Genomic DNA, 57671 nt, shown 5'->3' with positions numbered 1-57671 from the left:
GATTATGGAGAAATATAATAACATAGATGAAGTTTTACTTACAAAATACCTTCTCAATGAAACGACTGAAGAGGAGGGGAAAGAGGTAAAACTTTGGATCGATTATTCAGCTGAAAATAAGGCTACTTTCGAATCCTTTCAGAAGGTTTGGGAGGCCAGTCTTTCTGCATCTATACCTGAAGTAAGTGTGGATGTGGATAAGGCTTGGAATAGAATGAATACAGCCATTGATACAGCTGAAGATAAAACGAAGGTGGTTCAGTTTACACCTTGGAAAAGAATTGCTTCTTCCGTAGCCGCTATTGTTTTACTGGCGGTTGGTATCAATTTTTATGTCTCAAAAGAGGAAAGTGTTGATAATACTTTTGTAGCGGTAGAGGTTTACAAAGTGGATCTTCCAGAAATGACAACTTTAAAAGATGGGTCAGCTATTTCTATTAATGCTAATTCTACATTGTCTGTGGCTTCATTTGATGCAAACAGCAGAGAAGTGACGTTGGACGGGGAAGCTTATTTTGAGATTGCACATGATGAATCTAAGCCATTCATTGTACATACTGCAAAAGGCGATATTACGGTATTGGGCACCAAATTCAACGTAAAAGCGACTGCTGAAGACGTGACAGTGACAGTGACAGAAGGGCTTGTGAAATTAGAGGCTTCTACTACTGAAGAAAACAGTTTTGTTTTGCTGGAGAAAAATACTGAAGGCTCAATTGATGTTGAAAATAACGCTCCGTTCAAGGAAGAGAATGTTTCAATGAATAATTTATTCTGGAAAACAAAAGCTTTGAACTTTCATAATGCATCTTTTGCAAAAGTGATCTCTACTTTAGAAAATGCTTATAAAGTAGACATAAATGTCAATAGAGAAAGCTTGAATAAGAAAAAGCTGACAGTGGACTTTAAAGATAATAGTATCGAAGAAGTCTTTGAGATTTTACAGGCCACATTAAATTTACAGGTTCAAAAAACAGGTGATAAAGCCTATTACATCGATTAATGAAATACCGATTATACATTTTATTTTTTTTACTGTCAGTAATAATTTCAAATACATACGCTAACAAATTTGATGGTGGTGATGTACTGCAGCGTATCATCAGTATAGACATAAAAAAACAATCATTGGAAGCGGCCTTGGATGAAATCAAAAATCAAGGTGGCTTCTCTTTTTCTTATAATCCTTCCATTCTTGATTTAGGAAAGGAAGTGACTTTTAAAGGTCAGAATGTAACAGTGAAAGCCGTATTGACGAATATTTTAGGCTACGATTATGAATTCAAACAGATTGGTACACATGTTATTATTCGTGAAGCTTTTTCTCTGACCATTAGGCCTATTGACCAAAGGAAAAGAAAAACACGTGAGGAATTACAACGTCTAAAGGAAAATATCTTGCTGAAAGGTAGAGTTGTGGATGATTCTACTGGTGTTGGTCTTGAAAACGTGGTAGTCTATGATGAGACCCAGAAAGTATTAACTCTTACTGACAGTATGGGCTATTATGCTTTAAATGTACCATTGGAGAGAATGCAGAAAGGTGTTTATTTCCGTAACCGTGGTTATTATGATACAATGGTGCAGTTCAATCCTGCTGATGATGAAAATGAGGTGGTCTACAATGTAGGCCTTTCGCCACATTACAAGAACTCTAACCTGATTGATTTTGATTTGGCTTCTTTAACAGAAGGGCAGAATCCTCATCAGTTGAATGTTGTAAAAACATTTGTACCGAAAAAAGTAGATATTATTTCCAATAGCATTGAATATGTGGAGAGGAGAACAGCGCAGTTCACATTGGTACCTTTCTTAAGTAATAATAATTTTCTTGGAGGTTCTTATGTTAACCGTATTTCATTTAATACGCTTTTAGGTTATTCTGCAGGAGTAGACAGAGGTGTTGAAATTGGTGGTTTGGCCAATATTAACCGCTTCCATATGAAAGGGGCACAGGTTGGAGGATTGACCAATATTGTGGGTGGTGATGTGGCAGGAGCTCAAGTAGGAGGAATTGTGAATTATAATTTAGGCAAGGTAAATGGTGTTCAAGTTGGAGGTATTACTAACATTGTAGCAGATTCGGTGATTGGGTTGCAAGTTGGCGGTATCAGTAATATTGTTAGAGAAAATGTAAGAGGACTGCAAGTTGGTGGTATAACAAGTACTACAAGAACTTCTATAGAAGGGTTGCAGTTGAGTGGAATTTATAGCTATTCGAAAGAAGTCCGTGGAGGTCAAATCAGTGGTATACTCAATACCAATCAACGTGATATTAAAGGGCTTCAATTGGCAGGGATAGCCAATTATACTCAAGATATTATTGGGTGGCAAGTGGCCGGAATCTTTAATCATACATCTCATGAAATCAAAGGTGTACAATTGGCAGGTATTTATAATTATGCAGACACCCTCAAGGGAGTACAGATTGGTCTTATCAATGTTGCGGTAGATGGAAAGAAAGGCGTGCCAATTGGTTTGTTCAGCTATTATAAAAATGGTTATCATTCTATTAGTTATCATTTGGATGAATTCAGTATGATGAACATTTCTTTTCAAACAGGAACAAGGAAAATATATAATTACTACCGAGCAGGTGTCAGCACGTTCACTCCAGATTATTTAGATGGCTATCAGGGTTATCACATGGGATTAGGTTTTGGGTCTTATTTAGCAAAACGCCTATTGACTGAAATAGGTGTTCATGGTAACTATAATTCCAATACTTCTGAATTTGAACATACTTATGTCAGATGGAGTTTGATGTACGAACAGCCAATATGGAAGGGAATTTCTCTGACTGCGGGTCCATCAGTGAATTATGACCCTTTCCTCAGAAATAACGAATATGTAACTCCACCATCATTTTATTCAGAGCAAACAGATATTGGACACTTTTGGTTAAGTGGTACTGTTGGTATTAGGTTTTCTTGGTAAGAAAATATTAAATTGACTTAGTACTTAAACTGAATTATTGGTTGTTAAATGAAGAGAGAGGAAGCTTGAAAGCTAGTGGGAATTTAGTTTATAACACGCTTGATAAACACTCTAACTTTTTTGTGATGAATCAACAATTGTTTGAAATAATAGGATGGATTTGGATCAATATAGCCTTAATCACATTTTGTATACTCTTTTTCTTTAAAGTTGTAGCACCATTTGGCCGTCATACTCGATCTGATTGGGGGCCGGTGCTTTCAAACTCATGGGGATGGTTTATTATGGAAATCATTTCAATCATCGGATTGTGGAGTGGTTTTCTGATTACAGGAGGAATGCAGTCTCCTTTGATTGCAAAAGTTGCAATGGTATTTTGGACGTTGCACTACATTAACCGCACTTTTATTTTCCCCTTCCGAATGCCGAACAAAAAGAAAAAAATGCCATTGGTTATTGTCGGTTCAGCAGTGTTTTTCAATAGTATAAATGGTACGCTTAATGGTATTTTTTTGGGTCAGGGCTGGTTTTATTTTTCGTTTCCATTATTTGTTGCTGGAATGCTTTTGTTTGGAATTGGAATGTATATCAATATCAAATCTGATAATATACTTTTGAATTTGAGGAAACCTGGAGAAACACATTATGTTATACCCAAAGGATTTTTATTTAAGTATTTAAGCTCTCCAAATCTCTTTGGTGAAATCATAGAATGGACAGGTTTTTTCTTGATGGTGCCGAGTGTAGCAAGTTTGAGTTTTCTGGCTTGGACATTGGCCAATCTAGTTCCAAGAGCGAGAGATCATCATGAATGGTATTTAAAAACTTTTAAAAGTTACCCATTAAACAAAAAGATACTTATTCCTAAGATTTGGTAATCGATATAGCATTGAATAGCCGTTTTTAACGGATGAAGCTCCTTTAATGAAACATTTATAGTTTGATGAAAGGAGCTTTTTTTACACCTGTGTACATTGTTAAGAAACATTAGCGCTCTAAAGTATTGTGAATCAATGAAAATATATTCCTTTGCAGCGGAATCAAGCTTTCAGGAATTATATAATATTTCATCGACTTCACTTTTGTGGTTTTATATGCTGCAAAATCAAACTTATAAACTAACTAATTTTTATTAAGTACTAAGTACTAAGCCAAAAATAGATGATAACTAATTCTGAATTATTTTTTGTGAGTACAACGCTAAAAAACGTATTAATAGTTCTATTAAAAGTTTTTTGAAGGAAGTAATCGCAAAACAATAAATAGAGTTAGTATTAGATAATTTTGAATTTGTACTTAAAAGTGACTTCCTTTCAATTCAAAAAGATTGATGTGTGATGGTCAGAAATGTTGTATGATGTACTCAAAAGATTGAAAAATTATTTATCAGGCTACATTAAACACTACGTTTTTTTAATTAAATGAATAATCAAAATAACTTTTTGGCTACGAAGTTAAAGCTCATCTTTTACATGCTGATCGGTTTTATCGTTGTAGATATTCCATTGGGACTACATAGGGAAGCAATAATGCTTGGAGTTCATGCTTTGATTTACGCTCCAATGCTTTATATTCCTTACAATAAAAAACTTAAAAATTATATACTTCATGTATATATAACCATTATTGTACTTTCTTTCTGTATTGTACAGGGAGGTGTTTTTTCACCTGTTATTTACTTTTTCTTGTCTCCAATTATGTCGGCTTACCTTTCCTTTGGGGCTAAAGTTGGGAGATATTTTGCTACAGCGGCATTTGTATGTATTGTTACACTTTTTGTGATTGGAATTTTAGGTTTGAATCCATTCCCTCCGCTAGATGTCGGCAATATTAATATCCACATCTTCACCTTTGCCATTATTATGGGTGTAGGAATGGATGTACTTATTACAATCACAAATTATAATAAGTTGCGTGATGAAGCAGAAAAGATTTTAACAGACCATCAAAATGAAATCTTACAGCAAGAGGAAGAACTGAAACAGCAACAGGAAGAAATTATTGCGATTCAGGAGCAGGAAATCAAAAATGAAAAACGTGAGAAGCAACAGTACGAATCGGACAAGATAAAAGCAGAAAATAGTTTAGAAGCCATTAAAACAAGTATTGAATATGCTTCTAAAATACAGTTGAACACCCTTCCTTCGGATAAAATTTTAAAAGACTATTTTGCAGAATATTATATCTATTACCAGCCAAAAGATACTGTTGGCGGAGATTATTATTATGTAAATAATTTTATGGGAACAACGATCGTCGCAATGATAGATTGTTATAACCAAGGTCTGACAGGTATGCTATTGGGAACTGTGATTACTTCTTACCTTGACACACTTCAAAGACTTCCTTCTAGTCCTACAGAGTTGATTTATGAACTGCACCAATACATAAGAGATAACTTTAATTATTACAGCAACCTTAATGAAAGAGGCTGTAATATGTCAATTGTTTATATTGAAGATCATCATATCATTTACTCTGGAGCTAGCGGAATTGGTTATATCGTCAATGAAAATGGTATCATGCCACTGAAAAGCTCTGACAGATCAATTGGTAAAACAGTAACTGCTAAAGCATCGATTCCTTATAAAGACTATGAATATGATATTTCTTCTGATGACGTGATTATTTTGTCTACAGATGGTTTTGTAAATCATAAAACGAAGAAAGGAAAAGTTGTAGGACATGATACGTTAGAAGGATTGATCAAAGGTTTTTATAATGGATATCATGAGTCTTGGAAAGAAAGTTTTGAGAAATACATTACAGAAAATTTTGCCAAAGAGCAAGAAGATGACATAACCGTTCTTTGCTTTAATCTGACTTAAGTAAGATGTGATGACATTTTAGCTATTTTGGTAAGGAATTCCATAAAATCGAAAACACCCTTCTGCAATAATGACTGCAAAAGGGTGTTTTTTATTAGGAAAAGCGTTTAGTTATGTATTGTGGTGACTTTCCCAATTTTTTATATCCGTAATATTATCTGTTTTTTCGAAGAGGAGATGTACAAGTGCATGGATTTTAAAGTCAATATTTTCCATATTTCTCTGTATGATACGTAAAGAAGCATCAACATCATTGGTGTCATCAAACTCTTGTTTGAGCAGTTCAATGAGCCCCAGAGAGGTGGTAACCTGTCCGCGGATATCATGCGAAATCATATCTAACGCTTTATTGAGCCTTTGATTGTTGTTTTTCATATCTCTGATATAAGAGTAAGTTTCTGACTCGTCATTATAGATGTTCAAAATCAGATCATTACCTATTTTCTTCAGTTTATTGGCTCTATAGAGGATTTTTCCATCCGGTTTTTCATAGGCACGGAAAGGGATTGTCATTTCTTCATTTTTTAGAAAGACTTCCTCCAATTGTTCAATCAATCCAAAGGCAATTAACTCAGGATAAATATCATGAAGGTATTTTCCTAAGTGATTTAAATCAAAGTTGTCCAATAAAACACCTACTTTATTGATGTAGTAGATCTTGAATTTATTGGGGGCGATTCGTTGGTAAGCGGCTACGCCTAACGTAAAATCATCATATAGTTTGAGTAGGTCATTTTCCATAGTATTAAAGGGTTCGGCGTGTTCAGTTTGTATTATGTGTGCAGACTATCTTGGTATTATTTACTTGGGTAATAATGTAATGATAAATGAATAGTACTATAATTTACAGAAATTATACAACTATCTACTTGTGATGTAAGTATTTATGTGTTTTTGTAAATAAAATTAAATGAATTTAACATTACGTACATTTAACTTACTCAAAAAATGGCAAAAGTCTGATTTTTACGCTCTTATTGTCAATATACCTAAACCTCAGTATTTTAATCAGAAAAAAGAAGAGGATAGTTTCTTTATAACAATATTCTTTATACCTTTGCAACTCGAAAATTTTTGTACGATAAATCTTATCACAATGGATTTAATTAAAAAAGTTGAAAAGGATTTCTCATCTAACATGGAGAGACATCCCGCTTTCGGCGCAGGAGATACAATCGAAGTATACGTAAAAATTAAAGAAGGTAACAAGGAGCGTGTTCAAAAGTTCCAAGGTACTGTAATCCAACGCCGTAACAAAGGTAGTTTGGGAGAAACTTTTACTGTACGTAAAATCTCAAGTGGAATTGGTGTAGAGCGTATCTTCCCATTAAACTCTCCAAACATCGAGAAAATCGAAGTGTTGAGAAAAGGTAAAGTAAGAAGAGCAAGATTATTCTACTTACGTGGTCGTTATGGTAAGGCTGCTAAAGTTAGAGAGAAAAGATTCTAATCTTTTATCTTGGCTTTTTACCAAAGAAATACAAAACCGACTTTCTATTACAGAGAGTCGGTTTTTTTGTTAGAAGAATGACATTTTAAGGATCAATCATTCTTCCTACTTAATGCTTAATTCTTAACTTTGAAGCATGGGTAAAGTATATTTCGCTTCTGATTTCCATTTGGGAACACCTACATTAGAAGAAAGTCAAAAAAGAGAAAAAAAGATCTGCCGTTGGCTGGATATGGCCGCTAAAGATGCTGAACATATATATTTAATAGGAGACCTGTTTGATTTCTGGTTCGAATACCGTTTTGCTATTCCAAAGGGCTTTTTAAGGTTTCAAGGAAAGTTAGCGGAGTTAGTTGATAAAGGTATCAAGATTTCAATTTTCACGGGAAACCATGATATGTGGATGTTTGATTATTTTGAAAAGGAATTGGGCATCAAAATTATCAGAGAACCTATTGACGTAGAAATCTACGGCAAAAAGTTCCATATCGGTCATGGCGATGGTTTAGGTCCAGGTGATTACAGTTATAAATTTCTGAAGAAGGTATTTGCCAATAAGCTTTGCCAGTGGCTATTTGGTTTCTTGCATCCTACTATCGGTATTGGTATTGCCTCTACTTGGTCCAGGCACAGCAGAGCTTCTGGAGCTAAAAAGGAACACGGCTTTATCAGTAATGAGAAAGAGATCATATGGGTGTATTGTCAAGAACAACAGGCTGAAAAGTACAGAGATTATTATATCTTTGGTCATAGACACTTGCCACTTGAATTGGATTTAGATCAAGGAGGGAAGTATATCAACACAGGTGAATGGCTCTCTTATGATACATATGCAACATTTGACGGAGAAAAAGTGGAACTGCTTACTTATAAAGAGTAGTTTATTTCTTTTTGTATTCCTTTTTTCAATAACATTGCAGGCACAGCAATTACTTTATGAGATTGAAGTAGGCGAGGTGGCATCTGTGGATATTGACCGGAAGGGGTATATTTATGTTGCAGATGAACAGGGAAATGTAAGTCAGTGGATTGAAGGAGAAAAGAAAAGATGGTATTCTCCTTCTTCTCCTGCAGAAGTGCAAATAGATGCGTGGGCCATGCTCAATACAATACTTTTTTCAGAAGACTGGCAAGGCATACGTATCCTAGGGCAGCAACTCACCGAACAGTCAGAGTATATCTTTGATCCTAATTTAGTGGAATATGCATCAGTGGCTACCAATGCAAGTGATGGTGGTATTTGGCTGTATGATCAAGGAAGTTTCAGACTGAAAAAATATTTTCCTGATGTAAACAGCATTTCTATTGACGTTCCATTGGAGCAGTTGATCAACAGTTCTTCATGGGAGCCGATTTGGATGCGTGAACATCAAAATAATCTTTATGTTTTAGACCAATACAGGGGGATTTTTACCTTTGATCTCTTAGGTAATATTTTGTCAGAACCTTATGCTGTCAAAAGAGCAAAAGTAATAGGGCTCACTTCTGAGGAAGTGTATTGGTTAGAAAAAGACGAATTGCATTTTAAAGCACTTTACAGTTTAGAAACCCGCTACATCAAGTTGCCTTTGAAGAAGGTGGATTACGCCTTATATGATCATTCTTCAAAGAAGGTATTTTGCTTCAAGCAGAAAAAGATGTACGCTTATCAATTATAAAGAATGGATTTGTATGCAGATTGGCAGAAAAATGCCAAATCAAAGTATAAAGAAAATCAGACATTTTTAAAACGACTTAAAAAAGTCAAGAAAGGAAAGCAGATTGATCAAATTGTCAATAATGCAGATGAGGACGCATTTGATAAGTTTGATTGTCTGACTTGTGCTAATTGCTGTAAGACCATCAGTCCTGTGGTAACTGCTACAGACGTGAAAAGAATTGCCAAGCATTTCAGAATGAAAGAAACAGAGGTGATTTCTGAGTACATGCGTGTGGACAGTGATGGTGATTATGTAATGAACCGTCAGCCTTGTCCTTTTCTTGGAGCAGACAATTACTGCTCAATTTACGAGGCGAGACCAAAAGCGTGTAGAGAGTATCCGTTGACACAAAACCAAGGTTTCAACCAAAGACCTGCATTACATGCCCGCAATACATTAACATGTCCTGTTGTATTTCATGTAGTGAAGGAGTTGAAAGACAAATTATAATCAGATTAGAGAAAAAAATAATTATTGAGTAGGGTTTTCTGTTGTCATTTTCCCTTTTAAGGTTGAATCAAAACTTTATAATAAAATGAATACTAAATCAATCCTTTCTCTTATTCTAGTAGCTGTATTAGCTTTTTTCTCTTGTTCAAATGACAATGAAGTTACTCCTGCTTCACCTCAGACAAGTGTTTATCAGAGAACAAATCTTGATCAAGATTTTAAATGTGAAATAATGCTGTCTTCTGATGGTAAATTTGAATTAAGAACATCGAAAAATGAGTTTGCTAAAGGAGATTATTCTAAAGCGGCCAAGATAAAACCTAATGAGCCACAAGACTATGTTTTACATTATAAAATGATTAAAAAAGATTGTGATAGTGACTGGGAAGATGAAAACATAGATCAGTTAATGGAGTTTGAGTTTTATGATGAGATTAATGCTTTTACGGTTGAAGAATGTAAATAATAAAAATGGGCTTGAAATCATATCTAGATTTCAAGCCCATTTCATTTTTTGATGATTGATAAGTTTCCGTTGTTGCTAGGGTTAAAAACCAAATACAACGTCAATGGTAGCTCCAAAAGTAGGTTCGCCAGATTGAACATCAACGCCAGGAGAAAGTGTGAAACCAGTACTCCAGTGCCTGTTGATAGAATAAGCCAATCCCGTTTGTACAATAACAGAACCTACCCATTCTCTATGAGTCTCCACGTCAGAAGTATTGTAGTCGTCTGGGTGGGGAGCATCATGCAGTTCTACATCTAAATAGTGTTCGTCATGGTCAGAAGGAACTTCATGGTCATGAAATCCAAAAGTACCACCAACACCCACAAACGTACCCCATCTTGAATGTCCGATAGGAATCTCCCTTACCACAACAGTGGCGTAGTGCTTTCCTGTAAACTCAATAGTTCCTTGAAACTTCGTTAGATGAGCAAAATAAATTGATCCAGTAAATTCATAATTCCCTGCATTGTTGTAGGAAATTTCCAATTCATATCGATTATGATGCTCCTCTTTTTTATGTTCAAGGTGATGTTCTTCTTGTTTCAACTCACTGTTCTTATGGTGAGAAGATATAGAAGAAGTAAAATCTTCGTCGTTGCTTTCAGTGTACTGATGTAATTCACTTTGCTCTGTTTGTGCTTCACAAACAAAACTGAAGCCTGCTAAACAGAAGGTCAAAGTAACAATTCGAAATAAAGTATTCTTGTAATCCATATCAATGATAATAATGAATGAGTTGCATTAGGCTATTCAATATCTACATGGTAACAAAGCGTAGATTTGAATTTTAACGCGAAATTATCATCAATGTTTGTGATTAAACAATTAATATAACTTAATTAAGAATTATTCTCAACTGCTTAGTGTGATTCTTAAATTAATCAAAAACCAAATACCAAGTCTAACGTCATGCCGAAGTTGGGCTTGCGAGTTATAACATCAATACCAGGTGAAAGTGTAAAACCAGTACTCCAATGCCTGTCTAATGAATAAGCCAAGCCTGATTGAACAATCACATTACCACTCCAGTCTTTATGTGTACTTTCCTCTTTCGGCTGTGGCTGATGCACTGCGTTGCTAGTTTCATCATGCTCTTCTTCAAAACCAAAGGTAGAGCCAAGACCAACAAAAGTACCCCATTTAGAGTGACCAATAGGTATTTCACGAACAAAACAACCTGCAAAGTGATGTCCTGTCAGTTCAACTGTTCCTTGAAATTTAGTGAGGTGGGCAAAGTAAACCGAGCTAGTGAACTCTAGATGGTTACCATTGTTATATGATAGTTCCAGTTCAAAGTGGTTTTCATGATGTTCACCTTCCACTAAGGTTTTATCATGTTCGTCTCCATTTTTTTGCTTTTTCTTTTTACCATCTTCGTCAGCAAATACATTAATGGGAGAACTTATCAAACAAATAGTCGCTAATGCGAAAACGTATAAATAATTAGTAGACACGTGAAGTTATTTTTAACTTATGATAGTTTATTTTTCAAAACATAAGTAAATGTATTTGCCGGAAAAACAAAATGACAACAATTGTAATTAACAAAAATTACAAATTAAGGTGTATTTTGATTTACATCCCAAAGCTGTGCTTCCTTGGTACTTGAATTACTGACAGTATAACTGTATCGGACTGAAGCATAATGAAAGTTTTCAGGATTTTCGTAAGGCTCTATTGTACAAGTGCCTCTATACTCAAATTCCTGTATACTCACTTTCACCGTATCACTTGCCCTGGTAAATACTCTTGTCTGACCATACACAGGAGGTTCTAGAGGGTAGCGGTCTAGTACAATAACTTTTGCCGTGAGTGCAGTGCTGTTATTCCAATCAAATTCTATCGCCCCTTTCTTGATGGGGTAAGCTGTAATAGGTTTACACGAATGAAGTATAAAAGGAAGGGAGAAGAAGGTGATGAGAAATAATAACGGCTTCATAATTAATTCTTGTAAGTGTCTGGATCAATGGCTTTAGGGGTCCATCCTGTTAAAAACTGAAGTATCTTGTTTTTATCATATCCACTGCCTTTTTCTAAGTAGGCTGAGTTTTGTGTGTGGATGATTTTTCCATTTCCATCGATGATGATAAAAACAGGATAACCGAATCGTTGAGGAAAGTGAAGATACTCCATAGCAGCAGGATTTTTATTCTCCTTACTCCAGTTGACAAGTACTTTAATATAGTTCTCATCCATGATTTCACTTATTTCTTCGTTATTATGTGTGAATTCTGCATAAAGTTTACACCAACTACACCAATTTCCTCCTACTTTTACGAAAACATGTTTATTTGATTTTTTTGCCAATTGAACCGCTGCTTTAACATCAGCAATTGCATCAGCATTGGGGTCATATTTTTCTATTTGACAGTAAGCAGCATTGGCTAAAAAAGAGAGTAAGGTGATAAATAATATCGCTATACTTTTTTTCATTTTTAGATTAAATTTTTGTTCGTAAATATGGAATTTTCACCAGAATATGTAGGTTACTTAGCCTCGCTATTATTAATGATATCTTTCTCCCTCAAAAATGTTAAACTTCTTAGGACAGTTAACAGTATAGGATGTATCGTTTTTGTAATATACGGTATTATGTTAAGTGCTTGGCCAATCGTAATCACAAATGGTTTTATTGCCATGATAAATATATTCTATCTTGTAAAAGATAAAAAATAATTGAAGGTAAGATAATCAGTGTTTTAGAGACAATTCAATATATTAACCATTATTAATTTATTGTCATAGAATACTCCCTTGGCAACAAGTAAAATCACTATTGTGATTTCAATTTTCAAAGAATAATTCTTTCTAAAATCATTACGCTGAAAGGCACAAAAAATCCATCATTATTAATATTTAAAAATAGTAATAATGATGGATCATTTAGTTTAAAACTACTGGTTCAAAAGTGATCTGCACTAGTAAATGAAATCTCTTTTCAGAGGCATCGACATACAGTGTGATCCTCCTCTAGCTCTAGAAAGCTCAGCGGAAGGCAGTAATATTAACGTATTCTGTACATCTTCCGGAAGAATTTTTTCCTGAGCGAAATCATGAAGTAAATCTGCTGCCTTTACTACTTTCATCCCATGCTTCTCAAATCCTTCAGAAGTTTTGTCATTTCGGTCATACCCAATCACAACGCCTTCTTTCAGTGCAAGCACATTACAAGAGTCCGTCCACTGTTCTCTTCTACCATGTGGAAATTTGTTGTTGCCTGAGTAGATAAATTGAGTAGGTTCTGTAGCGTGCAAGTCGTTAAGACTGATATCATTCAGAAGGTCTTCCAAGTAATCAAAACGAATAGGTTCATCATAACTCTGTCCTTTTACATATTGAAGAATCTCCAATTCATTTTCACTTCTTGAGTTGCCAAGAGAAGGAATAAAATCTCCCTGCTCTTTTTTCAAGCCCTCTTTAGAGAAAGAACCAAACATCACCCAAAGGTTTCTCTTCACTTGCGTAAATGTTGTATCAATGTGCATGTAAGCTCTTTTTGCAGGAATTTTAACTACAGTTACTTTCTCTACAATATTTCTTTTATGCATTTCGTGGACTACCTTGCTAGCGGCGTGTACTGAAGTTCTTTCACTTACACCCACCAACAGGTGATTAGGGGCAACCATCATTACATCACCGCCTTCAATAGTTACAATCTTCTGTTCCTGCTCCTCATCGTCTAATAAGAAGAAATCCTCAGGGTCTGTGATTTCAATAACCTTGTCAGTATATTCAGTAAACATTGGATGATTGAAGAAGATGTACTTCATAATGATCGACTCTCTAGTTCTTGCCTTTTTCTTAGGCTTGTTGAGCAAGATATGATCATTGACAGTAATGCCAAGGTCTCTTGTGAAGATGAAGTTTGGAATAGGAGGGAAGATCATTCGTTTATCTGGAAGAATACCAGAAATCATCGTCCTTGCCAAAATAGAAGATTCCAGCTCCATTAATTCATCTTGCAATGAGTAAGAAGTTCCTTCGTGCGCACAGATTGAAGCAATCATACGGCTTCTGATGTCATTTTTTTCTAGAATGTGAGCAAGTAGAGCTTGTGGTTCAATAACCTTGTCGCTATTGAAATAATCTTTTTTGTCTGGTTTATAGAAATGTCTTTGTGCTTCAGGTAAGTCTATAGAATGAATACGAGGATGAATGTTTTGATAGTCTAAGAAATAGAGAAGAATTTTCAAGTAGAGATCATATTCTTTTTTTCTCATAGTCTCTAAGTGAATGATATCCTCAAAAAGCCAATCTTGTGCTTTTGTAGGAATTACCTTGCCTATTCCCTCATCAGGACTATGTATCATTAATCGTCTTAAAGTTCCTACTTCAGAACTTACATGAATGTCTTGGTTAGTATGCATGTCGCGGTAATCAGTTATACGTGAAAGGATCAAATATGCGTTAATCTGTCAATTCAATCAAACAAAATATTATTTAATTTTAAACGTATAATTTACGTATTAGAATCATATTCAAATGATGATGAATATTAGTAAATATATTTAAAAATTGAATATTTTAAAGAAAATGACTGAATTATGCTTTTTTTTCTTTTGTTATATTAAACGTAATATCTACATTTGATGAATAATTCAATTATTAATGAATTTTTTCTGTGAAAAATAAACGTATTTTTTACAAATAATTCAAAGGTTTAAAATTTAACTATTTGTTAATATTCTGTTAATCAGTTTATTAAGGTATGTAATTTAAATATTGCCATAGGATAGTGATAAAATTCCTAAATAATGTTGATCGAAGTCACTAGAATCTGATAATATAGATTGTAGTATTGTATAGTAAACAATAAACACAAGCAACAACACATCACTCAAACTGTCTACTATCACAACACAGAAATCAACCCATTAGGTACATTTTATTAATTGTACTATTATAATATTTAATTACGAATTAAAACCTACCAATATGACAGCGACACACAAATTAGCCAGTAAACTTTTAGCAGAGTCTAAACAAGTAAATCGCGATCTATCGATAGCCCAATTGGTCGCAGAAGCAATTAGAAATGGAGAAGGTGCTCTCAGCTCCACAGGTGCAATCATGTGCGATACCGGCAGATTTACCGGTAGATCTCCTCAAGATCGTTTTATCGTAGAAGATGAGTACACCAAAGACCGTGTTTGGTGGGGGAATATCAATAAGCCATTCCCTCAGGACAAGTTTGAAGGCTTAGCCAGCAAAATGGTCGATTACCTTCTCAATAATCAGAAGTTGTATGTCAACAACGTTTATGCGGGTGCAGACCCTGCTTACCGTATTAAGGTAAGAGTTGTGACACCTCTCGCTTCTGTTTCACATTTTGTGAACAATATGTTCATCGTGCCTTCTGCAGAGGAATTGAGATCTTTTGGTGAGCCTGATTACGTAGTACTTCAAGCGCCTGACTTTTATGCGAACCCTCAGATTGATGGTACCCGTCAAGGTAACTTCTCCATTTTGAACTTTGGAGAGAAAACTGCACTTGTGGGCGGTTCTCGTTATACGGGTGAAATCAAGAAAGGAATTTTCTCAGTGCTGAATGCTTTATTAATTGATGACAATGTACTTCCAATGCACTGTTCTGCCAACGAAGGGTTGAAAGGCGATTCTGCCGTTTTCTTTGGACTTTCAGGAACAGGTAAGACCACTCTGTCTGCAGATCCAAACAGAAACCTTATTGGTGACGATGAACACGGCTGGTCCGACAAAGGAATTTATAACTTCGAAGGCGGTTGCTATGCTAAGACTATTGATCTCACGAGAGAAAACGAGCCAGAGATCTGGGATGCCATAAAATTTGGTGCAACCTTAGAAAACACTCGCTTCTTCCCTGGAACATCCGTTGTAGATTATACGAATGTGACTGTCACTGAAAATACACGAGTATCTTATCCAATTGATCATATTGACAATGCTAAGATTCCATCAGTGTCTGAAACACACCCTAAAAATATATTTTTCCTGACTTGTGATGCATATGGTGTATTGCCAGCCATTTCTAAGTTGACAAAGGAACAGGCAATGTATCACTTCATGTCAGGCTATACTGCTAAAGTAGCAGGTACTGAAGCAGGGGTTACAGAACCTACACCAACGTTCTCTGCTTGTTTTGGTGCTCCGTTTATGCCACTTCACCCTTCTGTATATGCTATGAAGTTAGGTGAAAAAATGACAGCACATAAAACCAACATCTGGTTGATCAACACAGGCTGGTCAAATGGTCCTTCTGACAAGGTAGGTCGTACGAAGTTGAAATATACTAGAGCAATGATTACAGCGGCTTTAGAAGGTCAGTTGGAGAATGTTGAATTTGTGGAGCATCCTGTATTTGGAGTTCAAGTACCGCTTGAGGTTCCTGGAGTTCCAAGTGAAGCACTAGACGCTAAAGCATCTTGGAAAGCCAACGGCTTTAAGAATTACGATGCTATAGCCATGAAGCTTGCTACTAAGTTTGTTGACAACTTTAAGCAGTTTGAAGTAGGATTGGAAGATCTATCTATCATGGAAGGTGCTCCTAAAGTCACAGAAAAGGTTTAGCATCGGTTTATAAGTACCAAGTCAATATTATTTAATATTAATTCGAATTATTGTTTCGCGATTACTGCCTTAAAAAAACGATCAATAGAACCACTATTCATTCGTTTTTTTACGTTGTACTCACTAAAAATAATTAAGAATTAATTATCAATTATTTTCGGCTTAGTACTTATATCTCTAGGACAAAAAGTAAACTTATGTCCTAGTATTTAACAAAATTAATAAGGCTGTCACGAAAGTGATGGTCTTTTTTTGTCTTAACGCAGAAATGAAAAAGAGGTGGCTTGAAAGTAGAATATAAAATGATTGCAGAAATTTCAATTGATAATAATTAAGTGTATAGTGTGTCTCGCTATCATTTTCTTATTGCAACCGGTAGAATGTATTGTATAGTAATATTGTTATGAGATTTTAGGTGGAACAGATCTTAAAAGTAGTATCTGTTGCCTCTTATGAAGAGATTATTTGAGTATAGAATTAACATTGTCAGAGAATAAATTCAAGTGAATTATTAATAAATCTTAAAACACGGAGTCGTTATCTTGAAATAGTATTAGTACAGAATCCCTTTTTTTCTAGTGATATTTCATCCCATTTTATTAAAATTTTGTGTTAAAATTGATTTTTTTTAAATGATTAAATAAATGAGTGTTTCAAGTACACTTATTTGTTAAGTTGTTGATTTTAAGTTATTTGTTTTGTTTTATTTAAGTTATTAAATTGTAAATAAACATAAATTTTGAATTTGCATTTATACACATGTACCTGCTATGTTTGAATTAACAGAAAAACAAAAAAGCGCAAGTTCAACTGTTCATAAAACTTATAAGAGTTATAAAACACACTATTCATAATTAACTCTTCTTTATTCTATCGCAAATCTTAATGGAATGAAAAATTTTTTACAATCTAAAAATGCTCTTTCGTTATTTGTGTGCGTGTGCTTGATGTTGTCAGCATACGTTTCAAACGCACAAGATCGAATGATAACAGGAAAGGTAACATCTGCTCAGGATGGCAGTTTATTACCTGGTGTCAACGTAAAAGTTAAAGGGACTTCAACCGGTACAATTTCAGATTTTGATGGTAACTATAAGTTGTCAGTACCTGAGGGGTCAACAGAATTAGTTTTCTCTTTTATTGGTTATACTCAGCAATCGGTTGTAATCGGTTCACAAACTACAATCAATATCTCATTAGAAGAAGACGTTGAGCAACTAGAAGAAGTAATAGTTGTAGGTTACCAAGTACAAAAGAAATCAGTAGTAACAGGTGCTATTGCTTCAGTGAAATCTGAAGATATCACACAAACACCAATTCAAAATGCTGCTCAATCATTACAAGGTAGAACACCAGGTGTTTTAGTAACACCAGTTTCAGGTCAGCCAGGTGCAGGTATTGATATTAGAGTACGTGGTACAGGTTCAAACGGTGACAATACTCCTTTGTATGTAGTAGATGGTGTACAGATGGATAACATCAATTTCTTGAACCCAAATGATATTGAATCAATTGAAGTTCTAAAAGATGCGGCATCAGCAGCAATCTACGGTTCAAGAGGTGCAAACGGTGTAGTATTGGTTTCTACGAAGCAAGGTAAATCAGGAAGAACAATCGTTTCTTATGATGGTTACTATGGTATTCAGGAAGCATGGAGAAAAACACCTCTATTGGATGCTAATCAGTATATGATGTTCCACAATGAAGGTTCATTGAACTCAGGTGGAGCACCAAGGTTCACTCCTGAGGAAATGGCAGCGAATACTACTAATACAAACTGGCAGGATGAGATTTTCCAAACTGCTCCAATTCAAAGCCACAGTGTTCAAATGTCAGGTGGTACGGAAACATCTTCTTTCATGGCTTCAGTTGGTTACTTCGGTCAACAAGGTATTGTAGCTCCAGAAAAATCAAACTTCGACAGATATACAGTTCGTTTGAATTCGTCGAATAAAATTTCAGAATATTTCAGAGCAGGTTCTAATATCACATTCTCAAGAGAAGAGAAAAAGGGTATTAATGAGCAAAACCAATTTGGTGGAGTTTTACAAAATGCATTATTGCATGACCCGTTAACTCCTGTTTGGCAAGATGATCCAGATGTAATTGCAGAGTATGATACTTACCCAGTGAAACCAGCAAATCAAAATGGAAGATACTACGGTATTTCAGATCAAGGACTAAGAGAAATCGTCAACCCAATGGCAAGAATCAATAATACTTATTCTGACGATGCCAGCAACAAGTTCTTAGGTAACATCTTTGTGGAAGCTACGCCAGGAATCAAAGGTTTGAAATTCAGAACAGATTTTGGTGTTGATATTGGAAACTGGGAAAACAGAGGATATAACCCTGAGGCATACTACAACAATGTAAATCAAGTAGGAGCATCAAGTGTTTATCAAAATGCAGGTTCTTATGTTGTATATCAGTGGGAGAATGTATTGTCATACAACAAAAAAATGGGTGATCATTCAATCGATGCCTTGATTGGTACAACATTGAGAAACGGATCAGGAATTCAAGTAGGTGCAACAAGAAACAACCTTCAAATTCCAGGTTGGGATTATGCATGGGTGAATAATGGTACAGATGATGAGACTCAAAAAGGTAATGGTAAGTTAGACTGGCAAAATAGATTAGTTTCTTTCTTTGGTAAAGTAGGTTATAACTACAAAGAAAAATACATGATCACAGCGATTGCACGTTATGATGGTTCATCAAACTTTGGCCCGAACAATAAATTTGGTTTCTTCCCTTCAGTACAAGCTGGTTGGATCATTTCACAAGAAGAATTCTTGAAATCAAGTGATGTTGTGAATTTCTTAAAGTTAAGAGGTTCATGGGGTAGAGTAGGTAACGAAAGAATTGAAGCATTCGGTTACTTAGAGTTATTTGGTGTGACGCCATCTTACCCTTACGGAACAGCGCAGACAATGGTGCCAGGTTATGGTATTACTAGAATGGCCAACCCAGACTTGAAATGGGAAGCAGCACAAGAAATTGACTTAGGTGTTGATGTTGGATTCTTAGATGATAAAATTACAGCAACATTTGATGTGTATTCAAGAGAACGTCAAGATTTATTAGGTACACTTCCAGTACCAGGTTTTACAGGTGTTTCTGGTCCTAATTATAACTTAGGTACTGTAAGAAACCAAGGTATTGAATTAGCAGTGACTTACTCGAAAAGATCAGGTGACTTCCACTTTGATATCACAGCTAATGGTTCATACAACGACAACAAAGTAATGGAAGTTGCTAATGGCGATGGTAGAATTCCAGGTCCAGGTTTATTCAATACTCAAGGACAATTGATGATGGAAGAAGGACATACATTGCCTTACTTCTACGGATTCAAGACAGATGGAATTTTCCAGAACCAGGGAGAAATTGATGCTCATAACAAAGAGGGAGCTTTAATCCAGCCAGATGCACAGCCAGGTGATATCCGCTATGTGGACTTAAATGGTGATGGTGTAATTGATAACGAAGATAGAACAAACATTGGTTCGCCAGTTCACTCTTGGACATACGGTTTGAACATCAGAATGGATTACAAAGGATTTGATTTATCAATGTTCTGGCAAGGTCAAGCAGGTGCAAAACTAGTAAACGGTACATTAAGGCATGATTTAAGACAAGGTCAAAACTACCCAACTCGTTGGTTAAACCGTTGGACAGGTGAAGGAACAACAAACTCTTTCCCAAGATTCAGTTATGTAGATGCGAATCACAACTATGATTACTTGAACGATATGGTTCACGTTGAAGATGCTTCTTACTTAAGACTGAAAAACTTACAGATTGGTTATACATTACCAGAGCATATCAGTAAAAAAGCAGGGATGAGCAAATTAAGAGTATATGTTTCAGGTAACAACTTGCTAACATTTACAGAATACACAGGAATGGATCCTGAAGTAGGTCATGGTGGAGCATGGTTTGGATTTGACAACGGTTCATATCCACAAGCAAGAACATACTTATTGGGATTAAATGTTTCATTCTAAGAAAGGAAAAATCAAAATGAAAATTAAAGATATATTAATCGCGGGAGGTCTTGTATTGGGAGCAATGTCAATGACTTCATGTAAAGATTATTTAGAGCTTACTCCAAGAGATTCTCAAACTTCTGATACATTTTTCAGAACATCAGTAGAGGCAAAACAAGCTTTGGTTGGTATCTACGAAAAACTACGCTCAGATTATAATAGAGTAGAAGAAAGATCTACACCAAACGAAGTAAGAATGTTTGATATGGCCATGGGAGATGACGCCATGGTTGGTGGTGATCCATCAGGTCAGGATATGCTTTATTATCAAGAAATCAGTAAGTTCAGAGCACAAACCAACAGTGATGCGGCTAAAGTAGCTTGGGATAAATGTTTTGGAGGTATTCAAAGAGCAAATACTTTATTAGCTAACTATGATAATATCGAATTTAGTACTGCTGAAGAAGATCTTAAAAATAATATCAAAGGCGAAGCTTTATTCTTAAGAGCTCACTATTACTTTGAGTTAGCACGCTTGTTTGAAAATGTCCCGATGTACACTGATATCTTGGTGGGAGATGCATGGAGAGAAGTAAAACAAGTTTCTCCAGACGAGTTATACGCTCAGATTGCAAAGGACATGACTGAGGCTATTCCATTGATGGCTGAGACTATTCCTGAAGGAGAAGAAGGAAGATTGACAAAATACGCAGCGGAAGCAGAATTGTTGAAAGTGTTCTTATTCTACACTGGATATTATGCTAAGAGTGAGTTGCCTGTAAAAGATGGTACAGCATTGACAAAAGCAGATATGGTAACTGCAGCTGATGATGTTATCAATAATTCAGGAGCCGTATTAGCAACTAATTATGCTGATTTGTTCAACCAAAACGGTAATTATAACAAAGAGGTGATTTTTGAAATTGCCTTTGCAAATACAGGTTCAGGTGATTGGGGCGATTGGTCTTTTGGATCTATCTTATGTCAAATGTCTGGTCCTCGTGCACACACTTCTGATTCTTTCCAACAAGGATGGGGTTTCATGGCTCCAACACGTGATTTGGAAAATGCTTTTGAAGATGATGACCTTAGAAAACCAGCTACAATTAAATACTCAAAAGATTTGATTGATGAGGCAGGTTCTACTTACCAAGCACATTATAATTTCACTTCAATGCATACAAACAAGTATACAACACATACTTGGAACAAAGCAGAAGTGAATACTGAATTGAACTGGGCACAAAACTATCATTACATCCGTTTAGCAGATGTTTTATTAATGGCTGCTGAGTTGAATTTAGATACAGACGCCGCAAAAGCTTCTGGTTATTACAACCAAGTTCGCCAAAGAGCAGGTTTAGGTGCTAAGTCAGCAGTTTCATTAGCAGATATTCAACAAGAAAGAAGAGTTGAATTAGCAATGGAAGGTCACCGTTACTTTGATCTTTTAAGAAGAGGTTTGGATGAAGCCGAAAGTGAAATCAATGTAACAGGTTATACTCTAACACCTCCTACTGATGAGTCTGCTCAATACGTTGACGCGGCAGGGAATAACATGACAGGTGATATTGGAGATCCTGAAACATACAATGTGACTTTTGATAGAGCAAAAAGAGGTTTCTTGCCAATTCCACAAGTGGAAATTGATTTACATCCTCTATTAGTACAAAATGCTGGTTATTAATCATCACCTCTAAAGAATAAAAACAATGAAACAATATATATATTCATTATTAAGCTTTGTCATCCTAATGGGGATGGCAGGCTGTTCAACAAGTGATCCGGAAGTAGGACCAACTCCAACAGAAGCCGATTTATCATTTACAGTCACTCCAACGGCTGATAATCCTAATATCATTGAATTTGCCAATACAACTTCAGGTTCAATTGCGTTCTGGGATTTCGGTACAGGAGCAACAGCAAAAGGTGAAACTGTTACAGCGGAATATGCTGTGGAAGGAGACTATGAAGTGACAATGACTGTGATTATGAGCGGTGGTCAGGCTTCAAAGACACAAACAATCAACATCGCACAAACGGATTTTACTTTATTAGATCGTGATGATTACAACTTCTTGACTGGAGGTGGTTCTAATTTAGAAGGTAAAAACTGGGTGTTTGATAAAGCGACTTTAGGGCATATGGGTATTGGTGACCCGGCTTTGGAAGATCCTAACTGGTGGGCAGCAGAGCCTAACCAAAAAGATGGTAGAGGTGCTTATGACGATGTGATCAACTTCAACTTGAATGGCTTTAAGTATACGCTAACAAATAATGGAGATTCTTATGCTAAAGATTACATGGCTGATTGGTTTACTTCAAGAGGCGGTACTTTATTAGCAGATGATGATGACCATACTTATGCTATCGATTTCAATGACCAAACTGCATGGACTTGGTCAATCTCTGATAAAGACGATGGTAAATATTTATCTTTTGGAGGTGATGCTTTTCCTGCTTGGCATACAGGTGGTACAGAGTATAAGATCATGAAATTGACAGAAGATGAGTTATACTTAAGAACAATTGGTGGTGATGGAAATGCTTGGTACTATGGCTTTATTCGTGAAGGGTTTGAAAGACCAGTTGCCCCCCCAGTAGAGAAACCATTGGAAGTAAAAGACTTGTTTGATGATTTTGCAGGCAACACTAATACAACTTTCGTAACAGATGCAGATTTAGTATTTACTGTTGGTGTTGAGAATTTTGATAACCTTGGAAATTCAGCAGAATCAGTTGGGAAATATGAGAGAACTAACACTGAAGGTGATGGTGGATGGTGGCAAAACTACCAAACAGAACTACCTTATAGATTAGATTTAACGACAAGAAATAAGTTCTCTATGAAAGTTTACTTCTTACGCAGTAATGATTTCACAACGCCATCTCCTGCAGATAAAACTCCAGATTGGTTAGGTGAAGTAGCTATGGCACCAACAGTGGCTTTACGTTTAGAAGATACAAAGCAAGGTGGCAATGCATGGCAAACAAGAGCAGAGTCTGCTTATACAGTAGGTGAGGATGAGATGGGACATTGGATTGAAATAGAGTTTGATTTCTCAGCACAAAGTGAAAGAACTGATTTCGATAAAGTAATTATTCAAATTGGTGGAGAAGGACATATCCAGCCAGGTACATTCTATATCTCAGATTTCAAATTACTTTAAGAATTGAAGACTTTAGGTTGCTAAATATATAGGAAGGGAATCTCCATCGATTCCCTTCCAAAAAGTGTCTTGTTGATAAGTTTTAGAGTATGTATGCTTCATTTTATACTTTTTTAGAGAATTAATTAATAATTGAAAAATTCAAAAATATAGTGTAATAATCACGTATATTTGAACAGCTAAAAATTATAAATGAATATTACTTATTCTATCACTTTAACTACCTAAATTTATTATAAGAAAATGAAACAAAATTGGACTAAGGGTATTGCATCTCTTGCTTTGTGTGCGGTACTGTATGGATTTAATACCCCAGAAATTTCAACTCCTGAAAAAAATACAGAAGAGATTGAAATGATTGTAAATAGTAACCTAACTATCGACGAAAAAGTAGAAAAGATTCTTCACCAATTATCTCTGGAGGAAAAAGTGGGTCAAATGACGCAGATAACTCTTGATGTTATTACCAAAGGAGAAAATGTATTTGTAAGCGACGAACCTCTTAAGCTGGATAAGAAATTGTTGGAAGAAGCAATTGTGAAATACAAAATTGGATCTGTACTTAATACGGCTAATAATAGAGCTAGAACCACTGATAAATGGAATGAGGTAATTTCTCAAATCCAGAAAGTAGCAATGAAAGAAATTGGTGTCCCAGTATTGTATGGAGTAGATGCAATACATGGTACCACTTATACTGCTGGGGCTACATTTTTCCCTCAGCAAATTGGAATGGCGGCCACTTGGAATACGGAATTGAACCGTCAGGGTGCTGCAGTAACAGCTTATGAAACGAGAGCAAGCTCAATTCCATGGGATTTCTCGCCTGTATTGGATATGGGACGTAATCCTGCATGGCCACGTATTTGGGAAACATATGGTGAAGATGTTTACTTGACTTCTCAAATGGGTATTGCAGCAGTAGATGGTTATGAGGGAGAGAACAACGACCTGTCTGATAAAACAAAAGTAGCCGCTTGTATCAAACACTTCTTAGGGTATGGCAGTGAAAGATCAGGAAAAGATAGAACACCGTCTTACTTGCCTGAAATTGAATTAAGAGAGCATTATTTGCCTTCATATAAAGCCGCTATTGATGCCGGAGCTCATACTATCATGATCAACTCCGGTATTATCAATGGCACTCCAGTACATGCTAGCTACAAGTATTTGACGAAGTTGTTGAAAGAAGAACTTGGTTTTAAAGGGCTTGTGGTGACTGACTGGGCAGATATTGAAAACTTGCACAATAGAGATAAAGTAGCGGATACTCATAAGGAGGCCGTTAAGAAATCAATCAATGCAGGTATTGATATGTCTATGGTTCCTTACAACTTCAAGTTTGCTGAAATGCTTGTAGAACTTGTCAATGAGGGTGAGGTGCCAATGTCAAGAATTGATGATGCGGTTCGTAGAGTATTAAAGGTGAAAATGGAACTGGGATTATTTGAAACTCCCTATCCGTCTAAAGGAGATTACCCTAAGTTCGGAAGCAAAGAACATGAGCAAATTGCTTATAATGCCGCTTCTGAATCAATTACTTTATTGAAGAACAATGATAATATTCTTCCTCTGAAGCAAGGAACTAAAGTATTTGTAGCAGGTCCAAATGCGAACTCTATGCGTACATTAAATGGCGGATGGACTTATTCTTGGCAAGGCGAAAAAGTAGAAGAGTTTGCTCAAGATTACAATACAATTTTAGAGGCTGTTCAAAACAAGTTTGGAAAAGAGAATGTCGCTTTTGCTTCAGGTGTAGAGTACAATCATGAAGGATTGTATCACGAGGAGAAGAACATTGATATTGATGCAGCTATAAAAGCTTCTGAAGGTTCTGATGTGATTCTATTGTGTTTAGGAGAAAATACTTACACAGAGACTCCTGGTAATTTGCACGATTTGTACATTTCACAAAATCAAAGAAAATTAGCAGAGGCATTGGCCAAAACAGGTAAGCCTGTTGTATTGATTTTAAATGAAGGACGTCCGCGTTTGATTTCACAATTTGAAGAAGATATGGCTGCAGTTGTACATACTTACCTTCCTGGTAATTATGGAGGTGATGCATTGGCAGATATTCTAGTAGGTGATGTGAATCCAAGTGGTAAATTGCCATACTCTTACCCAATGTATCCAAACGCTTTAGGTACTTATGATCACAAACCCTCTGAGGCTTCAGAAAAAATGGAAGGAATGTACGATTACAACTCCTCTTTACCATTCCAGTATCCATTTGGCTTCGGTTTAAGTTATACTACTTTTGATTATTCGGATCTTAAGATCTCTAAAAATGAAATCACTCCTTACAGCGACTTCAAAGTTTCAGTGACCGTGAAAAACACTGGAGATGTTGAAGGCAAAGAAGTAGTGCAGCTATATACAAAGGACCTTTACGCTTCGATTACACCAGACAATAAGCGTTTGAGAAGATTTGAAAAAGTCAGCTTGAAGCCAGGTGAGTCAAAAGTGGTAGAGTTTACTTTAAATGGTAAAGATTTAGCTTTTGTGGCAGAAAACTTGAAATGGACGGTTGAAGCTGGTGAATTCAAATTAATGATTGGAGATGAGTCAGTTTCATTAAATGTTTCAAAGACTGTTGAATTCGAGAAGAACTACTTCGAGAATTAAACAATAGATGAATAGGATAAAGGGAGTTTGATTCGTTGAACTCCCTTTTTTTATCAAGAGTTCCTGCTGCTTCAATAAACTTCCACTTTTGTACTGTACTGTTCAATATTAAATAATGTGATCTTAAAGCGTATTCTGAGTCTGACTAAAAAATAACACAGTTTATGCTCCTATTCAATTCAAGAAAATGAAAAACTTAATAATAAACATAATGTTGTTGTCTTCTTTGATTTCATGTGAAGTTAAAAAAGATCGCCTGACTGAAACAGCGGACCTTCAGGAATACCAATTGGTGTGGTCTGATGAGTTTGACTATGATGGACTTCCAGATTCTTCAAAATGGGGTTATGATATTGAAGGAAATAAAGAGAAATGGGGAAATCAAGAATTACAAGCCTACACTGCTAATCGTACAGAAAATGTAATTGTAAAAGATGGGCATCTTACCATCACTGCACTTAAAGAAGAATACCTTGATCCTGTAAGTGAAGAAAAGTTTGAATTTACTTCTGCACGTCTTCATTCTAAAGGAAAGGGAGAGTGGCAGTATGGCAAGTTTGTGATCAGAGCAAAGCTACCCTCAGGAAGAGGAACCTGGCCTGCCATATGGATGTTGCCAGAAGAAAGTAAGTTTGGTGATTGGCCCAAAAGTGGTTCTATCAATATTATGGAACATGTTGGACATGAAAAAGATCATATCTATGGTTCTGCCCATACTGAAGCTTATAATCATTCAATGGGGTCTCAAAAAATGGTAGGTATTTACATTGCTGATGCCGAGGAGGCGTTTCATGAATACAAACTTGAATGGGGGCCTGAACAGTATTCTATTTATGTGGACAATGAAAAATACTTTACATTTAGAAATGAACATAAAACATTTAAAGAATGGCCTTTTGATCAAAAATTCCATCTGTTGTTTAACCTAGCTGTAGGTGGTATGTGGGGTGCTCAAAAAGGTATTGATAAAGATATATGGCCCCAGCATTTATTAATTGATTATGTACGTGTATACCAACTTAAATGAAAACAACTATGAAAAATATAGTACTACTTCTCTTTTTCTCTCTATTAATACATCCTATTCAAGCTCAGGAATGTTATGAATTAGTTTGGTCTGATGAATTTGAATATAACGGAGCTCCTGATCCTGAGAAATGGAGCTTTGATATAGGAGGAAACGGCTGGGGCAATAACGAAGATCAATATTACACTGATCGTTTGACAAATGCACAAGTATCTGGAGGTGCTCTGAAAATTACCGCCCGAAAGGAAAGTTTTGGAGGCAAGTCTTATACTTCTGCAAGAGTAATTTCAAAAAATACGGGTGATTGGCTCTATGGAAAAATAGAAGTGAGAGCCAAACTTCCAACAGGGCAGGGAACTTGGCCTGCCATATGGATGTTGCCTACAGACTGGGAATATGGTGGATGGCCAGCATCTGGTGAAATTGATATTATGGAACATGTTGGATATGACCAAAATGTGGTTCACGCCACAGTACACACAGAAGCTTACAATCATTCCATAGGAACTCAAGTCGGTAAAAGCATTACTGATTTGGATGTATCTACAGCTTTTCATACTTATAAATTGGAATGGACAGAAGATGAAATAAAGGTATATCTTGATGATCAGCAATATTTCACCTTTTCAAAGCATGGAAATTATCAGCAATGGCCTTTTGATAAACGTTTTCATCTCTTGATGAACATTGCCATGGGAGGCAATTGGGGAGGGGCAGGAGGCCCAACTGATGATTCAAAATTACCGGCCACAATGGAAGTGGAATATGTAAGGGTTTATCAAAACATAACACCTGAGTTAAGTATTACTGGACCAAAGGTTATCAGCAAAGGAGAACAGTCTATCTACACGGCCTCTGGGGCTATAGGAGAAGTGACTTGGACTTTACCTGAAGGAGCGGAGATCATAGCTGGAGAAAATACAAATAAAATTACTGTACTCTGGGGGGATGAAGTTAATGGATCAACCATTACTGCTTCTGTAGCAGGGGAGTGCAATACCTATACTTCTTCTTATGATTTGAGTATCAACCAAGGTGTACCCACTCAATCAACATTAACTTTTAATTCTAATAATGAAAATGGAAGCTCATTATGGCTGACGCAGGCACAGGTAGAAGGTAGTTCTGATGCTGTAGATCCTAATTTTGAGGTGAGTAGCAATGATACGTTGACTTGTGTGAAATTTGATGTCAGTGATCCAACTTCAAATCCTAGAATTGAATACCACTTTAAGGATATTTATTCCTTCGAGAATCATAATAACTTTAGTATTAATTTAAAATTCGGAAAAGGATTAGCACCCAAGATGTTGAGAATTGATTTATTGGATGCTTCTGGTAATGTGATTGATGGGGATATTTTTGAATCTAATTTTAATCAGCTAAATGATGATTGTAACCTATGGAGTTTGAGTTATCAATATGATCCCTCAAAACTGGATTTGAAAGAAATTGGAGGTATTAGAATGTATATCAATTACGGTATTTTTTCAACTCCGAAAAGAGGAGCTTTTGAGATAGGTAGTTTTACTTTTTCTGAAAGTGAGAGTTCAGACACCAGAATCACAAGTGATGATAATTGTGGTTGTATCGATGATATTCCCTTATCTACAGACAGCTTTTCGAATGAAAATGTAAGAGTGTATCCCAACCCAATTTCAGGAAATGGATCATTAAAAATATTTGGAACAAGTGTTGACGAGATTGAAATTATGGACCTTCAAGGTAGAGTTATAGAACATTATAAAAATGTAGTTAATAACACAGTACAATTAGAGCAGTTAAGTGCAGGACTTTATATTATCAATGCTTATTCGAAATCAGAGCAAATAACATTAAGAATGATCTGTGAGTAACAGTTTTATTTTCCAATAAATTAGGGTCGAAGTATTATACTTCGACCCTTTTGGCTATAATGAATTTTGAATGTCAGCTTAATTATCAAAGCTTAAAATAAACTAATGATAGTAGGACATATTGAAACTAAATTGTCAGTTGTTAGTAGTTTATTAAGATCTTTATACTAACTCTTTTTCAAGAACGTCTGCCCAAGTTTTCATGTAAGTGATAGCGTCCTCTTTACTGCCTTTTTGCAAATACCTAAATCCACCAGGCAGTTCGCTCAGTACTTTTGTATTAGAAAGGTATTCTAAGTGAGGAATATCTTGTACTTCCAGACCTGCATCTAGCAGTGTATCTATCATATTGTCTACAGGCATACCACTTGCAGGACAATAGTCATGGGCAAATTCACTCCACTCGTCTAATTTTTGACGCTGTGCGGTATAGTAAATATCTTTGGAGTCCATAGGAGTAATTGCTTGGACTAAATGCCCACAATTGCATTTTCCTACATGTCCCCAATTGTAATCTTTTCCTGATGCTATATTGGAGGCTGCTTCTCTTAATTTATTGATCAGTAGTGTGTTGGGTTTTGCCATGTTTTTATGAATAAGATGTGAAACATAAGTACCAACAAAGAATCAATTTCATGATAAGGTAAGCTTCTTGACTATGCTCAATACTTCTTCTGATTCTCTAGTACTTGCAATAAGAATTTTGTGTTTAAGATGATGGTTTTAATAATTTAATTTTTTTTGGGAGAATTCCTTATTTATCTGGTTTTCATGTAATATTCATCAAAAAAAGGGATTGTTATAACTGAAAATTATAACAATCCCTTTAAAGCATGTTTAAAACATCTCTTTTAGTAAACATTCACGCTTTCAGAACGGGAGTTTATGAATTTCATCAACTATAGAACCACTATTTTTTCAGAAATTAATTTCCTCACAACCTAAAATGGAAAATATTTACTTCTAAAAAATATATTCCAAACATGCTCTTATGAGAGTAAACCGATGATCAATTTATTTTTTTGGGATATAATAAATAGTTTGTGTTGGTGAATAAATACCGAAAGTGACTCCACTGACAAGTCCATTTAGGAAACTAGTATTCGTTTTAATAACATAGTTTTCTTGATTATCAGGTAGATAATCTGAAGGGTTTTGACGAGCGTTGTCTAATGGAACTAGTCCGAAAAGTAAATGATTGGTCCAGACTTTATTAACTTCTTCTAAAGTGTCTGTAGGTTTTGCGTCACCGACAAATAGTCTAGTGTTATAACACGACGTAAGCAACGTCATAAGGACAAGTCCTGCTATTAATTTTTTCATTTTTATTTAAGTTTTATAGTTAGCTCTCACAGCTAAAAATATCTAAGAATTTACGACTAATAAAAGAGTCCATCATTCCATTAGTGATTTTCTTATTTTATGAAAAAAAAACCTTCATTTTCTACAATTGAAAATGAAGGTGACTTGCTATTATTTTGATTCAATCTTAAAACTTTTGAGCTGGAGGTCGCCTTTGATAATGTAAAAAATGATTGTATTCTCTCCTTCTTGTAACTTAAGAGTTTCTGATTGTATGGTTTTCCAGTTCTTGGAAGTACTTGGCAGTGTAGTAATGATATTTTCAAGACCAGAACTTATTCGAACCTTGGCCTCTTCTCCTTGATTCTGATAGGTTATTTTAATGATGCTACTTTGCTTCTTGTTGGTTTTGATGGTGTATTTCATCCATTCGCCTTCTTCAGTCCATGCAACAATAGGAGTATTGTCTACAATTTTTATATCTACTCCATCATTTCTATACTGAAAACCAGTATTCCAAAGTGCTCTTTCTGCATTCATATCAATATGGTAGTTTGCTGAAATCTTGTCATAATAGGCAAAATGATTCTTGCCCATGTCATAATCTGCAAAAAGAATATCCTGATTGGTTTTGTGCTCTTTGAATGGTTTTGTTTTGTCATTGTTGATCTGACCAATCATAGCATAAATTACATCATTTGCCACTTCACAGTTTTCAATTTTATGGCTTTCAGCATAGTCCATAACTGCTTGGAAAGTTTCCTCTCCTGATAAGTTCTCTCCTTTTTCCCATGCACCAAGAAGCTTATAATAAGAGTCAGGTGTTTTTACTTTCAAAACGTTATTGACACGTTGCTTTTTGACCGGCCACCATGACCATCCAATATTATTTTTCTCAAAAAGTGAAATACAATCAGAGAACCATGTATTAGAATTTTCACCTGCTTCACTCATCCATAGAGGCATTTGATATTTTTCTCTCATATCAATCCACCCTTGAACAGAAGCGTCAGTATTAAAAGTCCAGTATTTATGGAAGGTTATTGCCATATTGTCGTCTGCATTTTTTAAATCATGTTGGTCGAAGCTTTCATAATTATTGCCCCAGCAGTTACCAGAAATATAGACAATATGGTTTTTATCCACAGTTCTGATTGCTTTCGTTAACCTTGCATGTAAGTCCCAAATTTCATCATTATCATTACAGCCACATCCATTATCCGATCCAGTGTTTTTGAATTTCCAATTGGGTTCATTGATAAGATCATAACCTCCCACCCATTTTTCATCTTTATAGCGTTTAGCGATTTTTATCCATAGCTGTTCTAATTTCTCTTTGTTTAATTCACTATCCCATAGAGAGGGGAGCGATTCATCATAATCAGAAATATTGGCATCCTTACCTTGACCACCTGGCGCTCCATGCATATCAAAAATCAGATACATTTCATTTTCAGTACACCATTCCATTAATTTGTCTGTGTAATCAAATCCTTCCTTTAACCAAGTATGCTTAATTTTCCCATTTTTCACTTTTTCCGCTTCAATCGGTAATGTGAACCATTTGTAGTGAAGGGCAACTCTTACCGCATTAAACCCCCAAGCTTTCATAGAGTCGAGGTCGGTTTTTGTGAAATGGTTTTCCAGCCAAACATCATAAAACTCAGCAGTTTTCTCCTTGCCTATATTTTCTTCGAGTTTAGTTCTGAACTGTGTATGCGTATTGATTTTTGCATCGGTGGACTGCATCATATAACCTTCTTGAATCATCCAGTTGCCAGTACCAATACTTCTTATGATTACAGGTCCGTTGTTATTGACGATCTCTGTGCCTTCAGTTCTTAAAAAGCCTTGTGCAAAACACTGAAGGCCTATAATTGATAGTGTGATAGTAATAAAATAACGTAACATTTCATTTATTTATTTAGATCAAAAAATACTTTGTATTCTGTAGTAATATCCGCTTTTTTAAGCACAATTCCTTGTTAAACTATATCAATAATAATTATCTTTTTTAAGGTCAGATGATACAAAAAAAGAGGCTGATTTAAATGAATAAATCAGCCTCTCAATATGTATAAGTTTAATTGCTTAAACTATGATTTCAATGTACGTTTAGTTTCAGTGATTTCGAATGCTTCAACAACGTCACCCACTTTGATATCGTTGTAGTTGGCAATACTTAAACCACACTCGTAACCGAACTTCACTTCGTTTACATCGTCTTTGAAACGTTTCAGTGCTCCAATTTCTCCACCGTCAGTACCACCGTAGATTACAACACCTTCACGGATCAAGCGGATTTTAGAGTTACGCTTGATGTAACCGTCTGTAACGTAACAACCGGCAACTGTACCCACTTTAGAGATTTTGAATACTTCACGAACTTCAACGTTACCCACGATTTTCTCTTCCATATCTGGCTCAAGAAGACCTTCCATAGCCGCTTTCACATCGTCGATAGCGTTATAGATTACAGAGTAATGACGAACTTCGATACCTTCGTTTTCAGCAAGCTTTCTTGCATTTGGCGTAGGACGAACTTGGAAACCGATGATCATTGTAGGGTTCTCCTTGTCAGCTGCTGCTAATAGGATATCCGATTCAGTAAGGGCACCCACACCTTTATGGATAATTCTTACTTCTACTTCATCGTTAGAAAGTTTCAGTAATGAATCTGATAATGCTTCCACTGAACCATCCACGTCACCTTTGATGATCAAGTTCAATTGTTGTAACTCACCTTGAGCAAGACGCTTGAATAGGTCTAGGTTAGGACGCTGAGAAGCTCTTAAGCTTTGCTCACGTGCTAATTGCTCACGCTTGTTAGCAATTTCTCTCGCTTCACGTTCTGTATCTAGTACATTCAGTTTATCACCTGCTTGAGGAGCACCTGAAAGACCTAATACCTGAACTGGTGTAGAAGGACCAGCTTCTGCTACTCTATGACCTCTATGGTCAAGCATTGCTTTCACTTTACCATAGTAACCACCAGCAAGCATTACATCACCTACTTTCATTGTACCTGCTTGAACAAGAACTGTTGCTAAGTAACCACGTCCTTTATCAAGAGATGCTTCAACTACTGTACCTACAGCGTTTTTGTTAGGATTAGCTTTCAATTCTAATACTTCTGCTTCAAGAAGTACACCTTCTAGTAATTCTTCAATACCTTGACCGAATTTTGCAGAGATTTCGAAAGCTTGGTATTTACCACCCCAATCTTCAACAAGGATATTCAATGCTGAAAGTTGAGTTTTAATATTATCTACGTTCGCATTTGGCTTATCTACCTTGTTGATCGCGATTACGATCGGCACTTCAGCTGATAATGCGTGGTTGATTGCTTCTTTTGTTTGAGGCATTACCTGATCATCGGCTGCTACTACGATAATAGCAACGTCAGTTACCTTAGCACCACGAGCACGCATGGCTGTAAAGGCTTCGTGACCTGGTGTATCAAGGAAGGCAATTTTCTTACCTGTCTTTGTCATCACATCATATGCACCAATGTGCTGCGTGATACCACCTGCTTCACCATCAGCTACGTTTGCATCACGGATGTAGTCAAGTAATGACGTTTTACCGTGGTCAACGTGACCCATGATTGTAACGATAGGCGCTCTTTCTTGTAAATCTTCTGGCTTATCTTCTTTCTCCAATGGAGCATCAACTTCTTCTTCTGCTGAAGCGAATTTAGCCTCGAAGTTATATTCAGTAGTAATCAACTCGATTGTCTCTTTGTCAAGACGTTGGTTGATTGAGATGAACATACCATTATTCATACATGTCATGATGATATCACTTACAGGGATATCCATCATTGTTGCTAGCTCACTTGTAGAAATGAACTCAGTAACTGTAATGATATGCGATTCTGCTGCCTCTCTTTGTAAACGTGCTTCGTTTTCCGCTTCACGCTTATTCTTTTTGGCTTGTTTATGTTTACCACGAGTAGATTTGAATCCAGACTGATTAAGCTGTTGGTTCGCTTTCTTCATTCCAGATTGGATATCCTTCTCTGATAATTTGCCTTTTTTCTTCTTGTTGTTTCCGCCTTTTCCGCCTTGTCCTCTTTGTGAAGTAGCGTCCGCATTACGGAAAGTTTTTTCTCCTGGCTTGTTACCACCTTGGCCTTGACCTTGGTTTCTGTTACCACCTTGTCCGCCTGGTCTGTTACCACCTTGGCCTTGACCTTGGTTTCTGTTACCACCTTGTCCGCCTGGTCTGTTACCACCTTGGCCTCCTTGGTTTCTGTTGCCACCTTGTCCGCCTGGTCTGTTGCCACCTTGGCCTCCTTGGTTTCTGTTACCACCTTGACCGCCTTGTCTGTTGCCGCCTTGGCCTTGACCTTGGTTTCTGTTACCACCTTGACCGCCTTGTCTGTTGCCACCTTGGCCTTGACCTTGCTGTCTACCTTGAGGGTTTTCAGAATTTCCTACAGGAACGCGTTTTCTCTTACGTTTTTTCTGAGGAGCACCTTTGTCATCCGATGAAGCTACTGGTTTCGGTTTTTTCTTACGGCGATTTTCAAATGATGAAAGATCGACTTTACCGACTACAGTAAGACCTTTTAATTCATCGGCCTTGGCGTTGATTGTAGAATCAGTTGCACCTGTTGCACTATCAGATGATTGATCTTGACTTTCGCTTGCCGTTGCAGGCGTATTCGCTTTCTCAACTTTTTGAGTTTGCGGAGGATTTTGTTCTTTTTTCTTCACTTCTTGCGTTGGTTGCTCAGATTTCTTCTCTGGAGCTTTATTTGCTTCTTTTGAGGTTTCTTGTTTCGGCTCGCTTTTTACGGGCTTTTTTACCTCAGGTTTTACTTCCTTCTTCTCTTCTTTCGGCTTTTCAGCTTTTGGAGGAGTAGCAGGAGTGCTGGCTACTTTCTTTTCCTCAGCCTTAGGAGCAGGTGCAGGAGTTTCCTTTTTAGGAGCTTCTTGCTTTTTCTGTTCAGGCTTTGGAGTTTCTTGTTTTGGTTTTGGTGCCTCAGCTTTCTTTTTATTTTCATTGAGATCAATTTTCCCAACTACTTTAAGACCTGGGCGACCACTATATGTTTCTGGTTCAGCCTTTTTAGGTTGACCTTCTTTTTCGCTTTTCGTATTTTCGGATGTAGCAGAATTCTTGATGATCAGATGATCGTCTTCTTTCTCTTCTGTTTTTGGTCCTTTTTTCTTCTTAGACTCAATAACAGTATTTCCTACCTGTGACGATATAGAAATTTGAGATGCTTCTTCTTTTTCCTGCATTGACTTTGCATTCATTTTTTTAAGCATTTCAAATTGCTCAAGCGTAATCTTCCCATTTGGAGAAGGAGAATCAATTTCGATATTCTTCTTCTTCAGCTGCTCGATTATCGTTGAGTGTCCAACGTTTAATTTCTTGGCCGCCTGGCCGATTCTGATCATCTTTTGATCTGCCATATATTCCTTTTCGTAATACTAATTCAAATTATTGCTTCACAGCAATTCAATTTAAAGCCGAAGCTTTATTTTTTTAAACTATCAAGTTTAAATGAAAGGAGTGATTTCAATGACAACCCGAAATACATGAATACTCCTAAAGTGCAAAGATATAAGTTTGTTTTTTAAATCTTAAATTAAATTGCATGTGAGTACTACCTTTTTGCACTTATTATTGGATTTCATTCCAAAAAGACCCAAAAACACAGCAATGTTCACAATTATTTGTAGAGATAAAAAACAATAAACATAACAAAGAGGAGCCTATAGAATTTTAAGCTCCTCTCTTTATACTCTAAACAAAGATCCTAAAATAGGAATCTAAATTATTTAGAAATAGCTGCAATTACTTCATCAACAGTTTCTTCCTCTAAGTCTGTTTTTTCAATTACAGCCTCTTTTGGAAGTGACAATACATCTTCTTTTGTGATAAGACCTACTTTTTTGAATTCGTCAATGATCCATTCTTCAATGTCATTTTTGAACTCGTCTAAGCTTGGGCTTTCACTTGAAGCTGCTTTGTTTTGAACTGCAGTATTTGTAACCTCTGCAATATCTTCATCAAGAACATCATCACTATAATCTACTTCGAAGTCATCCTCATCATCCATCATTTCATTGCTAGGTTGGTTTTGAGGAGCTTGTTGTTGTTGATCATCTTCAAACTCTTTTCTTAATGTATGCATGATCGCAAGAATCATTTCCTCTTCAAGGTCAGTTCTCCTTACTAATTCATCCACTTCGTGATCCAATACCGCTTTTGCAGTATCCAATCCAATATTTTTAAGTTCAAGAAGCATCCAATCATCAAATACATCATTGAATTCCATCAAATCAATATCGAAATCTTCTACTTCGTGCTCTTGTAATTCTCTAAACACGTCGATCTCATATCCTACTAACATTGATGCTAATTTGATATTCTGACCACCTTTACCAATTGCTAAAGAAACCTGATCTTTTGGTAAAACTACCTCCACACGTTTCTCTTCCTCATTTACTTTTACAGTATTGATGTGTGCAGGGCTCAATGAACGTCTGATCATCAAGTCTAAGTTGTCAGTGTAGTTGATAACGTCAATGTTCTCATTCTGTAATTCACGAACGATAGAGTGAATACGAGAACCTCTCATACCAACACATGCACCTACAGGATCAACACGGTCGTCAAAAGATTCCACTGAAACTTTAGCTCTTTCACCTGGCTCACGAACGATGTTTCTGATCGCGATTAAACCGTCAAAGATTTCAGGAACTTCTTGTTCGAATAAAAGACGTAAGAATAAAGGAGAAGTACGAGAAAGAACAATCTTAGGGTTGTTGTTGTTCATTTCCACTCTGTCGATTACCGCACGGATGTGGTCTCCTTTTCTGTAACGGTCTTTTGAAATCATCTCGTTTCTTGGTAAAGAAAGCTCATTGTTGTCTTGGTCAATAATGATTAACTCTCTACCTAGTGTTTGGTAAACTTCACCCATGATTAGTTCACCAACACGCTCTTTATATTGATCAAAAAGAACCTTCTTCTCAAGGTCTTTTACTTTTTGAATTAATGTCTGACGAGCAGTTTGTACCATTCTTCTACCAAAGAAATCAATCTCAACCGCTTCTGCTACTTCCTCATCTACCTCAAAGTCTTCCTCGATTTTCTTCGCATCCGTCAAGTGAATTTGTGTTTGTGGATCAAATTCATCTGCATCATCTGCAACGATCTGACGGTAACGCCAAATCTCCAAATCACCTGCATCTACGTTGATAATTACATCAAATGTAGCGTCATCACCATATTGCTTACGAATCATTGTTTTGAAAACATCCTCCAAGATTTTGATCATTGTAGGACGGTCAATGCCTTTCATTTTGGCAAATTCCTTAAACGATTCGATTAGTTCCATGCTATTCATATCTGCAACTGTTTATTTTTTTCGATTTTGGTTGATATTAATTATTAAAATGATACTTCTACAACTGTACTTTTGATGTCGCTGAAAGGAATAATCATTTCTTTAATCTCAACTTTCTTTTTTCCTTTTTCTTTAATTTCAGCATCAATAGTGACCTCTTCTTCTGTAACAGCTTTTAATTCACCAGTAAACTTCGTTTCGTTGCCTCTAGTGATCGTTACTTTTCTACCTACATTTTTGTTGTATTGTCTGTGTAGTTCTAAAGGTTCGCCAACACCAGCTGATGTTACTTCAAAATTGTATTCATCTTTGATAAGATCTCTCTCGTCAATTTCATGACCTACACCTCTTGAAATTTTTGTTACAGCTTCAATTGTTACTCCCTCATCGCCGTCCAAGATAATTAAAACTTTCATACGGCGGCCAGCTTTCACTTCCACTTTAACAACATATAAAGAATCATCTTCTAAATGTGCTTCAACGATCTCTTTTATTTGTCCACTTAAATCCATACAACTTTACTGTATAAAATTTTAAAAATTTAGTTTGTCCTGAAATAGTCTTCTATTTCGAAACTTTATTTAGTTAGAATTAACTATTCACTAAAGCGTTAAAATCCAGCTCAATATAAATAAAATTCTAAAGGTCATCTAAAAAAAAGCAAACAAAAAAGGGAGCTAAATTCGCTCCCTTCTAGATGCTTTTTCGTGATGTTGTCACAAAGATACTTAATCGAAATTAAATTGCAATAGAATTTCTAATTTCTTAGTGACTTCGCATATTTTGTAATCGCTTCAAGCTCTTCGTTAGAGATATCTTTCTCACTGAATGAGAACATAATTCCCTTACCGTTTCTTACAAGATGCTTGATTTCAGCGTCGCCAAGCTTACTTTCTGATAATTTTGGAGCATTACTTCTCTGTGCATCTCCATCAATACCATGACATTGTGAACATTTCTTAGTGAACAAGTCCTTTCCTGATAATACTGTTCCATCAGCTGTTTCTACAGTGTCAGTTCCACCTGTCAATTGTTTCTTTGCTGAAGCTCTGTGCATTTCGGCCATACCGTATGCCATGATCAAGCAGAACAATGAAAGCACCATCAAGATTTTATTGAATTTTTTAGTAGCAATGACCGCTAATGGAATGGAAGCGACTACTAATCCAAATTTGATAGTTAAAGCTTTAGTATATAATGGAATAACATATAATAAATACCCACCAGTTGCTAAGAACAAGAACGAAATGATCATTTCAGGTACTTTCACAACTTTGGCAAACTTTTCAAATTTATCTTTTCCTAAGAACATCAAAACAGCCTTAACAAGATAAATTAATAAGAATAGTGATACGATTATTCGGTGCGTAAGAAGTAAACTCATGATTAAGTTATATGTTTTTTGAAGTTTAGTAACCTATAATTTTTATGCGATGCAATATGCATCTATTTTTTGAAATATGCCTTCATTTTTGGTGATGAATATCACTGTTTTGTGTAAAGACTGTATTTTTAATGCTTAAATAACATAGATTGAGTCATTTTGTTTTTTAATCTAAAAGCAGATTGATTTCTTTCCCCACCTCAGAACCTATTGCTACACCCATACCACCCATTCTTACTCCAATGGCGATTCTATCGGAAAGTAATTTGACGATAGGGGCTTTCTGATCACCAAAAGCCATAATGCCGGCCCATTTCATGTCGATATAATGAGGGGTTTGAGGTAAAATAACTTCCTTTAATAAGTGTTTTAAGTGTTCAATAATTGGAGTAGTGGTTTTCATGGTAGTCGTAGTTTCTCCCTCATAGTCGAGGTTTCTGCCTCCGCCTAACAAAACTCGATTCCCAACATTTCTAAAGTAATAATACCCTCTGTCCATATGGAAAGTCCCTTTGAAAGGTAAATTTTTGATAGGATTAGTAATTAAAACCTGCCCTCTGCCAGGATAAACTTCCAATTGTGGCAATAGTTTCTGGGCAAAAGCATTGACGCAGATAGAAATTCTTTCGGTAAAGAAATCTACCTTTTGGTATTGGTTTTTGCAGTTTACAATTACTTTATCACCATCATCTGTAAAATCAATCACTTCAGTTCCTGTTATGATCTCAACACCCATCGATCTTGCAATATCAATTAGACCTTTCATCATTTTTCCAGTATGGATCTGTCCTTCAAACTGATTCAATAAGAGGTGTTTTACTTTGTCTTTTTTAAAGCCGAAAGCATTTATTTTTTCATTTTTAATGGCAAAGACATTGGTATTAAAAATTGGATAAAGCAGTTGGTTAATTTCTTCGATTTTTTCGATATGCTTTTCTTGTTTCTCAGTAATTAACTCATAACCACCCCATTGTTGGAAATCAAAATTAGCGTCACCTAATCTATTTCTGAGTTTCTGAAGCCCTTTGTATCTTCTTTCTACAGTTTCTAATACCTTGTTAGAAGACATGTTTTTCAGATCGTCACAGATTTCTGTCAAACTGCCAAAACAGGCAAAACCTGCATTTTTGGTGCTAGCGCCTGACGGAAGAATCCCCTTTTCTATAATAAGGACTTTTTCATTAGGGTGTGTTTCTTTGTATTCAATAGCTGTTGTGAGGCCCACAATACCACTGCCTACTACAATGAAGTCATATTGAATAAAACTCTCTTTTTCCCAGAAGCTTATCATGCGTTTGTTGTGTTTGTGTGAATTGGCTATTTTTTTGTAATAATTGGTTAATTGAAATATTTTGGAGTTCAAAAGTATCTCTATTGCAAAATAAAAAACTATACTGTGAAATAACAGGAAAAGATCTATGGCAACTAAAATTGTAAAAAAAGGGAAGGGAATTCGCTTAAAAGAAGCAGCGGAAAAAAAACTCAGCAAGATTAAGATTGGTTTGGGTTGGGAAGTAAGAAGAGGAGGTCAGCTGGATTTGGATGCGTCGGTCTTTATGTTAGGGGAGGATGGAAAACTTCCAAGTGACGAATATTTCGTTTTTTATAATAATCTGGAATCACCGGACGGAATGGTGAAGCACAGAGGGGATAACAGAATAGGAGACAGCGAAGGAGATGATGAGGAAATTTTATTGAATTTGCCTTTCATATCGCCTGTTGTAAAGGAGTTGGTATTTATTGTAAGTATATATGATGCCAAAAACAGAAGACATAACTTTGGCAACCTGGATGAAGCCTACATTAGAGTATTGAATCTTGAAAATCAGGTAGAAGTGTTGCATTATGATCTGGATGCCGATTTTGGAGATGATACCGAAGTGGAGTTTGCAAGACTTATAAGAGAGGATGATGGCTGGCGTTTTATGCCAACAGGCTATGGTTCAAAAATAGGACTTCAAGGCTATGTAGATAAGTATATTCCTGAATTGTAATTTGAAGTATCTTTTTGTTCATCTTGTTTTTTTTCTCATCTTCGCGGATAAAATTATGGTGAAAACTCTTAAAAGAAGGTGTTTTTTATTCACGTTGCCTTCTTTTATAGAAACTGATTATTTACATACAACCAAAACTTAATACATAGATCAAAGAAATTAGCATGAAAGTAGGAATCATAAAAGAAGGAAAAGTACCTGAAGATAAAAGAGTAGCATTAACTCCAGCTCAATGTGAGGAAGTATTGGAAAAATACCCTGAAGTAGAAATCTACGTACAGAAAAGCCCAATCAGATGCTATACCGATCAAGAATACCAAGATGCAGGAATTGCTGTTGTTGACAATGTAGACGACTGTGACATCCTTTTGGGTATTAAGGAGGTGCCTATTCCAGAATTGGTTCCTAATAAGAAATATTTCTTCTTTTCTCATACAATTAAAAAACAACCTTATAATAGAGAGTTGCTGAGAGCAATCTTGAATAACAACATTGATATTGTAGATTATGAAGTGTTGGTAAGAGAAGATGGATCTAGAGTGATTGCCTTTGGTCGATTTGCAGGGCTTGTTGGAGCTTATAATGGCTTATTAGCTTATGGAAAGCGTCATAATATCTATGACTTAAAGCCTGCACATCAATGTCATGATTTGAATGAATTGTGGATTGAGTGTAAGAAAGTGAAGTTGCCCAACGATTTTAAAATTGTGTTGACAGGAAGTGGTAGAGTGTCAAACGGAGCAGTTGAAACGTTATTGGCGGCAGGTATCAAGAAAGTAAGTAAGCAAGATTACTTGAATGAGACTTTTGATAGCCCGGTATTTGTACAGTTAAGGTCTAAAGACTACCATGAGAAAAAAGATGGAGGTGCATTTGAAATTAAAGACTTCTTTGCTAATCCATCAGATTATAAGTCAACTTTTGGAGATTTCTTGCCAGTATCAAATATGTTAGTAGCAGGAGCATTCTGGCACCCTGCGGCGCCAGTATTGTTCACTAAAGAAGATACTCAAAGAGAAGATTTTAAAATTGAAGTTATTGCAGATGTAACTTGTGATATTGAAGGTTCAATTCCAAGTACAAAGAGACCTTCAACTATTGCTGATCCATTGTACGATTACAATCCGGCAACAGGAAATGACGAAGAGGCCTTTTCAAGCAAAGACAATATTACAGTAATGGCTGTAGATAATTTACCAAACGAATTGCCAAGAGATGCATCAGAAGCATTTGGTCGTCAGATGATTGATAATGTATTGGAAGATCTTTTTGTGACTCCTATTGGTGTAGTGAAAGGAGCGACCATTACACATGATAAAAAATTGACAGAGAAGTTTTCGTATTTACAAGATTACGTTGACGGGAAAGAATAAAACGTAGGGGCAGACCTATGTGTCTGCCCACTGTATATATAAAGCATAGAGGTTGTTCACAAAGAATTGAACAACCTCTTTTTTTATGTAAAAATTCATTATTTCGGTACAAATGTGAAAAAAGTCAAAAAAAATACTGATGTAAGATAATGATGTGATTCTTCATTTTTTCTGAGTGTTAATCCTTTTTTTGGTATTGCTAGGGCAGTTTGCCATTTTTCCTTGATGTAAAGTATAAGGTTTGTATTCATTGTTAAGTGTAACCTTTTTTATGGTAATTAAGTAATATTAACCAACATTACAAAAACCTAATTTACCAAAATAATGAAAAATATTACCCTAATAGTATGTATATTAATTAACTTATTATCAGTTCATTTACATGCCCAAACACCTACAAAAATAAATATCCAAGAAATTAGAATTATAGAAGAAGAGGAGACGCCAATATTAATAGCTTCTAATAGTAAACCTCAAAGATTAGAACATCAAAAAAGTGTATATGTAGATAACTCCGGAACTTATGTCAATAAGTCATTGCCATTATTTTTAAGTTTTTCAACATCAAAAGATAGTAATGCTGAACATTATCAATTAAATGAATCTGAAGAAATAAAACCCAATGAAGCTCTATATCTTGATACTGAGGGTCCTAATTACATCCGTTCAAAATGGGCTGTAGATCCAGAAACAAAAGAATATATTTTACCTAAGAGAGAAGTTAAATATGAAGTGATTGCTGATAGCAAAGCGCCAGTTTCTAAGATTTCTTTTGATGGAACTAGATTGTATGATAATGGTGTAGAAGCATTTTATGGTAAAAACCTAATGATGCATTTAGTAGCTAATGATACCTATTCAGGTGTTAAGAATATTTATTATTCATTGGACGGAGAAAACTTCCATGAGTACGAATACTCTGTTTCATTAGCAGAAGAAGGACAGCACATTATTTACTATTATGCAGCAGATAATGTAGGTAATCCAGAAGAAGTACGTACATCCACTTTTAAAATTGATTTAACGGCACCCAATTCTATGGCAAATTGGAAAGGTTTGGTATTCAATGAAAATATCGTTTCTCCATATGCTACAGTAAGGTTACAGAGTGAAGATGTAATGTCAGGTGTAGATCATATTGAATTCAGTTATGATAATAGTGCTTATCAGGAGTATACATATCAGCCTATTTCTTTGAAGGACTTGAAAGACGGAGAGCATGAAATTCATTACAAGGGATTTGATTTAGTGAATAACGAAGAAGTTGAAAAGACATTAAGTTTTTATGTAGATAAAATTGCACCTGAAATCTCGCATGAAATCATTGGTGATCAATATGTAGACGAGAATATTCGATATATTTCTCCACGAACAACATTTAGTATTTCATCAACAGATAATAAGGCAGGAGTAAAGCAGGTGTTATACAGTCCAAATGGAGGTGCAAATTATACACCTTATACAGGAACTGCTTTTACGTTGAAAAATGAGCTTGGAGCACATCATATTAGTTATAAAGCTTCTGACAATGTCAATAATATGACAGTAGTGAAGACCATTGAAGGTACTGAAACATTATTTATGGATAATGTACCCCCTTCATCATCATATGAATTCATAGGAGAGCAATTTGAGCATAGAGATACTTTATTTATCACTTCTAAAACTCAAATTAAGTTGACTTCATTGGATTCTCATTCTAAAGTGAAAGACACATTTTTTGCTATCAACGGAGAGTCAAATAAGACTTATAGCGGTGCTTTCACGGCAGATGATGAAGGGGATCAGACCTTAACATTTCATGCGGTTGACAATGTGAATAATGAAGAATCAGAAAATGAAGTGAAGTTCTTTGTTGATAATGAAGGTCCTGAAGTACATGCTAATATGAGTATTGAACCTATCGGGAAGCATGGAGAATTTGATGTTTATCCAGCATTTACAAAAGTTTATTTAGGTGCCACTGATACACATGTAGGTACAAAGGAAATAAAATATTCGATTAATGGTGGGCCAATGAATTTGTACTCTAGTGGTTCCAATTTAGACATCTCTGAAAAGGAGCACTTGAAAAAAGATCAGCATTATGAGATAAAAGTAGTGGCCTATGATAATTTGGGGAATGAATCAAAGAAGACTATTGAGTTTTACGTAGGACAGCATTAAAAAAATAAGGGAAGAAGTATCTAAAATTTCTTCCCTTATTTGTTATTTCTCCCAGTCCACTAAGTTTTGTTCACTGCTGACTACACCGTCCTCATCCATGTAAATGTAGTTGCCGTCAACAAGTTCCAATCCACCAACGTTGGCGTGTAAGTAGATCTCTATCGGTTCATCAGCTTTTAAAGCTTTCATAGGATAACATTTGTTGGCAAGGATGCCAATTCTCATTTTATTTAAAGCTTCAGTGTGCCTGTAATTAGCATCTGTAATTAATCCCTCCCATTCTTGATGCAGAAGAGCATAAGCAATTTCTTCATCAATGAGTGCATCCATCTTATCACATTCCCATTCTACCACTAAAACTTTTCCTTTACCATTCTCTTCTTCGAGCCGTTCTAAAACAAGTTGAGGGTTGTTAGTTTTTAAACAAACGGCTTGTCCATGAAAGTCTATTTTCTTTCCTACTTTTTCAAAACTACCTGAGGCTACCTTTACTTCTTTTCTGAACTGATCACAGAGGTAGCTAGTTTGGATTTTTACTCCGCTGTCAAAAGTAGTATTTTCTAAAAACGATATGGTGTCTTTGGCCGACTTTGCAGGTATTTCCTCCATTGGAACATGCCCCACACCTTCGTAAATAATCAATTGTGAATTGGGTAGACTGAATTGAAATTTGTAAGCATTCGCCAATGGAATCCACCGGTCTTTTTCACCCCAAATTATTAAAGTAGGAGTGTCGAGTTGTTTAATAAGATCAGAATGGTCCTCTATTGAACTATTGGCAATATTCAAGAAAGCTTCTTTGTTCCCTTTTCTAGAGAAAATTTCATGGTACCTTGTAATCGTTGCTCTATCCACTCTTTTAGGATTTCCGTAAGCATTTTTCAAGAAAAATTCGATAAAACTTTTCGGTGCTTGTAAATATTCAGCAAACCCATGGAACATTTTAAACTCCTTAATAATAGGGTTTTGAACTAATTTAAAAAGTAATGGAATTGAATCTTTATCATTAAAACCCGCTGCATTAAGCAGGATGAGTCTTCTAACTTGTTCCTTGTATCGGTGAGAATATTCCCAAGCAATCCAGCCTCCTAATGAAGAACCGGCAAGGTAGAACTTTTTAACTTCTAGTTTCTTAAGGAAAGTGTTGATGAAATTAAGGTAAATATCAATAGAATAAGTTCTATCAGGTCTTGGTCCCGTAATGCCAAATCCAGGAAGGTCCAATCGAATGACTTTATATTTTTCCTTTAATGTTTCTGTCCATTTATCCCAAGTATGTAATGATGAAAAAGTACCATGAAGTAGAACAATTGGAAAACCTTCTCCCTCTACTTTATAATGTACTTTCATGCCTTCTAACTCCATAAAGTTAGACTGCTCATCTGTATATTTTTCTATAATATCTATAGCCATTTTTTTCTTTTTCTTTAATTGTGAATATACATTCAAAAAATTACAATTCTAATTAAATAGCCATATTAAAGCGGGTGTATTTGTCAATTTTGAGTACTTCTTTTTTAGTGTTTAAACTAAATGTATAAGTATTAAATCAAAAGTATTTAATACTAGCTTTGTTTATTGGTTTGTGATTACTTCTTTCAAAAAAACGTATAAAAAAATAGTTGAGAGATATCTGGAAACGAGTTTACAATGTTAAAATGTTAATATAAATCAGACTAGAATCATAAAAAGTCCTTTAAACTAAAACCTCAATCTAAACTCTGACGTGAAAATAGTTAGAGCTATAACTAAAGTTTGTATTGTATACAACTAGAATTAATGAACTACTGATAATATTTACGACAATAACTCTATGAAAAGTATCTTATTAAGCATTTTTACTTTCGGACTTGGAACAACTTTCTTTTCATTAAATCAGAATGGAAATAAAAACAGACGTTTAAAAGTAGGTTTTTATAGGTTAGAACATGATGATTTAATTTTTGAGATGTCAGTATCTCCATCAGGACAGATTGAAGAAAGATGGAAATCTAAATCTCCCGTTAAAACGCAAAAGAAATATGTCTTTAAAGGAGTAAATCAATTACAGAAAACACAAACTCCTGCTTACTGTTTAGACGGTGAAATTTCTGTCGTTGAAAACGGTCAAGTGAGTTTTAGTGATGATTTTATTAAGCTAAAAGTGTCAAAAGAAAACCAACCCGTCAATACACATGGGTTCCCTTATACATTTGTAGCACAGGATCCTAGATGGACCATTTAATAGAATTATTCAAACTTTAAGAACCTTGGTTTCATAGGTTTGAAATCTCTTAATGGAAGGTCAATTACTGTAGTAAGCAGTACTTGAAATGGACTGTTGTTGAAGTTGGCATTAGGGAAATATTTCAAATCAAGTGTAAGTGTATTGAAAACCAGATTTTCATTTCTGGTTCTGATACCTGCTCCAAAAGAAGTGAAAAGATCATCATTAGAAAGGGATACTCTTTCTGGGTCTTCAAGAAAACCAACTTGGAAACTCTGATAAACGGCAAATTTAAAACCATAGAAAAATAATGGAGTGAACCATATATTTTCTTGTTTTAATTGAAGTCTTCGTGTTCCTTTTTTAGAATTTCTATTGATTTGAAAATTTGAGAATACATCGTTATCTATAAAGTATAAATAGTCTCCAGGTATTCGGTCATTGCCATCCAAAAGATCAATATCGAGGAGTAAACGCAAGAAACTTTCTTTGATTGCGATGAGGTTGGTGAAATAACTGAAATTCAGATGAAAGGTTTCTTGCCTATATTTATTGGTCATGAAAGAACCAATTTCACCTCTGATTTTAAAAAAACCATAGGGTGTAAATTGACCTACATCCATGGCCATACCTAGGTAGGGTCTTCTTCCTAAAAATTCATTTTTCTCCCATCCGCTTGTCAAAGAAACTAGCCATCCGTGCGGAACGTCCTCCGTTCTACCAAAACCTTGTAAATAATTGAGTTTTCTATAATTACGTTGGTTGAGTGTGACACTAAACGCGTATTGATCCTTGTGATGAAATTGATACAAAGTATCTCTGCTCACTTCTTGTGGTCTATTGAAAAAGTGAATATTATCTACACCCATACTGAATGTAATATTTTCATTTCTTTTCTGATTGATGTGGAAGGAACGGCCAATCCACCCACTCAGGTAAGTATATTCTAAAGGTTCCCAAAACCGTTCAGTACTATCAATGGGGATAAAAGCACTATCAGAAGTGGTATATCCGTAAAGTCTGCTGAGGTTTTGAGCTTCAAATCCACCGGCTGTTTTTGTATTAGAAGTGATGAAATCTTTATATGCACTGACACCCCAAGTTGATTCTAGATAATTATTATAAGAAATAATATCAAGGTCTATGAAACTACCATTGATGTTCTGGAATTTATATTCAAAATTATATCCAAGTGGCTCAGGTTCATCACTTTTTACTACGGCCCCGATATAAGCGTATTGACCCGTACCCAAGAAGTTGTTGTTGTATAATCCGAGTTCAAAGTCACTGAGGCTATTATAACCACCTCTCACACCAATGGTCCATTGGTCCTGTGTAATAATATAGACATCAAGGTAAGAGTCGTTTACTTCACAAGCATATATGGAAGCATCTTTGATAAATTGCAATGCACGGAGTAAACGTTCAGAATCATAGAAATCATCATCATTGATAACGTCTCCAACATTAAATACGATGTTCTTATCAATAACTCTTTCCCTTGTTTTAGCGTGTAAACCATTGGCAGTTCTTGTTGCCCTGGTGGTGATAATAGGATAAGGTTTTTTTACTTCAGCACCAAAAGGAGGCAAGCGGACATAGGTAATGCTCCTGACAATTTTACCCTCAAAACACATTCCTGTACTTAACATTTCCTGAGAAGTATCTAAAGAATCACTGTTCTGGTTTTGCTTGACCAATAATAGGTTTGAAAGTTCTTTTGTAAGTCTATTTTTTCCTAAAAACTGATGAAGTTTATTATAAAACTGTTCCGTTTGAAGTACTGCCGAAGAATCTTGATTAATAAGGTGAGGAGGTAGAAATAAGGTTGTGTCATGTGTAAACTTGTACACTGAATCTCCTAAAACGATAGGTACATAAGCCTTCACCTTCACTTTTTGCAAAGTGCTATCTTGTTCTTGAGCTTTTACTTCGTTAGTAAATAGTTTGGAAATGATAAAAGCTAAAAATAATGCTATTGAAAGATAGCGATGTTGCGCCATTGAGTAAGTTTAAAAATAAAAACAGTAATGCAATTTAATAAATTTATATTCTATTATATAATGAGCATTCTTAACTTTGTATAAAAGTAGTAAGTGCTAGAGCAAATGTTTAATTCCTTTACTCAAGTGCTTTTTAATGATTAATGTAGTCGACCTTAAAAGAATGATTAGATATTTTTCCTTGGGTGTATTATCCGTTTTATTACTATTTGCTGGAGGAGCAATGCTTTTGCCATCTGAATATAATGTAAAAGAACATGTGTATATCAATGCACCTAGAAGTGCAGTTTTTCCATACATAGAAAATCTGAGGAAATGGAATGATTGGGCTTTTAAATTGGAAGAGGAAGGCAGCAGATTGAGCCCTGAATATCATGGGCCAGATGAAGGAGCGGGGGCAATGCACACTTGGATGTCATATGATGGGTCAAGTGCGGAATTGAGAGTTTTAGAATCAGAACCTTATGATAAAGTCCATCTCCAAATGTCAACCAATGAAGGTACATTTATCTCAGAGATGATTTTTACTTTGGAAAAAAGTGGAGAAGGTACTTTAGTGACGTGGAATGAAAAAGGAGATTTTGGTTTCCAGTTAGTGACTAGAGTTATCGCTTTTGTAGCTGATTATGAAACAAAAGTAGGAGAACAATATAAAGCGGCTTTAGAAGAATTGAAGAAAGCTTCGGAAAGCAATAGTTAGAGGAAATCGTTTTTATATCAAAAAAGGCTTCAGAATCTAGATGTGATTCTGAAGCCTTTTATTTATGCTTTAACAATTGAATAAATTACTCATTTGTTTTAAATCCTAATACAAGCACATCATCAGTTTGTACTAATTCATCGTCCATCCAGTCATTAAATGCCCTACGTACGGCATTTCTCTTTTTAGACATATCTAAAGCATTATTGTCGTATAGCATCTTAAGGAATTTCTCATTGCCAAATGCTTGTTTCTGCTCTCCACCAACTTGTTTGTGATAACCATCAGTGAATAAGAAGTATTCTGCATCGTCATCTAAACTGAAAGTATGCTTGCTGAATGGTGTTTCATTTTCTTCATTGCCACCAATTGATGAAGGAGTACCTTTAACAATAAAGAACTTACCATCTGCAATTCTTGCCATTGAAGTATTTGCTCCTGCAAATTCCAATGTGTTGTTCTTTCTGTCAATCACACATAATGAGATGTCTAATGAATCGTGATTGTCATTAATTTTCTGATTCAAGTGAACTGTGATTCTCTCATTCATGGCCTCAAGAATCTCATCAGGTGAAGTAATGTTTCTTACTTCAACAATCTCTCTGAACAATGAAGTACCAATGATACTCATCATCGCACCCGGTACACCGTTGGAATTACAGTCTACTGTGGCAATAAATACTCTTTTATTACTTTCATGGAACCAGAAGAAATCACCTGATACAATATCTTTTGGTTTATGGAAGATAAATGAGTTAGGTAGAATGTTCTTAATGTAAGTACGGTTTGGAAGCATTGCACCTTGAATCTGCTTTGCATATTTGATCGATTCAGTGATTTTCTGAGAAGTAGATTGTAATTCTTCTTTTTGTCTTTCGATCTTTTCGTATTGTACTGCATTGTCAATTGCAATGGCAGATAATACGGCAATGTTTCGGAGTAAGTTTACTTGTACGTCAGAGTAAGAGTTTTTCTTGAAACTTTGTACAGTAATTACACCAATTAATTTCTCATTTGTTCTTAATGGAAGATAAATAATTGAGGAAGGCATTTCACCTATGGCCTCAATTTTATCTTTTGTATCAATGTAATCGTAAACATCAGTGGTAATATCAGATATTACGATCTCCTTATTTTCTTTTAAACATATTGAAGAAAGTTTGGTGTTGTCATTCATATTGTGAACGAACTCAGGAAGTCGATTTCCTTTCTCAATTGCACCAATAAACTCAATATGCTGTTTTCTGTGTGAGTAAATACCAATACCGAAAGTAGTGGCATCCATAAGGTTATTTACATTTTCATACACCGTTTCAATTACACTATCTGTACTTAAACTTGATGAAAGTGATAAACCAATGTCAGATAATAATTGTACGTTTTTATACGCTTGCTCAATTTTATCTTTGTTTTCTTCCAGCTCATTTTTTTGTTGCTGAAGCTCTGCTGTTCTTTCTGAAACGACCTCCTCTAGTCCTTCATACGTCAGGGCGTTATCCAAGGCAATACCAATATAGATGGCAATGTTTCGGAGAACGTTAAGGTCAGTGTCTGCAAAAGCATTCAACTTATAATTCTGAACCGTGATAAAACCTAAAGTACCTTCTTTACCTATCAAAGGAAGATAAATTACTGATTTTGGAAGTGAATCAGGATTATCTGTATTAAGTTTAGCATTTGGTAAATGAAGAGAATACTCTGAAATAATATCATTGATTACAATTTCCTTTAAAGTTTTGAAACATAAAATAGACAGCTTGCTGTCGTCGTTTAAGGAAATTGCTTTTGGTGGTAATTTTTCACCATTTTCAATATTTGCCATGATGTCCATTACACCTCTATCTCTATTGTAAATACCAATTGAGAAAAGTGGAGCATCAATCAAGTTGTTTAAACTTTCGTAGGCAGTATATGCAATTCTTTCAATGGAAAGGTTGGACGTAATGTCCTGACCAATCTCACCTAAACTTTTTAGGGTAGTATAGGCTTTTGAAAGTTGAGCTTCTTGTTTTTTGGTAGTGATAAGGTGAGTTTCATCTTTCACTTTGGATTGCTTTGACAATTGGAAGTTGTCAATGGCAATGGCCAGGTATGAACTTAAACTTCTTATCAGATATATATCTGATTCAGTATAAGCATTGGGTTTTGAACTTTGAACGGTCATTACACCAATTACACTATCTTTAGCTAAAATCGGAGCATAAATGATCGATTTTACTTTCTTACCAACTCTAGGAGCTGTGTTGACGTAATTAGGAATGTAATTTTTGATTTCTTTGTCAAAATCATTGATAAATACAGTTTTACGTGTATTGAAGCAAAGTGTTGCTAATCTATTTTCTTCCTTCAGGCTACAGAAGTTGAAAGGTAACCTTTCTCCATCTTCAAATGAGCCAGGGAATTCTAATCTTTGCTCTTTATGGTTTAAAACACCAATATCAAGGAACTGGGCATCAATAATTGCATTAATTTTATTGTATACCGTTTCCACCATTTCCTCAACAGATGAAGTAGTGGCAATCACTTGTCCAATTTCTCCAAGAGTCACTAAGTCTTCTTTAGAGAGGATACCATTATTGTTTGATGAAGCTACTGATTGTGATGGAGCTATTTTATTTAATTTCTGAATTAAAATAGCGATTTGAGGTGCAATAACTTGAATAAACTTCAAGCTTTCAGCAGTTACGTTTACTTCTTGAGACTGTTCAAGCATCAAGAATCCAATCAATTCATCATCATTTCTTAGAGGAATGAAATCTAGAAATGAAGGTGAATATTTTTTGATGTATTCATCTGCTTTAATTTTATCTCCAACCTTATTTAAGTCTACAGCAACAGGGTTTTTACTTGCTACTATTTGTTTTACAACACTTAAAGGCAATTGATCTGCATGGGCAAGTTGATTACTCTCAAAGAATGAAACTTTATCTTCTCCGCGTAGACCACTAGCTTTTAGTATAAAGTTTTCATTGTCATTAATAATGACAGAAACCTTCTCTGCTATTGTTTTCGATTTCGTTAGGTCAATTACTTTCTTGCATAACCCACTTAACGTGAGTTCTTTAGAAAGATCTTGATATATTGTTAATGCTTGATCTAAATATCCTGTTTTCATAGACAAATGAAAAAATAAGGTAACCTCAAAAAGTTTCTAGTGTAGACAATTGTTCGAGCTTCTTATTGAAGTGGGCAACAAATTGAATGTAACTGTATTACACCGGCTTAAATTTAATAAATTTATCTCCAAAGTACTAATTTTTCATGTTTAGGTGCAGCTTATTTGGTGTATAAAAAGCAAAGCGATAACATTATGTAATGTTATCGCTTTGCTGATTTGTTGAATATATGTTTAGGAAAAGCCTTTAATCGTCCTTTCTAGTTACTCTTATAATACCATCAATATCAGAGATTTCTTTAATGACTTTTTCAAATTCATTTAAGTTTTTTACTGAAATTTCAATGTTTCCTCTGAAGATGCCATCGTTTGATTCGATTGAGATCGAACGGATGTTTACCTTCATTCTACTTGTAATAATTCTAGTGACATCATTGACTAAACCTATACGATCTGTACCTTCAATATCAATTTTTGAAATAAACGAAGCTTCTTTTTCACTTGCCCATCTTGCCTTAATGATTCTGTATCCGTAGTTGGCCATCATGGCTACAGAGTTTGGACAACTTGTTCTGTGAATCTTAATGCCATTATTAATAGTAATGAAACCAAAGATATCATCACCTTGAATAGGGTTGCAGCAATTGGCAATAGAGTAGTGTACATTGTCCATGTCTTCACCTATCACTAATTCATCATCATCCTTGCGGATATCTTTGATTTTAGTTTTGAATTCTTTGGCAGAATCAGGAACAATTTTCTTTTTCTTTACATTATTGGTATGGTCAAGGTGCTCTTTGAACTTTTTGATTTCCTTATGCTGGATAATCCCTTCACCCACCTGATAATAGAGGTCGCTTTCACTGCTGAGATTAAAGAAATCTCTCAATTGCTGTGCTATTCTATCATCGTATTTTATTTTCAGCTGTTTGAATTTTCTATCAATAATCTCACGGCCAATCATGCCGATACGTTTACGGTCGTCTTTTAAGTGAGATTTTATTTTTGCTCTGGCTCTTGAAGTCCTTACAATCTTCAACCAACCTTCATTGGCTTTGGATTGATTAGCAGTTAAGATTTCAATTTGATCACCATTATTAAGCTGATAACTTAATGGTACTAATTTACCATTAATCTTTGCTCCAAGACATTTGGCACCGACTTCTGTGTGAATATCAAAAGCGAAATCAAGCACAGTAGCTCCGAAAGGGAAGACTTTTAAATCACCATTAGGAGTAAAGACAAAAACTTCTTTGTTGAAAAGATTTGTTCTGAAATCATCCAAGAATTCAACAGCATTCACCTTGTCGTTTTCCATCAAAGAACGGACTTCATTCAGCCATTGTTCAATACCTTGTTCAGAACTTGCTTGTCCTTGTTCTTTGTATTTCCAGTGAGCCGCATACCCTTTCTCCGCAATTTCATCCATCCTTTTAGAGCGGATTTGTACTTCTACCCAGTGGCCATTATGTCCCATTACAGTAGTATGCAACGATTCATAACCATTAGATTTAGGCATGCTGATCCAATCTCTTAATCGGCTAACATTTGGTGTATAATAGTCTGTTACTATGGAATAGATGTGCCAGCAAGTTGATTTCTCGGTTTCTCTTGGGCTTTCAAAAATGATACGGATCGCAAATAAATCAAAGACCTCCTCAAACGGCACCTTTTGCTTTTTCATTTTATTAGCAATGGAGGTGATAGATTTGGTTCTTGATTTAATGGTGTATTTATACCCTTGATTGTCTAGTGTTTCTGTTAGAGGTGTTTTGAACTCATCGGTAAAATGTACCCTAGCGGATTCAGACTCTTTTAATTTTTTAGTGATTTCATCATATAGAGGTCCATCAGAATACTTTAAACTAAGATCCTCTAATTCTGATTTGATATTGTAAAGTCCTAATCTATGTGCTAACGGAGCATAAATATACTCAGTCTCAGCCTTTACTTTCAATTGCTTGTCCTTTGGCATAGACATGAGTGTTCTCATGTTGTGCAGTCGGTCAGCAATTTTAATAAGTACTACCCTTACATCTTCAGAAATTGTCAATAACATTTTTCTGAAGTTTTCAGCTTGCAAAGAGCCTCCTTTTTTACCAGCACCTGAGATTTTGGTCAGACCATTTACAATTAGAGCTACTTTAGAACCAAAAACTTCTTCAATTTCCTCAATAGTATGATCAGTATCTTCCACAACATCATGTAATAATGCTGCCATGATAGAAGTAGTACCTAAGCCAATTTCTTCAGTAGCAATAGTGGCTACAGCTACAGGGTGATATATAAAAGGTTCGCCAGACTTTCTTCTCATTTCTTTATGAGCGTCTGTAGCAAACAAAAATGCTTTCTTAATGTTTTTTACATCGTCACTATCGTTCAAAAAAGGACGTGCTTTACGCAATAAATTTGCGTACATTGATAATAGTTCCCTTCTTTCCTTTTCTAGGTCGATATTCATCTTCAAGTCTCCCAACAATTTTTAGATTCAATCTTAGTTGTAAGTAATAATAGTAGACTACTATTTTTACTTGAAAATTTAAGTTGCAAAAAAAAAGCAATAATACCTACATAATACTAAGAAAGTGCTTTTCTTCCACCGTTTTTTAAGAACTGACTCCTAAGAATTCCCCAATTCTATTGTACTGTCATTTCAGTTTGAATTAGTCTCAACGTTTTATCAAACTTAGTATAATTCTCAGAAGCTTTTTATTGTAAAAAACAGGGATTTTACTGCTTATTTTCCACTCAATTTCCTAACTATTAATAGGTTTGTTTATAACAGTTGTTTGCATTTTTTTAGGCAAAGTGCAATGATTTTAATAATGAGTTGATTACCTTTGCATCGCTTAAAATGAGGATATGTGTTTATATGTTTCGTTTTAAGAAGATGGAAAGAGCTAAATTGCTATTTTACATTTTGTTTTTCAGTGTGTTAGTGATTTTGTTAGTCTTGAAATCTAGTCTTGTGGAGGGTAGGAGGTTGTTGAATTTATAATCAATGATTTTTTAGTTCAACACACAAATTATATGATTTCTACACAAGAAATTATTTTTATTTAGAGTTTTGTTACACCAAAAATCATAGAACTTTGGAATTCAAATTAGATAAACAAGAGAACTCATACGGTTTACTATCAGTAGTTGTTGCTGAAGCGGATTTTATGCCAGAATATAAGAGCAGATTGAAGCAATATGCTAAAAATGCAAATATGAAAGGTTTCCGTAAGGGTAAAGTGCCAATGTCAATGGTACAAAAAATGTACGGTAAGCAGTTGAAAATGGAGACTTTCAACGAGTCTGTAGGAAAAGCTGTTGACACTTACTTGAATGACAATGGTATCAAACCTCTTTTCCAACCAATGTACAAAGGAGATTTTATCACTCCTGAGCAACTTGGAGCAGAACAAACTGTTGAATTCGAATTATTACTTCCTGAGTTTGATTTAAACTTAGAAGCTTTAAAAGCTGAAACTTTCAACTTAACTGTAACTGATGCAGATGTTGAAAACACTATCGCTAAGTTGAAAGAGTCTTACCCTAAGAAAGTAGACGTAGAGAAAGCATTAAAAGGTGACTTGATTACTGCAACTTTCAAATCAGTAGAAGGTGATTTCGAAAAAGAAGGTGCAGCATTTGATCTTGACGACAAATTAATCACAGGTAACGTAAGAAAATTCTCTGGTAAGAAAGTAGGTGATGTTGTGACTTTAGACATTGAAACAATGTATGAAGATAACAACCGTCTTCGTTTATTCTTAGGTGGAGATAAAGATGAGGCTGAAGCTTATAAAGGTGACTTCACAATCGAAATCACTAAAATCACTCGTTCTGAGGAGCCTGAGTTAAATCAAGAATTCTTTGATATGGTAATCGGTCCAGATAAAGTATCAAACGAAGAAGAATTCAGAGCTGAATTGAAGAATACTATTGCTGAAGTAAACACTCAAGCAATTGATAACGTAACTAACGACAACGTAAGAAATGCAGTTGTTGAAGGTACTTCAATCTCATTGCCTGCAGAATTAGTGAAGAAAGTTTACTTACAGAACAATCCTCAAGCGAAAGAAGAAGAGTTAGCTGAAAGCTTACCTAAATTCGAAGAGGCTGTGAAGTGGAGAGCAATTTCTGATAAAGTATTTGCTGATAACGATATCAAAGTTGAGAAAGAAGATGTTGAAGCAGCTGCTTTAACTGCAATCAAAGCTCAATTCGGTAGCTTTATGGGTGAGGATGAAGAGCAAATGGCTGGATTCGTTCAGAACTACTTACAAGCTGAAAACGGTAAGTACTTCGAGCAAACTTATGAGCAAGTTTACAACGAGAAAGTATTTAATGCTTTAAAAGAAAAAGTTGCTTTAACTGCTGAAGAAGTAGATTTAAAACAATTCGAAGAGTTCTTGACAAAGAGAAACGAAGAAGCTGCTAAGTAATTAGTGCTTTAGTTAAATAAATTAAGGGAATGTCTGTAAAAAGATATTCCCTTATTTTTTTGCTCTTAAGTATTATATGACCAGACTATATTAATTAATGCTAACTCTATTTATTGTTTTGCGATTACTTCTTTTAAAAAACTCACAACCACTCTTTATATGTTTTTTAGCGTTGTACTCACAGAAAAAAAAATTTAGAATTGAATACGGTCTATTTCTGACTTAGTACTTAATTTAAAATTTATGCATAAAAAAGGGTTGAGATAAAATGATATCCCAACCCTATTCTGTTATCTATTTAAGAATGTTCTATCTCGCTTTCTTTAAAGGTTTTCTTTGAGATGGAACTGTGATTACTTCAATATTATCATTTGAGTTCTCTTGTTCTGCATTCTTTTCTGAAGGCATGTATTCTTTGTCATGCAATTTTGTTAGAGTGTATCCTAACAAACAGAACGTAGAAAGAATGATAGCACAAGCAGTTCCTGCATAACCTAAGTTTAGCGTATTGATGTAATACGAAATGAATGC

The 57671-nt window shown here is 35.4% G+C and carries 40 protein-coding genes and 1 pseudogene (1 of these 41 running past the window's edge); 22 read left to right on the top strand and 19 right to left on the bottom strand.

Going from position 1 to position 57671, the window contains the following annotated elements; all coding sequences use genetic code 11:
• Positions 1-4: 4 nt before the first annotated feature.
• The 4 genes from AVL50_RS14110 (at position 5) to AVL50_RS14095 (ending at position 5765) form a co-directional block, all read left to right on the top strand.
• A complete protein-coding gene (locus AVL50_RS14110) occupies positions 5-1003 on the top strand; it encodes a FecR family protein (protein WP_062617133.1) in 999 nt (332 codons plus the stop codon).
• Positions 1003-2937: an STN domain-containing protein gene (locus AVL50_RS14105; RefSeq protein WP_062617132.1), complete on the top strand. Its 1935-nt coding sequence runs from the start codon at positions 1003-1005 to the stop codon at positions 2935-2937. Before AVL50_RS14110 ends, AVL50_RS14105 begins: the two co-directional genes overlap by 1 nt.
• A 125-nt stretch (positions 2938-3062) precedes the next feature.
• Positions 3063-3815, top strand: a complete 753-nt coding sequence (locus AVL50_RS14100; RefSeq protein ID WP_063850731.1) for a hypothetical protein — start codon at positions 3063-3065, stop codon at positions 3813-3815.
• A gap of 543 nt (positions 3816-4358) precedes the next feature.
• On the top strand, positions 4359-5765 hold the full coding sequence (locus AVL50_RS14095; RefSeq protein ID WP_082795816.1) for a PP2C family protein-serine/threonine phosphatase: 1407 nt from the start codon (positions 4359-4361) through the stop codon (positions 5763-5765).
• Between the two features lie 111 nt (positions 5766-5876).
• Here AVL50_RS14095 and AVL50_RS14090 read toward each other — a convergent pair whose 3' ends face one another.
• The gene (locus AVL50_RS14090; RefSeq protein ID WP_062617129.1) at positions 5877-6506 is read right to left on the bottom strand and encodes a hypothetical protein; all 630 of its coding nucleotides are present in this window, start codon (positions 6504-6506) and stop codon (positions 5877-5879) included.
• A gap of 355 nt (positions 6507-6861) precedes the next feature.
• Between AVL50_RS14090 and rplS the strand changes: the two genes are divergently transcribed.
• The 5 genes from rplS to AVL50_RS14065 all read left to right on the top strand — a co-directional run bounded on the left by rplS (position 6862) and on the right by AVL50_RS14065 (position 9831).
• Complete coding sequence (rplS, locus tag AVL50_RS14085) at positions 6862-7215, top strand: 50S ribosomal protein L19 (RefSeq protein ID WP_062617465.1); 354 nt, start codon at positions 6862-6864, stop codon at positions 7213-7215.
• A gap of 136 nt (positions 7216-7351) precedes the next feature.
• Positions 7352-8095 (top strand): UDP-2,3-diacylglucosamine diphosphatase, encoded by a 744-nt coding sequence (locus tag AVL50_RS14080; protein WP_062617128.1) that lies wholly within the window; start codon positions 7352-7354, stop codon positions 8093-8095.
• A gap of 34 nt (positions 8096-8129) precedes the next feature.
• Positions 8130-8873 carry a hypothetical protein gene (locus tag AVL50_RS14075; RefSeq protein WP_062617127.1) on the top strand — a complete coding sequence of 248 codons (744 nt, stop codon included), beginning with the start codon at positions 8130-8132 and terminating at the stop codon, positions 8871-8873.
• Positions 8874-8876: 3 nt separating this feature from the next.
• On the top strand, positions 8877-9365 hold the full coding sequence (locus tag AVL50_RS14070) for a YkgJ family cysteine cluster protein (RefSeq protein WP_062617126.1): 489 nt from the start codon (positions 8877-8879) through the stop codon (positions 9363-9365).
• Between the two features lie 85 nt (positions 9366-9450).
• Positions 9451-9831, top strand: coding sequence for a hypothetical protein (locus tag AVL50_RS14065; protein WP_062617125.1), 381 nt, complete (start codon positions 9451-9453; stop codon positions 9829-9831).
• An 81-nt stretch (positions 9832-9912) separates the two neighbouring features.
• Here the strand turns inward: AVL50_RS14065 and AVL50_RS14060 are convergent, their stop codons facing one another.
• From AVL50_RS14060 to AVL50_RS14035, 5 genes are all read right to left on the bottom strand, one after another.
• Positions 9913-10587, bottom strand: coding sequence for a hypothetical protein (locus AVL50_RS14060; RefSeq protein WP_062617124.1), 675 nt, complete (start codon positions 10585-10587; stop codon positions 9913-9915).
• A gap of 167 nt (positions 10588-10754) precedes the next feature.
• Positions 10755-11327 carry a hypothetical protein gene (locus tag AVL50_RS14055; RefSeq protein ID WP_157491332.1) on the bottom strand — a complete coding sequence of 191 codons (573 nt, stop codon included), beginning with the start codon at positions 11325-11327 and terminating at the stop codon, positions 10755-10757.
• A 104-nt stretch (positions 11328-11431) separates the two neighbouring features.
• Positions 11432-11812 carry a hypothetical protein gene (locus AVL50_RS14050; protein WP_062617122.1) on the bottom strand — a complete coding sequence of 127 codons (381 nt, stop codon included), beginning with the start codon at positions 11810-11812 and terminating at the stop codon, positions 11432-11434.
• Between the two features lie 2 nt (positions 11813-11814).
• Positions 11815-12306, bottom strand: a complete 492-nt coding sequence (locus tag AVL50_RS14045; RefSeq protein WP_062617121.1) for a DUF255 domain-containing protein — start codon at positions 12304-12306, stop codon at positions 11815-11817.
• A gap of 485 nt (positions 12307-12791) precedes the next feature.
• The gene (locus AVL50_RS14035) at positions 12792-14240 is read right to left on the bottom strand and encodes an arginine deiminase family protein (protein ID WP_062617119.1); all 1449 of its coding nucleotides are present in this window, start codon (positions 14238-14240) and stop codon (positions 12792-12794) included.
• Positions 14241-14808: 568 nt separating this feature from the next.
• Between AVL50_RS14035 and pckA the strand changes: the two genes are divergently transcribed.
• From pckA to AVL50_RS32595, 7 genes are all read left to right on the top strand, one after another.
• Complete coding sequence (gene pckA, locus AVL50_RS14030) at positions 14809-16419, top strand: phosphoenolpyruvate carboxykinase (ATP) (RefSeq protein ID WP_062617118.1); 1611 nt, start codon at positions 14809-14811, stop codon at positions 16417-16419.
• A gap of 890 nt (positions 16420-17309) precedes the next feature.
• The gene (locus tag AVL50_RS14025; protein ID WP_082795815.1) at positions 17310-20432 is read left to right on the top strand and encodes a TonB-dependent receptor; all 3123 of its coding nucleotides are present in this window, start codon (positions 17310-17312) and stop codon (positions 20430-20432) included.
• A 16-nt stretch (positions 20433-20448) separates the two neighbouring features.
• Positions 20449-22101 (top strand): RagB/SusD family nutrient uptake outer membrane protein, encoded by a 1653-nt coding sequence (locus AVL50_RS14020; RefSeq protein ID WP_172826842.1) that lies wholly within the window; start codon positions 20449-20451, stop codon positions 22099-22101.
• Positions 22102-22126: 25 nt separating this feature from the next.
• Entirely contained in the window at positions 22127-23584 is a 1458-nt protein-coding gene (locus tag AVL50_RS14015; protein ID WP_157491331.1) for a PKD domain-containing protein, read from the top strand.
• Between the two features lie 243 nt (positions 23585-23827).
• Positions 23828-26212, top strand: coding sequence for a glycoside hydrolase family 3 N-terminal domain-containing protein (locus tag AVL50_RS14010; RefSeq protein ID WP_216639048.1), 2385 nt, complete (start codon positions 23828-23830; stop codon positions 26210-26212).
• Between the two features lie 187 nt (positions 26213-26399).
• The gene (locus AVL50_RS14005; RefSeq protein WP_082795814.1) at positions 26400-27239 is read left to right on the top strand and encodes a family 16 glycosylhydrolase; all 840 of its coding nucleotides are present in this window, start codon (positions 26400-26402) and stop codon (positions 27237-27239) included.
• A gap of 8 nt (positions 27240-27247) precedes the next feature.
• Positions 27248-29095 carry a family 16 glycosylhydrolase gene (locus AVL50_RS32595; protein ID WP_157491330.1) on the top strand — a complete coding sequence of 616 codons (1848 nt, stop codon included), beginning with the start codon at positions 27248-27250 and terminating at the stop codon, positions 29093-29095.
• 162 nt (positions 29096-29257) lie between these two features.
• On the opposite strand, the gene AVL50_RS13995 is transcribed toward AVL50_RS32595, so the two are convergent.
• From AVL50_RS13995 to AVL50_RS13960, 8 genes and pseudogenes are all read right to left on the bottom strand, one after another.
• Positions 29258-29680, bottom strand: a complete 423-nt coding sequence (locus tag AVL50_RS13995) for a hypothetical protein (protein ID WP_062617114.1) — start codon at positions 29678-29680, stop codon at positions 29258-29260.
• A gap of 429 nt (positions 29681-30109) precedes the next feature.
• A complete protein-coding gene (locus AVL50_RS13990) occupies positions 30110-30388 on the bottom strand; it encodes a Bor/Iss family lipoprotein (protein ID WP_157491329.1) in 279 nt (92 codons plus the stop codon).
• Between the two features lie 180 nt (positions 30389-30568).
• Positions 30569-32308, bottom strand: a complete 1740-nt coding sequence (locus AVL50_RS13985) for a cellulase family glycosylhydrolase (protein WP_062617112.1) — start codon at positions 32306-32308, stop codon at positions 30569-30571.
• A 185-nt stretch (positions 32309-32493) separates the two neighbouring features.
• A complete protein-coding gene (infB, locus tag AVL50_RS13980; protein WP_062617111.1) occupies positions 32494-35823 on the bottom strand; it encodes a translation initiation factor IF-2 in 3330 nt (1109 codons plus the stop codon).
• A gap of 698 nt (positions 35824-36521) precedes the next feature.
• Positions 36522-37766: pseudogene (nusA, locus tag AVL50_RS13975) on the bottom strand (transcription termination factor NusA); the annotation flags it as partial.
• Between the two features lie 44 nt (positions 37767-37810).
• Entirely contained in the window at positions 37811-38278 is a 468-nt protein-coding gene (gene rimP, locus AVL50_RS13970; RefSeq protein ID WP_062617110.1) for a ribosome maturation factor RimP, read from the bottom strand.
• A 245-nt stretch (positions 38279-38523) separates the two neighbouring features.
• On the bottom strand, positions 38524-39150 hold the full coding sequence (locus AVL50_RS13965; RefSeq protein WP_082795812.1) for a cytochrome c: 627 nt from the start codon (positions 39148-39150) through the stop codon (positions 38524-38526).
• Between the two features lie 166 nt (positions 39151-39316).
• A complete protein-coding gene (locus AVL50_RS13960; RefSeq protein WP_062617108.1) occupies positions 39317-40441 on the bottom strand; it encodes an FAD-binding oxidoreductase in 1125 nt (374 codons plus the stop codon).
• A 127-nt stretch (positions 40442-40568) separates the two neighbouring features.
• On the opposite strand from AVL50_RS13960, the gene AVL50_RS13955 reads away from it, so the two are divergent.
• The 3 genes from AVL50_RS13955 to AVL50_RS13945 all read left to right on the top strand — a co-directional run bounded on the left by AVL50_RS13955 (position 40569) and on the right by AVL50_RS13945 (position 44683).
• Complete coding sequence (locus AVL50_RS13955) at positions 40569-41144, top strand: TerD family protein (RefSeq protein ID WP_062617107.1); 576 nt, start codon at positions 40569-40571, stop codon at positions 41142-41144.
• A gap of 164 nt (positions 41145-41308) precedes the next feature.
• On the top strand, positions 41309-42517 hold the full coding sequence (locus AVL50_RS13950) for an NAD(P)-dependent oxidoreductase (RefSeq protein WP_062617106.1): 1209 nt from the start codon (positions 41309-41311) through the stop codon (positions 42515-42517).
• Between the two features lie 324 nt (positions 42518-42841).
• On the top strand, positions 42842-44683 hold the full coding sequence (locus AVL50_RS13945; RefSeq protein WP_062617105.1) for an OmpL47-type beta-barrel domain-containing protein: 1842 nt from the start codon (positions 42842-42844) through the stop codon (positions 44681-44683).
• 42 nt (positions 44684-44725) lie between these two features.
• On the opposite strand, the gene AVL50_RS13940 is transcribed toward AVL50_RS13945, so the two are convergent.
• Positions 44726-46096 carry an alpha/beta fold hydrolase gene (locus AVL50_RS13940; protein WP_157491328.1) on the bottom strand — a complete coding sequence of 457 codons (1371 nt, stop codon included), beginning with the start codon at positions 46094-46096 and terminating at the stop codon, positions 44726-44728.
• 400 nt (positions 46097-46496) lie between these two features.
• Between AVL50_RS13940 and AVL50_RS13935 the strand changes: the two genes are divergently transcribed.
• Positions 46497-46907, top strand: coding sequence for a hypothetical protein (locus AVL50_RS13935; protein WP_062617103.1), 411 nt, complete (start codon positions 46497-46499; stop codon positions 46905-46907).
• Between the two features lie 5 nt (positions 46908-46912).
• Here AVL50_RS13935 and AVL50_RS13930 read toward each other — a convergent pair whose 3' ends face one another.
• Entirely contained in the window at positions 46913-48892 is a 1980-nt protein-coding gene (locus AVL50_RS13930; RefSeq protein ID WP_062617102.1) for a hypothetical protein, read from the bottom strand.
• Between the two features lie 163 nt (positions 48893-49055).
• Here AVL50_RS13930 and AVL50_RS13925 point away from each other — a divergent pair, with 163 nt between their 5' ends.
• The gene (locus AVL50_RS13925) at positions 49056-49592 is read left to right on the top strand and encodes an SRPBCC family protein (protein WP_172826841.1); all 537 of its coding nucleotides are present in this window, start codon (positions 49056-49058) and stop codon (positions 49590-49592) included.
• 85 nt (positions 49593-49677) lie between these two features.
• Here AVL50_RS13925 and AVL50_RS13920 read toward each other — a convergent pair whose 3' ends face one another.
• Together AVL50_RS13920 and AVL50_RS13915 are read right to left on the bottom strand one after the other, a co-directional pair.
• Entirely contained in the window at positions 49678-52707 is a 3030-nt protein-coding gene (locus AVL50_RS13920; RefSeq protein WP_062617100.1) for a GAF domain-containing SpoIIE family protein phosphatase, read from the bottom strand.
• A gap of 247 nt (positions 52708-52954) precedes the next feature.
• Complete coding sequence (locus AVL50_RS13915; RefSeq protein ID WP_062617462.1) at positions 52955-55168, bottom strand: bifunctional (p)ppGpp synthetase/guanosine-3',5'-bis(diphosphate) 3'-pyrophosphohydrolase; 2214 nt, start codon at positions 55166-55168, stop codon at positions 52955-52957.
• Positions 55169-55799: 631 nt separating this feature from the next.
• Between AVL50_RS13915 and tig the strand changes: the two genes are divergently transcribed.
• A complete protein-coding gene (gene tig, locus AVL50_RS13910; protein WP_062617099.1) occupies positions 55800-57140 on the top strand; it encodes a trigger factor in 1341 nt (446 codons plus the stop codon).
• A gap of 309 nt (positions 57141-57449) precedes the next feature.
• Here tig and AVL50_RS13905 read toward each other — a convergent pair whose 3' ends face one another.
• A protein-coding gene (locus AVL50_RS13905) for an MraY family glycosyltransferase (protein ID WP_062617098.1) crosses the window boundary here: on the bottom strand, positions 57450-57671 show its 3' portion. It continues 1035 nt past the right edge of the window; 222 of the gene's 1257 nt are visible here — the last part of the coding sequence; its start codon lies beyond the right edge, outside the window; the stop codon is at positions 57450-57452.

Source organism: Flammeovirga sp. SJP92 (genome assembly GCF_001583495.1).
GTDB lineage: Bacteria > Bacteroidota > Bacteroidia > Cytophagales > Flammeovirgaceae > Flammeovirga.
The sequence above is the reverse complement of the archived record's forward strand: the minus strand, read 5'-3'. Positions and strand labels throughout refer to the sequence as shown.

Bases quoted from the DNA above. Each gene is read 5' to 3' on its own strand.
- AVL50_RS13990 (WP_157491329.1), bottom strand. From the start codon at position 30,388: ATGACGTTGCTTACGTCGTGTTATAACACTAGACTATTTGTCGGTGAC.
- AVL50_RS13940 (WP_157491328.1), bottom strand. From the start codon at position 46,096: ATGGCTATAGATATTATAGAAAAATATACAGATGAGCAGTCTAACTTT.
- AVL50_RS14050 (WP_062617122.1), bottom strand. From the start codon at position 11,812: ATGAAGCCGTTATTATTTCTCATCACCTTCTTCTCCCTTCCTTTTATA.
- AVL50_RS13965 (WP_082795812.1), bottom strand. From the start codon at position 39,150: ATGAGTTTACTTCTTACGCACCGAATAATCGTATCACTATTCTTATTA.
- AVL50_RS14015 (WP_157491331.1), top strand. From the start codon at position 22,127: ATGAAACAATATATATATTCATTATTAAGCTTTGTCATCCTAATGGGG.
- AVL50_RS14045 (WP_062617121.1), bottom strand. From the start codon at position 12,306: ATGAAAAAAAGTATAGCGATATTATTTATCACCTTACTCTCTTTTTTA.
- AVL50_RS13925 (WP_172826841.1), top strand. From the start codon at position 49,056: ATGATTAGATATTTTTCCTTGGGTGTATTATCCGTTTTATTACTATTT.
- AVL50_RS14070 (WP_062617126.1), top strand. From the start codon at position 8,877: ATGGATTTGTATGCAGATTGGCAGAAAAATGCCAAATCAAAGTATAAA.
- AVL50_RS13915 (WP_062617462.1), bottom strand. From the start codon at position 55,168: ATGAATATCGACCTAGAAAAGGAAAGAAGGGAACTATTATCAATGTAC.
- AVL50_RS13920 (WP_062617100.1), bottom strand. From the start codon at position 52,707: ATGAAAACAGGATATTTAGATCAAGCATTAACAATATATCAAGATCTT.
- infB (WP_062617111.1), bottom strand. From the start codon at position 35,823: ATGGCAGATCAAAAGATGATCAGAATCGGCCAGGCGGCCAAGAAATTA.
- AVL50_RS13955 (WP_062617107.1), top strand. From the start codon at position 40,569: ATGGCAACTAAAATTGTAAAAAAAGGGAAGGGAATTCGCTTAAAAGAA.
- pckA (WP_062617118.1), top strand. From the start codon at position 14,809: ATGACAGCGACACACAAATTAGCCAGTAAACTTTTAGCAGAGTCTAAA.
- AVL50_RS13960 (WP_062617108.1), bottom strand. From the start codon at position 40,441: ATGATAAGCTTCTGGGAAAAAGAGAGTTTTATTCAATATGACTTCATT.
- AVL50_RS14100 (WP_063850731.1), top strand. From the start codon at position 3,063: ATGAATCAACAATTGTTTGAAATAATAGGATGGATTTGGATCAATATA.
- AVL50_RS14025 (WP_082795815.1), top strand. From the start codon at position 17,310: ATGAAAAATTTTTTACAATCTAAAAATGCTCTTTCGTTATTTGTGTGC.
- AVL50_RS14110 (WP_062617133.1), top strand. From the start codon at position 5: ATGGAGAAATATAATAACATAGATGAAGTTTTACTTACAAAATACCTT.
- AVL50_RS14080 (WP_062617128.1), top strand. From the start codon at position 7,352: ATGGGTAAAGTATATTTCGCTTCTGATTTCCATTTGGGAACACCTACA.
- AVL50_RS14105 (WP_062617132.1), top strand. From the start codon at position 1,003: ATGAAATACCGATTATACATTTTATTTTTTTTACTGTCAGTAATAATT.
- AVL50_RS14090 (WP_062617129.1), bottom strand. From the start codon at position 6,506: ATGGAAAATGACCTACTCAAACTATATGATGATTTTACGTTAGGCGTA.
- AVL50_RS13945 (WP_062617105.1), top strand. From the start codon at position 42,842: ATGAAAAATATTACCCTAATAGTATGTATATTAATTAACTTATTATCA.
- AVL50_RS14005 (WP_082795814.1), top strand. From the start codon at position 26,400: ATGAAAAACTTAATAATAAACATAATGTTGTTGTCTTCTTTGATTTCA.
- AVL50_RS14035 (WP_062617119.1), bottom strand. From the start codon at position 14,240: ATGCATACTAACCAAGACATTCATGTAAGTTCTGAAGTAGGAACTTTA.
- AVL50_RS14060 (WP_062617124.1), bottom strand. From the start codon at position 10,587: ATGGATTACAAGAATACTTTATTTCGAATTGTTACTTTGACCTTCTGT.
- AVL50_RS13930 (WP_062617102.1), bottom strand. From the start codon at position 48,892: ATGGCGCAACATCGCTATCTTTCAATAGCATTATTTTTAGCTTTTATC.
- AVL50_RS13995 (WP_062617114.1), bottom strand. From the start codon at position 29,680: ATGGCAAAACCCAACACACTACTGATCAATAAATTAAGAGAAGCAGCC.
- AVL50_RS14065 (WP_062617125.1), top strand. From the start codon at position 9,451: ATGAATACTAAATCAATCCTTTCTCTTATTCTAGTAGCTGTATTAGCT.
- AVL50_RS13935 (WP_062617103.1), top strand. From the start codon at position 46,497: ATGAAAAGTATCTTATTAAGCATTTTTACTTTCGGACTTGGAACAACT.
- AVL50_RS32595 (WP_157491330.1), top strand. From the start codon at position 27,248: ATGAAAAATATAGTACTACTTCTCTTTTTCTCTCTATTAATACATCCT.
- rplS (WP_062617465.1), top strand. From the start codon at position 6,862: ATGGATTTAATTAAAAAAGTTGAAAAGGATTTCTCATCTAACATGGAG.
- AVL50_RS13985 (WP_062617112.1), bottom strand. From the start codon at position 32,308: ATGTTACGTTATTTTATTACTATCACACTATCAATTATAGGCCTTCAG.
- rimP (WP_062617110.1), bottom strand. From the start codon at position 38,278: ATGGATTTAAGTGGACAAATAAAAGAGATCGTTGAAGCACATTTAGAA.
- AVL50_RS14020 (WP_172826842.1), top strand. From the start codon at position 20,449: ATGAAAATTAAAGATATATTAATCGCGGGAGGTCTTGTATTGGGAGCA.
- AVL50_RS14095 (WP_082795816.1), top strand. From the start codon at position 4,359: ATGAATAATCAAAATAACTTTTTGGCTACGAAGTTAAAGCTCATCTTT.
- AVL50_RS14010 (WP_216639048.1), top strand. From the start codon at position 23,828: ATGAAACAAAATTGGACTAAGGGTATTGCATCTCTTGCTTTGTGTGCG.
- AVL50_RS13950 (WP_062617106.1), top strand. From the start codon at position 41,309: ATGAAAGTAGGAATCATAAAAGAAGGAAAAGTACCTGAAGATAAAAGA.